The organism is Ferrimonas sp. (assembly GCF_048263965.1).
In the GTDB taxonomy this organism is placed as follows: Bacteria; Pseudomonadota; Gammaproteobacteria; order Enterobacterales; family Shewanellaceae; genus Ferrimonas.
In genome coordinates this window covers 1-56,710 of sequence record NZ_JBLXDO010000007.1, presented here as the reverse complement: position 1 = coordinate 56,710, position 56,710 = coordinate 1, and the positions used below count along the sequence as shown (strand labels likewise).

The 56,710-nt window shown below is 57.0% G+C and carries 51 protein-coding genes and 1 tRNA gene (1 of these 52 cut by a window edge); 27 read left to right on the top strand and 25 right to left on the bottom strand.

The genetic code is table 11. The features are described 5' to 3' along the window. Positions 1 to 464: the 5' portion of a lactoylglutathione lyase family protein gene (locus tag ACN0RV_RS08370; protein ID WP_286339295.1), read on the bottom strand. Its footprint begins 34 nt before the window's first position; only the first 464 of its 498 coding nucleotides appear in the window; the start codon lies at positions 462 to 464; its stop codon lies beyond the left edge, outside the window. A gap of 116 nt (positions 465 to 580) precedes the next feature. On the opposite strand from ACN0RV_RS08370, the gene ACN0RV_RS08365 reads away from it, so the two are divergent. Next, positions 581 to 1,456: a LysR family transcriptional regulator gene (locus tag ACN0RV_RS08365; protein WP_417347179.1), complete on the top strand. Its 876-nt coding sequence runs from the start codon at positions 581 to 583 to the stop codon at positions 1,454 to 1,456. On the opposite strand, the gene ACN0RV_RS08360 is transcribed toward ACN0RV_RS08365, so the two are convergent. Continuing rightward, positions 1,453 to 3,189, bottom strand: a complete 1,737-nt coding sequence (locus ACN0RV_RS08360; RefSeq protein WP_417347178.1) for a putative bifunctional diguanylate cyclase/phosphodiesterase — start codon at positions 3,187 to 3,189, stop codon at positions 1,453 to 1,455. The genes ACN0RV_RS08365 and ACN0RV_RS08360 overlap by 4 nt on opposite strands. Before the next feature lie 247 nt (positions 3,190 to 3,436). Here ACN0RV_RS08360 and ACN0RV_RS08355 point away from each other — a divergent pair, with 247 nt between their 5' ends. The 5 genes from ACN0RV_RS08355 (at position 3,437) to trhA (ending at position 9,099) form a co-directional block, all read left to right on the top strand. After that, on the top strand, positions 3,437 to 5,062 hold the full coding sequence (locus ACN0RV_RS08355; protein ID WP_417347177.1) for an amidohydrolase: 1,626 nt from the start codon (positions 3,437 to 3,439) through the stop codon (positions 5,060 to 5,062). Between the two features lie 32 nt (positions 5,063 to 5,094). Further along, positions 5,095 to 6,693 (top strand): VRR-NUC domain-containing protein, encoded by a 1,599-nt coding sequence (locus ACN0RV_RS08350; RefSeq protein WP_417347176.1) that lies wholly within the window; start codon positions 5,095 to 5,097, stop codon positions 6,691 to 6,693. 91 nt (positions 6,694 to 6,784) lie between these two features. Continuing rightward, positions 6,785 to 7,681 (top strand): DUF808 domain-containing protein, encoded by an 897-nt coding sequence (locus ACN0RV_RS08345; RefSeq protein ID WP_417347175.1) that lies wholly within the window; start codon positions 6,785 to 6,787, stop codon positions 7,679 to 7,681. Positions 7,682 to 7,904: 223 nt separating this feature from the next. Beyond that, positions 7,905 to 8,345, top strand: coding sequence for a protein-tyrosine phosphatase family protein (locus tag ACN0RV_RS08340; RefSeq protein WP_417347174.1), 441 nt, complete (start codon positions 7,905 to 7,907; stop codon positions 8,343 to 8,345). 106 nt (positions 8,346 to 8,451) lie between these two features. Beyond that, on the top strand, positions 8,452 to 9,099 hold the full coding sequence (gene trhA, locus ACN0RV_RS08335; protein ID WP_417347173.1) for a PAQR family membrane homeostasis protein TrhA: 648 nt from the start codon (positions 8,452 to 8,454) through the stop codon (positions 9,097 to 9,099). An 8-nt stretch (positions 9,100 to 9,107) separates the two neighbouring features. Here the strand turns inward: trhA and ACN0RV_RS08330 are convergent, their stop codons facing one another. The 5 genes from ACN0RV_RS08330 to imuA all read right to left on the bottom strand — a co-directional run bounded on the left by ACN0RV_RS08330 (position 9,108) and on the right by imuA (position 16,931). Continuing rightward, positions 9,108 to 11,288, bottom strand: a complete 2,181-nt coding sequence (locus ACN0RV_RS08330; RefSeq protein WP_417347172.1) for a DUF6351 family protein — start codon at positions 11,286 to 11,288, stop codon at positions 9,108 to 9,110. A 147-nt stretch (positions 11,289 to 11,435) separates the two neighbouring features. Further along, positions 11,436 to 11,645, bottom strand: a complete 210-nt coding sequence (locus tag ACN0RV_RS08325) for a cold-shock protein (protein WP_028111056.1) — start codon at positions 11,643 to 11,645, stop codon at positions 11,436 to 11,438. A gap of 144 nt (positions 11,646 to 11,789) precedes the next feature. Next, complete coding sequence (locus ACN0RV_RS08320) at positions 11,790 to 14,882, bottom strand: error-prone DNA polymerase (protein WP_417347171.1); 3,093 nt, start codon at positions 14,880 to 14,882, stop codon at positions 11,790 to 11,792. Further along, positions 14,869 to 16,266 carry a Y-family DNA polymerase gene (locus ACN0RV_RS08315; protein WP_417347170.1) on the bottom strand — a complete coding sequence of 466 codons (1,398 nt, stop codon included), beginning with the start codon at positions 16,264 to 16,266 and terminating at the stop codon, positions 14,869 to 14,871. The genes ACN0RV_RS08320 and ACN0RV_RS08315 overlap by 14 nt, the downstream gene beginning before the upstream one ends. After that, positions 16,266 to 16,931 carry a translesion DNA synthesis-associated protein ImuA gene (gene imuA, locus ACN0RV_RS08310; RefSeq protein ID WP_417347169.1) on the bottom strand — a complete coding sequence of 222 codons (666 nt, stop codon included), beginning with the start codon at positions 16,929 to 16,931 and terminating at the stop codon, positions 16,266 to 16,268. Before imuA ends, ACN0RV_RS08315 begins: the two co-directional genes overlap by 1 nt. Positions 16,932 to 17,092: 161 nt before the next feature. Here imuA and ACN0RV_RS08305 point away from each other — a divergent pair, with 161 nt between their 5' ends. Continuing rightward, complete coding sequence (locus tag ACN0RV_RS08305; protein ID WP_417347168.1) at positions 17,093 to 17,446, top strand: MGMT family protein; 354 nt, start codon at positions 17,093 to 17,095, stop codon at positions 17,444 to 17,446. Positions 17,447 to 17,472: 26 nt separating this feature from the next. Then, positions 17,473 to 18,198: a DUF3108 domain-containing protein gene (locus ACN0RV_RS08300; RefSeq protein WP_417347167.1), complete on the top strand. Its 726-nt coding sequence runs from the start codon at positions 17,473 to 17,475 to the stop codon at positions 18,196 to 18,198. Here the strand turns inward: ACN0RV_RS08300 and ACN0RV_RS08295 are convergent. Next, positions 18,161 to 18,943, bottom strand: a complete 783-nt coding sequence (locus ACN0RV_RS08295; RefSeq protein WP_417347166.1) for a class II glutamine amidotransferase — start codon at positions 18,941 to 18,943, stop codon at positions 18,161 to 18,163. The two genes, ACN0RV_RS08300 and ACN0RV_RS08295, sit on opposite strands and share 38 nt — an antisense overlap. 270 nt (positions 18,944 to 19,213) lie before the next feature. Here ACN0RV_RS08295 and fadE point away from each other — a divergent pair, with 270 nt between their 5' ends. After that, positions 19,214 to 21,664, top strand: a complete 2,451-nt coding sequence (gene fadE, locus ACN0RV_RS08290; RefSeq protein ID WP_417347165.1) for an acyl-CoA dehydrogenase FadE — start codon at positions 19,214 to 19,216, stop codon at positions 21,662 to 21,664. A 114-nt stretch (positions 21,665 to 21,778) separates the two neighbouring features. On the opposite strand, the gene ACN0RV_RS08285 is transcribed toward fadE, so the two are convergent. Next, positions 21,779 to 22,645 (bottom strand): flagellar protein MotY, encoded by an 867-nt coding sequence (locus tag ACN0RV_RS08285; RefSeq protein WP_417347164.1) that lies wholly within the window; start codon positions 22,643 to 22,645, stop codon positions 21,779 to 21,781. Positions 22,646 to 22,789: 144 nt separating this feature from the next. Between ACN0RV_RS08285 and rnt the strand changes: the two genes are divergently transcribed. The 3 genes from rnt to ACN0RV_RS08270 all read left to right on the top strand — a co-directional run bounded on the left by rnt (position 22,790) and on the right by ACN0RV_RS08270 (position 26,097). After that, the gene (rnt, locus tag ACN0RV_RS08280; protein WP_286339312.1) at positions 22,790 to 23,470 is read left to right on the top strand and encodes a ribonuclease T; all 681 of its coding nucleotides are present in this window, start codon (positions 22,790 to 22,792) and stop codon (positions 23,468 to 23,470) included. Positions 23,471 to 23,627: 157 nt separating this feature from the next. Next, the gene (locus ACN0RV_RS08275) at positions 23,628 to 24,638 is read left to right on the top strand and encodes a diguanylate cyclase domain-containing protein (RefSeq protein ID WP_417347163.1); all 1,011 of its coding nucleotides are present in this window, start codon (positions 23,628 to 23,630) and stop codon (positions 24,636 to 24,638) included. Positions 24,639 to 24,771: 133 nt separating this feature from the next. Beyond that, a complete protein-coding gene (locus ACN0RV_RS08270; RefSeq protein ID WP_417347162.1) occupies positions 24,772 to 26,097 on the top strand; it encodes a Na+/H+ antiporter family protein in 1,326 nt (441 codons plus the stop codon). Between the two features lie 60 nt (positions 26,098 to 26,157). Here ACN0RV_RS08270 and ACN0RV_RS08265 read toward each other — a convergent pair whose 3' ends face one another. Together ACN0RV_RS08265 and ACN0RV_RS08260 are read right to left on the bottom strand one after the other, a co-directional pair. Continuing rightward, positions 26,158 to 27,261, bottom strand: coding sequence for a methyl-accepting chemotaxis protein (locus tag ACN0RV_RS08265; protein ID WP_417347161.1), 1,104 nt, complete (start codon positions 27,259 to 27,261; stop codon positions 26,158 to 26,160). 207 nt (positions 27,262 to 27,468) lie between these two features. Continuing rightward, positions 27,469 to 27,807 carry a Grx4 family monothiol glutaredoxin gene (locus ACN0RV_RS08260; RefSeq protein WP_028111045.1) on the bottom strand — a complete coding sequence of 113 codons (339 nt, stop codon included), beginning with the start codon at positions 27,805 to 27,807 and terminating at the stop codon, positions 27,469 to 27,471. Between the two features lie 189 nt (positions 27,808 to 27,996). Here ACN0RV_RS08260 and sodB point away from each other — a divergent pair, with 189 nt between their 5' ends. Continuing rightward, on the top strand, positions 27,997 to 28,581 hold the full coding sequence (sodB, locus tag ACN0RV_RS08255) for a superoxide dismutase [Fe] (protein ID WP_417347160.1): 585 nt from the start codon (positions 27,997 to 27,999) through the stop codon (positions 28,579 to 28,581). Between the two features lie 104 nt (positions 28,582 to 28,685). Here sodB and ACN0RV_RS08250 read toward each other — a convergent pair whose 3' ends face one another. Continuing rightward, the gene (locus tag ACN0RV_RS08250) at positions 28,686 to 28,886 is read right to left on the bottom strand and encodes a hypothetical protein (protein ID WP_417347159.1); all 201 of its coding nucleotides are present in this window, start codon (positions 28,884 to 28,886) and stop codon (positions 28,686 to 28,688) included. 409 nt (positions 28,887 to 29,295) lie between these two features. On the opposite strand from ACN0RV_RS08250, the gene ACN0RV_RS08245 reads away from it, so the two are divergent. From ACN0RV_RS08245 to ACN0RV_RS08235, 3 genes are read left to right on the top strand one after another with little or no spacing between them, the layout of a single operon-like run. Beyond that, positions 29,296 to 31,230 carry a PrkA family serine protein kinase gene (locus tag ACN0RV_RS08245; protein ID WP_417347158.1) on the top strand — a complete coding sequence of 645 codons (1,935 nt, stop codon included), beginning with the start codon at positions 29,296 to 29,298 and terminating at the stop codon, positions 31,228 to 31,230. An 18-nt stretch (positions 31,231 to 31,248) separates the two neighbouring features. After that, complete coding sequence (locus tag ACN0RV_RS08240; RefSeq protein ID WP_417347157.1) at positions 31,249 to 32,517, top strand: YeaH/YhbH family protein; 1,269 nt, start codon at positions 31,249 to 31,251, stop codon at positions 32,515 to 32,517. Positions 32,518 to 32,537: 20 nt separating this feature from the next. After that, complete coding sequence (locus ACN0RV_RS08235) at positions 32,538 to 34,046, top strand: SpoVR family protein (protein ID WP_417347156.1); 1,509 nt, start codon at positions 32,538 to 32,540, stop codon at positions 34,044 to 34,046. Positions 34,047 to 34,166: 120 nt separating this feature from the next. On the opposite strand, the gene fadR is transcribed toward ACN0RV_RS08235, so the two are convergent. Continuing rightward, on the bottom strand, positions 34,167 to 34,877 hold the full coding sequence (gene fadR / locus ACN0RV_RS08230) for a fatty acid metabolism transcriptional regulator FadR (protein WP_417347283.1): 711 nt from the start codon (positions 34,875 to 34,877) through the stop codon (positions 34,167 to 34,169). Between the two features lie 310 nt (positions 34,878 to 35,187). Here fadR and nhaB point away from each other — a divergent pair, with 310 nt between their 5' ends. Beyond that, a complete protein-coding gene (gene nhaB, locus ACN0RV_RS08225) occupies positions 35,188 to 36,780 on the top strand; it encodes a sodium/proton antiporter NhaB (protein WP_417347155.1) in 1,593 nt (530 codons plus the stop codon). 90 nt (positions 36,781 to 36,870) lie between these two features. Further along, positions 36,871 to 37,419 carry a disulfide bond formation protein DsbB gene (gene dsbB, locus ACN0RV_RS08220; protein WP_417347154.1) on the top strand — a complete coding sequence of 183 codons (549 nt, stop codon included), beginning with the start codon at positions 36,871 to 36,873 and terminating at the stop codon, positions 37,417 to 37,419. Positions 37,420 to 37,553: 134 nt separating this feature from the next. Here dsbB and ACN0RV_RS08215 read toward each other — a convergent pair whose 3' ends face one another. The 5 genes from ACN0RV_RS08215 to smrA form a co-directional block, all read right to left on the bottom strand. Then, the gene (locus ACN0RV_RS08215) at positions 37,554 to 39,374 is read right to left on the bottom strand and encodes a methyl-accepting chemotaxis protein (protein ID WP_417347153.1); all 1,821 of its coding nucleotides are present in this window, start codon (positions 39,372 to 39,374) and stop codon (positions 37,554 to 37,556) included. 800 nt (positions 39,375 to 40,174) lie between these two features. Continuing rightward, entirely contained in the window at positions 40,175 to 40,654 is a 480-nt protein-coding gene (locus ACN0RV_RS08210; RefSeq protein ID WP_417347152.1) for a YcgN family cysteine cluster protein, read from the bottom strand. Positions 40,655 to 40,826: 172 nt separating this feature from the next. Next, positions 40,827 to 41,795: a lytic murein transglycosylase gene (locus ACN0RV_RS08205; protein ID WP_417347151.1), complete on the bottom strand. Its 969-nt coding sequence runs from the start codon at positions 41,793 to 41,795 to the stop codon at positions 40,827 to 40,829. Between the two features lie 21 nt (positions 41,796 to 41,816). After that, positions 41,817 to 42,101 (bottom strand): YcgL domain-containing protein, encoded by a 285-nt coding sequence (locus tag ACN0RV_RS08200; protein ID WP_417347282.1) that lies wholly within the window; start codon positions 42,099 to 42,101, stop codon positions 41,817 to 41,819. A 75-nt stretch (positions 42,102 to 42,176) separates the two neighbouring features. Next, positions 42,177 to 42,758: a DNA endonuclease SmrA gene (gene smrA, locus ACN0RV_RS08195; RefSeq protein WP_417347150.1), complete on the bottom strand. Its 582-nt coding sequence runs from the start codon at positions 42,756 to 42,758 to the stop codon at positions 42,177 to 42,179. A gap of 197 nt (positions 42,759 to 42,955) precedes the next feature. On the opposite strand from smrA, the gene ACN0RV_RS08190 reads away from it, so the two are divergent. Continuing rightward, positions 42,956 to 43,513, top strand: coding sequence for a YybH family protein (locus tag ACN0RV_RS08190; protein WP_417347149.1), 558 nt, complete (start codon positions 42,956 to 42,958; stop codon positions 43,511 to 43,513). Beyond that, a complete protein-coding gene (locus ACN0RV_RS08185) occupies positions 43,510 to 43,968 on the top strand; it encodes a YchJ family protein (RefSeq protein WP_417347148.1) in 459 nt (152 codons plus the stop codon). The genes ACN0RV_RS08190 and ACN0RV_RS08185 overlap by 4 nt, the downstream gene beginning before the upstream one ends. A gap of 61 nt (positions 43,969 to 44,029) precedes the next feature. On the opposite strand, the gene ACN0RV_RS08180 is transcribed toward ACN0RV_RS08185, so the two are convergent. Continuing rightward, positions 44,030 to 44,314 (bottom strand): DUF406 family protein, encoded by a 285-nt coding sequence (locus tag ACN0RV_RS08180; RefSeq protein ID WP_417347147.1) that lies wholly within the window; start codon positions 44,312 to 44,314, stop codon positions 44,030 to 44,032. 114 nt (positions 44,315 to 44,428) lie between these two features. Then, positions 44,429 to 44,914 carry a VC2046/SO_2500 family protein gene (locus ACN0RV_RS08175; RefSeq protein ID WP_417347146.1) on the bottom strand — a complete coding sequence of 162 codons (486 nt, stop codon included), beginning with the start codon at positions 44,912 to 44,914 and terminating at the stop codon, positions 44,429 to 44,431. 239 nt (positions 44,915 to 45,153) lie between these two features. Between ACN0RV_RS08175 and ACN0RV_RS08170 the strand changes: the two genes are divergently transcribed. The 4 genes from ACN0RV_RS08170 to ACN0RV_RS08155 all read left to right on the top strand — a co-directional run bounded on the left by ACN0RV_RS08170 (position 45,154) and on the right by ACN0RV_RS08155 (position 48,248). Continuing rightward, positions 45,154 to 45,238, top strand: a tRNA-Tyr gene (locus tag ACN0RV_RS08170). 239 nt (positions 45,239 to 45,477) lie between these two features. Further along, entirely contained in the window at positions 45,478 to 46,176 is a 699-nt protein-coding gene (locus tag ACN0RV_RS08165) for an SDR family oxidoreductase (RefSeq protein WP_417347145.1), read from the top strand. 55 nt (positions 46,177 to 46,231) lie between these two features. Further along, on the top strand, positions 46,232 to 47,119 hold the full coding sequence (locus tag ACN0RV_RS08160; protein WP_417347144.1) for a DMT family transporter: 888 nt from the start codon (positions 46,232 to 46,234) through the stop codon (positions 47,117 to 47,119). Between the two features lie 43 nt (positions 47,120 to 47,162). Further along, the gene (locus ACN0RV_RS08155; RefSeq protein WP_417347143.1) at positions 47,163 to 48,248 is read left to right on the top strand and encodes an ADP-ribosylglycohydrolase family protein; all 1,086 of its coding nucleotides are present in this window, start codon (positions 47,163 to 47,165) and stop codon (positions 48,246 to 48,248) included. Positions 48,249 to 48,296: 48 nt separating this feature from the next. Here the strand turns inward: ACN0RV_RS08155 and ACN0RV_RS08150 are convergent, their stop codons facing one another. Together ACN0RV_RS08150 and ACN0RV_RS08145 are read right to left on the bottom strand one after the other, a co-directional pair. Beyond that, a complete protein-coding gene (locus ACN0RV_RS08150) occupies positions 48,297 to 48,965 on the bottom strand; it encodes a hypothetical protein (RefSeq protein WP_417347142.1) in 669 nt (222 codons plus the stop codon). A 189-nt stretch (positions 48,966 to 49,154) separates the two neighbouring features. Beyond that, positions 49,155 to 49,382: a DUF3820 family protein gene (locus ACN0RV_RS08145; RefSeq protein WP_417347141.1), complete on the bottom strand. Its 228-nt coding sequence runs from the start codon at positions 49,380 to 49,382 to the stop codon at positions 49,155 to 49,157. Between the two features lie 42 nt (positions 49,383 to 49,424). On the opposite strand from ACN0RV_RS08145, the gene ACN0RV_RS08140 reads away from it, so the two are divergent. The 3 genes from ACN0RV_RS08140 to rrtA are packed head-to-tail and all read left to right on the top strand — an operon-like array spanning position 49,425 to position 51,782. Further along, entirely contained in the window at positions 49,425 to 50,483 is a 1,059-nt protein-coding gene (locus ACN0RV_RS08140; RefSeq protein ID WP_417347140.1) for a PLP-dependent cysteine synthase family protein, read from the top strand. Next, positions 50,480 to 51,184, top strand: coding sequence for a 7-cyano-7-deazaguanine synthase QueC (gene queC, locus ACN0RV_RS08135; RefSeq protein WP_417347139.1), 705 nt, complete (start codon positions 50,480 to 50,482; stop codon positions 51,182 to 51,184). The genes ACN0RV_RS08140 and queC overlap by 4 nt, the downstream gene beginning before the upstream one ends. A gap of 37 nt (positions 51,185 to 51,221) precedes the next feature. Continuing rightward, on the top strand, positions 51,222 to 51,782 hold the full coding sequence (gene rrtA, locus ACN0RV_RS08130; RefSeq protein ID WP_417347138.1) for a rhombosortase: 561 nt from the start codon (positions 51,222 to 51,224) through the stop codon (positions 51,780 to 51,782). On the opposite strand, the gene ACN0RV_RS08125 is transcribed toward rrtA, so the two are convergent. The 3 genes from ACN0RV_RS08125 to ACN0RV_RS08115 all read right to left on the bottom strand — a co-directional run bounded on the left by ACN0RV_RS08125 (position 51,772) and on the right by ACN0RV_RS08115 (position 55,563). Continuing rightward, on the bottom strand, positions 51,772 to 52,143 hold the full coding sequence (locus tag ACN0RV_RS08125) for a hypothetical protein (RefSeq protein WP_417347137.1): 372 nt from the start codon (positions 52,141 to 52,143) through the stop codon (positions 51,772 to 51,774). The genes rrtA and ACN0RV_RS08125 overlap by 11 nt on opposite strands. Positions 52,144 to 52,274: 131 nt before the next feature. Further along, entirely contained in the window at positions 52,275 to 54,275 is a 2,001-nt protein-coding gene (gene uvrB, locus ACN0RV_RS08120) for an excinuclease ABC subunit UvrB (RefSeq protein ID WP_417347136.1), read from the bottom strand. Then, complete coding sequence (locus ACN0RV_RS08115; protein WP_417347135.1) at positions 54,259 to 55,563, bottom strand: MATE family efflux transporter; 1,305 nt, start codon at positions 55,561 to 55,563, stop codon at positions 54,259 to 54,261. The genes uvrB and ACN0RV_RS08115 overlap by 17 nt, the downstream gene beginning before the upstream one ends. Between the last annotated feature and the right edge of the window lie 1,147 nt (positions 55,564 to 56,710).

The window sequence follows — 56,710 nt, the reverse complement described above, 5'->3', positions numbered from 1 at the left end:
CTGTGGCTGTAAATCTCCAGAATGTTGCCGAAGGGGTCTTCCATGTACACCATGCGATAAGGTTTCTCACCCGGGTAGTAGTAGCGTACCGGCATACGCTGCTTGCCGCCTGCCGCCAGAATCTTCTCAACCAACCCTTCCAGATCGGGATCCTGAACCGAGAAGTGGAACACACCGGTTTTCCAGAACTCAAAGTTGTTCTCCGGGTTCTGTGCATTGGGGAATTCAAACAGCTCGATGCCAATCTTGTCGCCGGTGGCCAGATGGGCAATCTTGAAGCTGCCCCAGCCAGGGCCGAATACATCGTTACACATGATGCCGATGGCGCTGTCATCCTCGGTCACTTCGGCAGGCTCCATAATGAGATACCAGCCCATCACCTCGGTGTAGAACTTAACGGCGGCCTCCAGATCAGGCACTGAGATACCGATGTGGGAGAAGGTGCGGGGAAATTGCTGAGTCATGTTGCTTGCCCTGTTCAGTGAATATGCTGCACAGGTTAGAGAACTCGCCCCAGAACTTGAAATTATGGTTTTTGATTTTTATGATAAGAATTCATAATCATCAAGTATTGTCTGTTATGTTGAACCTCATCTGGCTGCAAACCTACGTGACCCTGGTGGAGACCGGCCACTTTACCCGCACCGCAGAAAAACTGGCCATGACCCAGCCCGGAGTCAGCCAGCATGTGAGGAAGCTGGAATCCCACTTTAATCAGGCTCTTTTGCAGCGGGAGGGGAAGAGCTTTCAACTGACGCGAGCGGGCCGGGAGGTGTATCAGCAGGCCCAACGCACCCTGGCTGAGCTGTCTCATCTGGAGCAGCACCTGGCCACAGACAACCCCTTCTCCGGGCCCATTCGCTTTGCCTCACCGGGCAGCCTGGGACTGAAGCTCTACCCAGAACTGCTGGGGATGCAGCAACAACATCCGGGGCTGACCATCGACTACACCTTTGCCCCCAATGAAGGGGTGGAGCGGGAACTGCTCAATCGTAACCTGGATCTGGGGCTGATTACCCGATTGGGGGACAAACCGGACCTGGCCTATCGCCCTTTTGGTGAAGAGCCCCTCTATCTGGTCACCCCGGCAGAGGTCACCAATCCCAGTTGGGATGATCTGATGCAGCTGGGATACAACGAGCACCCGGATGGTGAACACCACATCGGCATGTTGCTGGGCGCCAACTTCAGTGAGTTTCAGCAGCTCAGTCAGCTGCCCAAGCGAGGATTCTGCAACCACATCGGCATGCTTCTGGCGCCGGTGGCCAAGGGGCTGAGCTTTACCGTATTGCCCAAGTATGCGGTGGAAGCGTTCACTGAGCTGGAGAAGGTGGCGGTTCACCCGCTGGAAAACCCGGTGTGTGAGCCTGTCTATCTGGTGTATCGACGTCATCAGCCCCAACCCACCCGGGTCAGGCACGTCATCGACACCATAGAGCCCCTGTTGAACCCCTAATCGGTCTCAACCGGTGAACGGCTGAACTTCTGCCACCGCTGGCGCACCAGGTGCTCGAACCGGACCGGTGCCACTGGTGGGCTGATGAGATACCCCTGCCCCGCTTCGCAGCGCTGGCTGCGCAGGAACTGATACTGGTAATCGGTTTCTATCCCCTCGGCGGTCACCACCATCTCCAGGTTGTGGGCCAGGGCGATGATCGCCTGAATGATGGAAGCGTTGCGCTCATCGTTTTCCAGCTCACGGACAAAGCTGCGATCGATCTTCACCCTGTCGACCGGCAGAGTTTTTAACCGGCCAAAGGAGGAGTAACCGGTACCGAAGTCGTCGATGGCAATGGCCACCCCGGCCTGGCGCAACTTCCACAATTGGGCCGCCATCGCCTTCCCTTGCTGCAGCAGCATGGATTCGGTGACCTCCACCTCCATGCACTCAGGGGGGATGCGGTGACGCTCCAGGATGTCCAGCATCGACTCCACCAGGTCACCATTCTCTATCTGACGAACGGAGATATTGATGCTCATCTGCTTGAGGGGAAGCCCCAGATCCAGCCAACGGCGCATCTGGACACAGGCCATCTCCAGCACCTGACGGCCCATCTCCACTATCTGGCCACTCTGCTCGGCCTGTTCGATAAAGGCGTCGGGAGAGAGCACACCCCGCAATGGGTGACGCCATCTGAGCAGGGCTTCAGCCCCGGTGATCAGGCCGCTGTTCAGGTGAAACACCGGCTGGTACACCAGGAAAAACTCCTTACGCTCCAAGGCATCACGCATCTCGTTGACCAGATTTCGCTCCTGGGCCTGTTCCGCCGCCAGCCGTGCGCTGTAACAACAGAGCCTGGGCCCACTGCTGCGTTTCGCCTGGAACATGGCACTCTCGGCGTGCTGCAGCAGGGTCCGGGCGTCTTCCGACTCCTTGAGGTGAGCCACGCCCAGACTGCACTGAAGTCCGAGAGTGAAACTGGCCAGAGAGATGGGCTCACACAGAAACTCCAGCAGTGCCTCGGCCCACTGCAGTGCCTGAGCATGGGTCTTGCCCGGCAAGACCACCACAAAGGTGTCGCCGTGGAATCGGCCAAGATCCCCCTGTTCGCCGACCCGGCCCGCCAGGCGTCTGGCCACCAGCTTGAGCACCTTGTCCCCGGTTCTGAAACCAAACTCTTCGTTGATGCGTTTGAACTGGTCCAGGCCGATGCAGACCAGGCTGAGTGGCCCAGAGGGTTCTGACAGCTGAGCTTCCAGGGACCTCACCAAAGCCCGTCGGTTGGGCAGACCGGTCAACACATCCACAAACTGGGAACGTTTCAGCCTCTGCTCCACCTCTTTCACCAGGCTGAGGTTGCGACCAATGGCCAGCAGGGCCACGTCGTTCACCAGGGGGATGGCGGTAAGGATGATTTCGCAGGGAATGAGGTCGCCGTTGGTGTGCTGGTGGAACCACTCAAACCTGTGGTGACCCAGGTCGATGGCACTTTGGATCTCCTCCAGGGCGCGTTTGTAGGAAGAGATGCCGCCGGGCTGCAGTTCAGGAGAGATGTCCCCCGGCGTCAATCCCACCAGGCTGTCAGGGGAGTCGAAACCCAGTTGCCGGGCCGATTCTGCGTTGCTCCAGATAAAGCGATCGCCAAAGAGCACCCACATCATGTCGGTGGAGTTGGCGAAGAGCACCCGAATCACCTCCAGATACTCCAGCAGTTTCGTCTCGGTAAGCGAGCCGGTCAGTCTGCTCACCTCAGAAACCTGTCCTTCACCGTCCATGCACACCCGTCCCTAGAGAATACCGCCCCTTACGTTAACATGGCCATTTGTCACATAAAAGTCATATATATTCGTCAATTAGGCAACAATTTCGACCGCAGTTTTTCCAAATTTGCCCCCAGGGCGCACTCTCCTTCAGATTGCGTTGCCCCGGGAGCAGCTGCTAGGGTGTCCTCCTGCCCAAAAACATAATAAGTAATTAAATTCAAAAGGAATTGCCATGCGCCCCCTGATCGCTGCCCTGGCCCTGTGTTTCACTCTGCCCTCCGCCGCAGACACCCTGCTGGTGGACAACGTCAACGGCTATACCCTGACTCAGGATGGCCTCACCCAGTTTGGCGCCCTGCTGGTCAAAAACGGCAAGGTGGTGGAGACCGGCGCCCGTGGTGCATTTACCCAGGCGGACCGACGCCTTGATGGGAAAGGGATGACCCTGCTGCCCGGCCTCACCGACGCCCATGGCCACATCATGGGTCAGGGTTACCTGCAATCCGATCTGAATCTGACCGGCATCACCAGCAAGGCCCAGGCCCTGGCCAGGATCCAAGCCTATGCCGAGGCCAATCCTCAGGCCCAGTGGATTCGAGGCCGTGGCTGGAATCAGGAACTGTGGCCCGACCGCGCCTTCCCAACCGCCGAGGATCTGGACGCCATCGTCAAAGACAAGCCGGTGTGGCTGCGCCGGGTCGATGGCCATGCGGGCTGGGCCAACTCCAAGGCCTTGAGCATGGCAGGCATCAAGGACAACACCAAAGATCCCGATGGCGGCCAGATTAGCCGCGACAATCAGGGGAAGGCGGATGGCATCCTGGTGGACAACGCCATGTCGCTGGTCGAGGAGAAGATTCCCGCCCGCACCGAGCAGGAGAATCGGGTCGCCCTGGATGTTGCCCTGAAGCAACTCTCCAGCCTGGGATTGACCGGCGTCCACGATGCTGGCGTGGGCTATGACACCCTGGCCCTGTACCAGGCCAAGGACGCCAATGGCACCCTGCCCCTGCGCATCTATGCCATGCTCTCTGACGTGGAGACCCTGAGCCGGGTTGCTGGCCCCTATGAAGGCGACCACCTGGTGGCCCGATCCGTCAAGCTCTACGCCGATGGCGCCCTGGGCAGCCGCGGCGCTGCCCTGCTGGATGACTACAGCGACATGAAGGGGCATCGCGGCCTGCTGATTCACCCGGTGCCAGAGCTGAAAAAACGCATCAAGGCGGTCATCGATCGCGGCTTCCAGGCCAATGTCCACGCCATTGGCGACCGGGGCAACCGGGAAGTGCTGAAGGCGATGGCCCAGTTTGGCGGCCCAACCCAACGAAACCGCATCGAACACCTGCAGGTGGTGGCCCCTGAGGACTTTGATGCCATCAAGTCTGCCGGCATCATCGCCTCCATGCAGCCCACCCACGCCACCTCAGACATGAATATGGCGGAAGATCGCCTGGGCCCGGTGCGTATCCACGGTGCCTATGCCTGGCGCACCGTGCTGGACAAAGGGATCCCACTGGCCGCCGGCTCCGACTTCCCCATTGAATCGGCCAACCCCTTCTGGGGGCTTTACGCCGCCGTAGCCCGCCAGGATCATCAGGGGCAACCGGCAACAGGCTGGTACTCGGAGCAGGCCCTGAGCCGGGAGGAAGCCCTGCACGCCTTTACCCTTGGAGCCGCCTATGCCGCCTTCCAGGAAAAACAGCTGGGTTCGCTGGAACCCGGCAAGGCCGCCGACTTCATTCTGGTGGACAGGGACTACTTCAAGGTGCCGGCCGCCGAGATCTGGCAGACCCAGGTGCTGGCCACCTATCTGGATGGCAACCCCGTGTTTGTCACCAAGGGGTTTGAACAGCGATAGTTCACGGCTAAGCTGTTCCCATGGACAAGCCAGTGAACACTGCGGGCGCCGATCTGGCGCCCGATTACTACCTGACCAACTTTCAGACCCTCATTGAAGAGGTGCGCCGGCGAAGCGCCCACCTGCTCAGCCCGGCAGAAACATTGTGGTTGAACCGCTTCGATCGACTTAACCGCGCAGAACGGTGCCTGCTGGTGAGACTCCTCTCCCGCAAGGGACCCCTGTTCCGCCTGGACAAGCTCAGCTACGCCGAGATCCCCAACCTGGCCGAACGCGCCAATGCCCTGGTTGAAAGCAATTTCGCCTGTTGGCACACGAGCTGCTCTTGGACTGAGCTGGCCAGCCTATGCACCAAAGCAGAGCTGCTGGCCATGGTGCCAGAGGCCAACCCCAAGCTGCGCAAGCCCGAGCTGCTGACCAGCCTTGAGAATGAGCCAGTGCCGAGCCACCAGTTGCGGATTCTGTCCCTGAAGGAGCCTGCAATCCTGGAAACGCTCAAGCTGCTTTACTTTGGCAACCTTCATCAGGACCTGGCCCAATTTGTGGTGAGCGATCTGGGGCTCCAACGGTTCGAATCCTACCCCATCACCGCCGACGGGCTGGAAGTCGGCTGTCGCGAAGCGCTGGAGGCCTGGCTCTTACTGGGCGAACTGGCCAAGGCGTGTCACCTCTGCCTGGACAAGCGCGACTCTGACGGCCTGCTGCAACTGGCCACCAGACTGCCAGAGCCCCTGCCCTGGCCGGAGATTGAGCGCAAACGTCAGAAACTGGCACTGCTGTTCGCCAGGGAGTGGGAACGCCGTGAGCAGTTTGACCAGGCTTTGACTCTCTATGGTCAGAGCGAACTGCCCCCCAGCCGCGAACGCCAGGCACGCATCGCCCTCAAAATGGAACAGCCTCAGCACGCCCTTGACCGGGTCACCCAGATGCTGGAAACCGCAAAGGATGAGCATGAAGCCACGGTTGGCGCCAGGCTCGGCAAACAGCTGGCCCGCCAGGGGCACTGGCGCTGGTCTCCCCTGCCGCAGCATAAAGCGAGGCAGCAGACGCTGACCCTGGCCAACAGTGGAGAACGGGTGGAACTGCAGGTGGCCCGACACTATCAGGCCCAAGGCTGGCAGGTTTATTACTGCGAAAACAGTCTGCTCAACGGCCTGCTGGGGCTGGCCATCTGGCCCGCCCTGTTTGAGCCGGTGCCCGGCGCCTTTCTCAACCCCTACCAGATAGGCCCCAGGGACCTGTACCGCCCCCAGTTTGCCGAGCGGCGCCGCTCTCAGCTTGACCAGGCGCTGCACCACTGGCGTCCAGAACAACTGCTGGCGCGCTATCGCGACAAACAGGGGATTTTGAATCCTCTGGTGCAGTGGGACTGGTTTCCGCTGGAACTGGCCCAGCTGGCCCTTGAGACTCTGCCAAGACCTCTGCTGAGCGCCTGCTTTCAGAGGCAGCTGTTTGACTTGCGCGGCAATCGCTCCGGTCACCCCGACCTGTTCATGGCCCGGGATAATCAGGCTCGCTGGCTGGAGGTGAAGGGACCGGGAGACCGACTGCAGGACAACCAGACACGCTGGATACACTTTCTTGAAGATCAGGGGGCAGATGTGGCCGTGTGTCAGGTCAAGTTCGAGTAATTAAACTCGATTAGACTATTGCCGAAACCTGCCCGGAGGACTACTCTTGGCGCCTTAGAAACTTTGTGCTTTATAACAGGAAATCAACAACATGGCAGGAGCCAGCCTTTTAACCCTCCTCGATGATATCGCCGCTCTTCTGGATGATGTGGCACTGATGAGCAAGGTCGCCGCCAAAAAGACCGCCGGCGTACTGGGAGACGACCTGGCGGTAAACGCCGAGCAGGTATCCGGCGTAAAGGCCGACCGTGAACTTCCGGTGGTGTGGGCGGTCGCCAAAGGGTCGCTGATGAACAAAGGGATACTGGTGCCCGCCGCCCTGGCCATCAGTGCCTTTATTCCCTGGCTGATCACTCCCCTGCTGATGCTGGGCGGCCTGTTCCTCTGCTTCGAGGGGGCCGAAAAAGTGCTGGAGATGCTCTCCAAGGAGGGGCATCAGACCCCGAAAGATCTCAGCGGCGAAGATCAGCATCAGTATGAGCAGACCAAGATCAAGGGCGCCATCCGCACCGATTTTATCCTGTCGGCGGAGATCATCGTGCTCACCCTGGGCGTTGTCGCCACCGCGCCTTTTATCACCCAGTTGTCGACCCTGGCCACCATTGCCCTGCTGATGACCATAGGTGTGTACGGTCTGGTGGCGGTGATCGTCAAGATTGACGACGCCGGCCTCTACCTGAGCCAGCGCCCCTCTTCTGTCAGTCAGAGCATCGGCCGAATGCTGCTGGCTGCGGCCCCCAAGCTGATGAAATCGCTCTCTCTGGTGGGCACCATCGCCATGTTCCTGGTGGGCGGCGGCATCCTTACCCACGGCGTGCACCTCATCAGTGAATGGATCTCTGAAGCCGCCGCCGAAACCGCGCTGATCCCCGCCATCGGCCAGATCGTCTCCGCCATTGTCCCCACCCTGCTCAACGGCCTGACCGGTTTGCTGGCTGGCTTTGTGCTGGTGGGTGGCCTGCATCTGGTGCAAAAGGCGAAGGGCTAAACTCCGGACCGGCGGCGAACCGCCGCCGGTTATCTTCGCTCATCGAATTTGTCACCAACTTTAATCAGTTAGAAGCCAAATGAGACAAAATTGGCTGCAAACTGTTACTGTCTGAACCCCTCCTGAATCGATCTGCCGGTTAGTATCCAAGCAGTTCGCCCCGTTTAATTTCTGTTCAGCTAACGCCCCCTAAACTGATCTCACAAGTGAATGGGAGAGCGTCATGAACCAAGAGGTACATCTGACCCCGAGATGGGTACAACCCGGCAAACTGGCCGGCATCCGCAAGCCCAGAGCCCATGAACTGGGTGCTCTGGCCAAGGCTCGTTTTCAAGCGGTGATCTCACTGTGTGACGACCGGGACAATCATCAACTCTATCAGGACTGGCAACTGCCCTTCCTCTGGCTGCCAGTGTCCTGTGGTCAGGTCCCCAGCCGAGTGCAACTGGAGCAGATGGTTCGCTTCATCGAACGTTTTGAAGGGGCCGTTGCCGTCCATTGCAACGGCGGGCAGCGCACCGCCGCTGGCCTGGCGGCCTACCTGATTCACCAGCAGGGCGACTTCGATGCGGCCCTGACCACCATCGAAAGCATCATGCCCGAGCTGGAACTGGATGAGACGCAGCTGATCAGCCTGCTGCAACAGGCCAACGTGATTCAGTAACATTTAGGCGGCGTTAATCAGCCACCTATGAAATTGAGCTAACACTTGTTAGCTCAATCTCCTGCTGATAAGATTCTGGTTTGACCTGTGTCACAGAGAGAGCCTGATGAGCACCCAAGTCCACCCCTACTCCACTGGCGAGGAGATCGCCAATGCCGTAACCCACGGGCTGGGTGTCGCCGCCGCCATCGTGGGCCTGACCCTGATGCTGACCAAGGGGATTCCCGTCCTCAGTGGCTGGGAAATTGCCAGCATCAGCATCTACGGCGCCAGCCTGATCCTGCTGTTTCTGTTCTCAACCCTTTACCACGCCATCCACCATCCCGGCGCCAAACAGGTGTTCAAGCGCCTGGATCACTGCGCCATCTACCTGCTGATCGCCGGAACCTACACTCCGATGATGGTGATCAGCCTGGACGACTGGAGAGCCGATCTGGTGCTGGCCACCATCTGGGCCATGGCTCTGGCGGGAATCCTGTTTAAGGCGTTCTTCGTTCACCGCTACAAGAAGCTGGCCCTGACCACCTACCTGGTGATGGGCTGGCTGTGCCTATTGGTGATCTACCCACTCCATCAGGCGATGCCCAATGCCGGCTTCAACCTGCTGTGGATAGGTGGGCTCTGTTACAGCGGTGGGATTGCCTTCTATGTGGCCAAGCGCACCCCCTACACCCATGCCATCTGGCACCTGTGTGTCCTGGGCGGCGCCGTGTGTCACTGCGTGGCCATAGCGGTCTTTGTGATTCCCAGCTGACTCCGCGGCTAGAACCCCAACTCTGGCGTCAGATCCAGCGGCCTGAGGGCATCCACCCTGCTCAGGTCGCACACCCCAGAGGGAAAGATCCTCATAAGCTTCTCCAGATAAGCAGACATGTCCCGCTCCCCATACTGACCCTGCTCGATGGCCTGAGCCACAGGGATCAGACGACACTGGAATACGCTGCCCTCCCAGGGGCCGCCAGCCTGAACCCGGGAGTTACTGAAGTGGGGATAGTGCTGGCTGCAGGTCCCGTCCGCTTTGCCGTTCCAGGAACCATCCCAGGCGTCTTCACCCCGGTAGATCACCTCACCAGTTTCATCGAAACAGAGATCCTTCAGCCCATTGGGCCTCGGCTCACCCTGGGCCCTGGCCTCGAGCCAGGCCTCCATCGCCTCAAAGGCCTCGGCGAGAGGGGTGTAGTTCTGGTGTGACACCCAGATAAGCTGGTTCTCCCTGTGCCCCTCCCAGGCCAGGATCCGTGCCCTGGCCTCAAAGGAGGCGGAGAGGTGGTGCATATCCAGTTCCGGCTCAAGGTAATGGCGCAGATCGATGACCGGCAAGGGGTTGCTGCCCACAAACACCTGACCACTGCGATAGGCCCGCTCGACAGCCAGGGGGTCAGGCTGACGCCTGGCAGCAGGCGCTCCCTCGGTGATGTTGTGGTTGCCCCAGAGGGAGAGCCACAAAGGCAGCTTATGGCCTAAAGGCAGCCAGATGGACTCCGCCTCCATCCGATGAGGCGTGCGCCAACTGCCAATGTAGCGATTTAGGTGGAGGAACTCCGCCGGGGTGATCTCACCACTCACCAGAGAGCGCAGCCCATACTGCACCCCCATATTGCCCCAGGCGCTTCGAGCATAGCCCTGAGGATCCCGGCCATAGATCTGAACCAGATCTTCCCAGTAACTCCAATGACCCTGCGCCTGAATCGGTTCAGAGAACATGGGCCGGATGTAACCCTGATGCGGGTTGTGAATCAGCGCCGACAGGCCGAACCAGCCGTTGATGCACTCACTGGATCCCTCGGGCCAGCTGGGCCATCGCCCGTGCAGCAACTGATTCAGCGGCTCCAGAAAGGGCGCCTTATGATCGAATCCGGCCTTGGCGTTCATCCCCTCCAGAGACACCCGGTTATCAAAATCCTGCCATCGATGGTTCCTGTTGGCCCGAAAGGCGTAATAGGTGTTGAGCAGGTCGCAATCCAGGCCGTAGAGAGTCTGGGTAACCATGTCCGGGTAGGCATAGAGCGCCAGGGCACCGTCGAACACCTGTGAACGGTTCTGAGCCATCAGGTACTGAGCCAGGCCGCCTCCTGAGCCACCGATGCCTATGGTGTAGCTGGGGTCGCCATAAAGGCTGGTAAACTGACGTTTCACCCGGCGGGCGGTGTCCTCTGCCCGGATCATGTTGTAGGTATAACTGGTTTTGTTGCCGCTGGAGGTGATCACCGCATAGCCGGAGCGCAGCTGCTCCCGGCGCTTGCTCACCAACCTGAAGGGCTTGACCCGCCCCTGACGGAAGCCAATGCCGCTGCCACCATGAAACTGGTAGATCAGCTTGCTGTTCCACCAGGGCGCATCGGTGCGAGTAAGGTCCGGGGTCGCCAGCATGGCGATGTGGTAGATGTACCGGTTGATGGTGCCACTCTCCACCCGGTAGATCTCGGGGACCGACTGGCCATCGATCTCGGTAGAGGCCACCGCCTCAAGCGGAGGGGGAAACTGGCTGTCGTAGCGGCGCACCTTGCCCCTTGTGTCGACAAAGTAGTAATTGAGCTGGCTGGGCAGCCCGCAATCCCGGCTGTAACCCAGGATGCGGCTACTCTGAACGCCGCCGCGCTCCTCATAAACAGGAACGCCATACCCCTCTTGGTTATCCACAACAGGTTGGCCCAGCCCGGCCAGTTGGGTCATACAGAAGAAGGGGTACTGGCTCTGGCCGGCATACAGGGTCTGCACCGGGCCCACCTCTCCCAGGGGAATGGGGAACGGATAGGTTTCTTCAGGACGGGTGACCAAAGCCAGGTGCGGCTGATAGTCGATAAGGGGAGCGGCAACCGTGGGGGCAAGCTTGTTGACCTGCATCTCGTGGTAGGGGTGGGTCCAGCGCTGATACTGGTAGTAGCCCAGCACCCCAAGCAGGCTGACCAACACCAGGGTCAAAAGATAGAACAACCACCTCATCGCGCACTCCCATGCGGCCCGACATGAGACTAAGTGTGGTTCAAATTGGCGGCGTCCCCCAAAAGGCGCAGACGCCCACACAAATTTCAGGCAATAAAAAGGCCCTCGCCTGACGGCAAGGGCCCTGAAAATCTGCTTGGGTAAGTGTTAGATAACGCTTACGTTCTCAGCTTGAGGACCTTTTTGGCCTTGAATTACGGTCATGGTCACTTGCTGACCCTCAACCAGGGTACGGCGTCCACTGCCCTGGATAGCAGAGAAGTGCACGAACACATCCTTGCCATCTTCACGGGAGATGAAGCCAAATCCTTTTTCGTCGTTAAACCACTTAACTGTTCCAGTAACTTGTTCAGACATATCTAACTCTTTTTCAATCAATCCTACGAACGGTCCTTACCGCCCGTTATCGAGTTCAAGTATACGCAGGTTGTCGCCGTTTACAAACCTTCTGGTGAATTTTTTATCAGTTAATGTGCCCTGATCAAAAATGATCCCATTTTGTTAACGAAAATTTCGAGATTGAACCCTGAAATTGTCAAAGAGTTCACTTCTGTCGCGCAAGCGGCCGGCCATCAGATGCACCACTCCCTCCCCTTTCTCGACTTTTCCACTCACTTGCATCAGTTTTGCCGTGAGATAGGGCTGACGCTGAGCCTGGGCGGTACGACTCCACACCACCACATTGGCGTTGCCGGTTTCATCCTCCAGGGTAATGAAGGTCACCCCACTGGCGGTTCCCGGTCGCTGGCGCCCGACCACCACCCCTGTCAGGGTCACCAACTGGCCATGACGGCAGGCCATCAGTTGCTCGGCGTTCACCTGTCCCTTCATCAAACCACGACGGCGCAACATCGACATGGGGTGCTCTCCCAGGGTCAGCCCCAATTGTGAAAAATCGGTCAGCATCTCCTCCTCCACCTCAGGCTGACAGAGGGTCACTTCACTCTCCAGCGGGGTATCGCCAAACAGGGGCAACTGCTCCGCCACCGCCGCCAGTTGCCAGCGCGCCTGGTAACGATGGCCGGCCAGGCTCTTCAGGGCATCCGCCGCCGCCAGCCGCTCCAGCTCCTGGCGCCCCAGCCCGGTCAGTGATGCCAGTTGCTGGCTGTCACGAAAACCATCTGGGGGACGGCAATCCACCACCCGGCGTCCCGCCTCTTCGTTGAGCCCCTTCACCAGTCTCAGCCCCAGGCGCAGCCCGGCCTCGCCGGCAACGGACTCCAGCGTATGATCCCAACTGCTGTGGTTGACCGACACCGGCAGCACACTGACTCCGTGGCGGCTGACGTCCTGCACCAACTGGGAGGGGGTGTAGAAGCCCATGGGCTGGCTGTTGAGCAAGGCGCAGCAGAAGGCTGCCGGGTAGTGGAACTTGAGGTAGGCGGACACATAGGCCAGCAGAGCGAAACTGGCGGAGTGGGACTCGGGAAAGCCGTACTCTCCGAAGCCACGGATCTGGTTGAACACCTGGCGGGCAAAGGTTTCGCTGTAGCCCCGATCGGCCATGCCAGAGAGCAGCTTGGTCTCAAACTTGTCCAGCTCCCCATGACGCTTCCAGCTGGCCATGGCCCGGCGCAGGCGATCCGCTTCGCCGCCGGAGAAACCGGCAGCCACCATGGCCAGTTTGATCACCTGCTCCTGGAAAATGGGCACCCCCAGGGTGCGCTCCAGCACCTCCCGCACCGCATCACTGGGATAACTCACCGGCTCCAGGCCGTGACGGCGACGCAAATAAGGGTGCACCATGTCCCCCTGAATGGGCCCCGGACGAACAATGGCGATCTGAATCACCAGATCGTAATAGCTCCTGGGGCGCAGCCTGGGCAGCATGTTGCTCTGGGCCCTGGACTCAATCTGAAACACGCCGATGCTGTCCGCCTGACACAGCATGTCGTACACCTCGGGCTGCTCCCGCTGCACATCGTCCATGCCATAGTGCTGACCTCGCCACTGACCAATCAAGTCGAAACAGCGGCGGATGGCGGTCAGCATCCCCAGGGCCAGCACATCCACCTTGAGCAGCCCCAGGGCTTCCAGGTCGTCCTTGTCCCACTGGATCACCGTCCTGTCCGCCATGGCGGCGTTCTCCACCGGCACCAGCTCCGCCAGGGGCCCCTGGGAGATGATAAAACCACCCACATGCTGGGACAGGTGGCGGGGAAAGCCGATAAGGGCCTCCACCAGAGGCACCAGATGGGCGGCGGCACCACTGGGCAAGCCCTCCTCACTCATCAGCGCCTGGGTCTGATTCTGCCAGGAACTCTCCTTGTCACGCCGGTCCACCTGTTTGATCAGCCGCTCCTGATAGCTCTCATCCAGCCCCAGGGCCTTGCCCACATCCCGCACCGCGCTCTTGAATCGGTAGCTGATCACCGTGGCAGCCAGGGCGGCGCGCTCCCGGCCATACTTGCCGTAAATATACTGGATCACCTCCTCCCGGCGCTGATGCTCAAAGTCCACATCGATGTCCGGCGGCTCATTGCGCTCTTTAGAGATAAAGCGCTCAAACAGCAGGCTGACCTGAGTGGGGTCCACCTCGGTGATCCCCAGGCAGTAGCACACCACCGAGTTGGCCGCCGAGCCCCGCCCCTGATAGAGGATCTTGCGGGAACGGGCGAAGCGGACGATGTCGTAGATGGTCAAAAAGAAGTAGTGATACTCCAGCTCATCGATAAGCTGCAGCTCCCGCTGGATCTGAGCCGAGACCGCCTCCGGCACTCCATGTGGATAACGCCGGCGTGCCCCCTCCTCGGTTTGCTGACGCAGATACTGAGAGGCACTGAGTCCCTGGGGCACCACCTCCGCCGGATACTGATAACGCAGCTCCTCCAGCTCAAACTGACACAGGCTGGCGATCACCTGGGTCTGCGCCAGCCAATCGGGCCGATAACGACGCGCCAGGGCCGACAAGGATTTCAGGTGGGCCTCCCGGTTGCCCTGCAGACGCCAGCCGGCCTGAGACAGGGTGCAGCCATGGCGCACGCAGCAGAGCAGATCCAGCAAAGGCTGTCGCTCAGTTCTGTGCATCCGTACGCCACCGGCACACACCAGAGGCAGTGACCAGTGCTGACCCAGGGCCTCGGTCAGGGCCAGTGCGGCGGCATCCTCAGGGATGAAGTGGCGCTCCACCAACAACCACAGCCGCCCCTTATACAGGGGCATCAGCCTGGCGATCACCGAATCCAGGACCTGTCGCTCTGTGGTCACCACTGGCTTAATCAGCAGCAGACACTCCTCCAGGTTGGACTCCAGATCGCTCCAATGGACGGCATACTGCCCCTTGGGGCTGCGCCGCCGGGCACGACTGATCAGGGCTGAGAGCTGACCATAGCCCCGACGACTCTGAGCCAGCACCACCAGGGTGGCCTCCTCAAAACGAAACTCACTGCCGGTGATCAACCTGATGCCATGCTCCCGGGCCTCCTCCCATGCTTTGACGATCCCTGCCAGGGAGCACTCGTCGGTGAGGGCGATGGCGCTGTAACTCAAACTGGCCGCCTGGGCCACCAGCTCCGCAGGGTGGGAAGCCCCCTGCAGGAAGCTGTAGTTACTCAAACTGTGCAGCTCGGCGTAGCCCAGATCAGAACCAGCCATGGATAAACCACCCCAACTCGTTCCGAAACGCCCAGCACCAGCGGCCATCGTCGACCTGGGCCAGATAGTAATCCCGGGCAACGGGGGCGCCGTCCCACCAGCCACTCTCCAGCCGCTCCGGCCCCTGGCGCAGTTGCAACCGACGTCGCTCAACCTCCTGTGGCTCCTCCAGCAGCCAGGGAGGCCGAGGCTTCTGGGGACCCGCACAGCCCAGCGCGCCCGGCTCGCCCCAGCACCAGGCCCGCTCCGGGCGGATCTCATCCACACAGCCAACTCCCCTGACCCTGGACTCCCCCAGGCGGGCAATCAACTGAGACACCAGCTCCCGGGCCGGGCTGTGCTCACCGCCGGGCAGTACCTGGGCACTCAAGGACCGGGTATCAGGGTCCAGTTCACTGAAGCTCTCCGCACTGAGCATCAGCTCCACCACGGGTTGATACAGGGTCAGGCGCTCAAACCTCAGCTGCACCAGCTTAAACAGCTGCTCGCTGCGATGCTCCGCAAAGCCTGGACGCAGCACTATGGCCTGATCCGGCCCCTGGCGATGCACCAGAGTCAGGGTAAAGGCATCGCAGGAGAGCTGACGATGACGGAGAAACTCTCCCAGGGCCGCCAGCATGCGTTTCAGGGGGAACAGCAGCACCTGGGCCAGCTCCACCTCCTCCATCAATACCAGCTTCTGACGGAATCCGGGGGGCGGTTGATACTCATGACGGGGGTCGGGCAGCTCCCCCCACAGCCGGGAGAGGTAGAGCAGCAGTTCACTGCCGAACCGCTGCCCCAGCTCCTGCCTCGGCAGCCTGTACAGCTGCTCAGTCTGGCGAATGCCCATCCCCAGCAATCGCTCTCCACTGTCATCGGGCAGCTCCAGGGCAGCCACAGGCAGAGCCAGTAAGCAGGCTCTGAGCGCCTCCTCCTCCAGAGTGTTGGCATCCTCGCCACTGCGGGCCAGCAAGGCAGCCGCCTGAGGCGTGTGTCCCAGCCCCTGACGACAGGGCAGCCCCAGAGCCTCCAGGCTCAGATTCAGGGCCGCGCGCCACTGGGCCAGGCCGCCAAAGAGCCGCAGCATGCTGCCCGCCTCCAGCAACAAACGGTCCGGCGGCACCAGCACCACCCGGCCGCTGAACCCGTAAGCCCAGGCCCCCAGCTCCTCCAGAAGAGGCACATCGTCGACCAGGGGCTCCAACAGCCTGAGCTCCGGACACAGGGAGGTGGCCGTGGCCAGACTCTGTCCCCGGGCCACTCCGGCACCCCGGGCCAGATCATTGAGCTGCAACACCTGTATGGGCTGGCCTCCAACCAGGGCCAGGGGGGGAGCCTGTTCCAGGGTTCTGGCCTGATGGTGCAGCTGCAGATCGATAAAGTGCAGACCCAACCACAGCATTACCAGGGTCCCTGCACCAGGGTCACCCTCCCCTTTTCGGGGAGCGGCCCCCAGCCAGAGGGCGCCAGGGCCACAGGCTGAGAAGACTGGGGCCAGCCCCCCCGCTGCTTGAGGATCTGCAGGCTGTGTCCCCCATGGGTCACCGACAGCCGAAGGCGCAAACTGACCGGGTGGCTCTCCTGCTCCAGCTCCGGAGGCAGGAACACCAGGGCCACGCTCTCCCCCTTCTCCGCCGCCAGTTGCAGCCGCCGCGACTCACTCACCGACAAGGCATCGAGCCAGAGCAGCACCCTTTGACAACTGCCACTGGCCAGGGCCTGCTCCGCCGCCCACAGCTGCTCCTTACGATCCAGATCGGTCAGGCACAGCAACCGGGACAGATCCAGTTCCCGGCTCCAGGCCGGTGCATAGGGAACAAAGGGCGGGCAAATCAGCAGCAGCCACTGATCTTCCGCCGGCGTCACCAGACTCTGCAGCAGCAGGGCCTCACCACTGCCAGGGTGAGCCACCAGCACCTCCACCACGCCTCTGTCCGGCCAGCCCTGGCGAGCTAGGCGTTGGTCCAGGCCGGGAAAACCTGTGGCGATGCCACACTTATCCTGCTGCCACTGGCTGGCCAGCCACAGGTCATCACGCTTAAGCAGGGAGTCAACGGGTTTCAACATTTTCAGCACCAAATGAAATACTGTACGCATATACAGTATCAATCATCTTGGCTTCAGATCCAAGGGATCTCTGGGAACCAGAAGCACTTCAGCAAAGTCCTAAAGAAAAGCACTTGAGAATTCAGTAGACTGGCTCCCCCCAACAGGAAGGACAAAGATGGATGAGTGAACCCAAGGCCCTGACCAAAGAGCAGAGGATCTGGCAGGTGTGCCTGATGATTCCCGAAGGCAAGGTGGTCAGCTATGGTCAACTGGCGGATCTGGCGGGGTTGCCCGGTCGGGCACGGCTGGCGGGCCGGGCGATGCGCACCGCCCCCAAGGAGATGGCGCTGCCCTGGTACCGGGTACTGGGCGCCGGAGGCAAGATCTCCCTGCCCAAGGACTCCCCTGGATACCGGGAGCAGCAGTACCACCTGCGGGAGGAGGGCGTGGAGGTCAATGGTAGCCGGGTTAATATGGCTCGCTACCAGTGGCAACCGGATCTCGCTGAACTGCTTTGGCAACTACCCTTTTAACACTGACGTCCCAATAAGGAGTGCCCATGCGAGCCCTACTCACCCTCTTCCTGCTGTTGCAGGCGTTGGCTGTTCAGGCCAACCCCCTACTGCCCTACCGGGCGGACTACCAGGTGTGGCGCGGTGACTCCGAGTTGGGCGAGGGCTATTACCAGCTTGAGCAGTTGGCCGATGGCCAGTATCGCCTGGGTTACCAGAGTAAGGTGGGCTTGCTGTTTCTGTCCGATACCCGCACCGAAACCAGTGAGTTCAGGATGGTGTCACAGCTGGTGCGCCCAACCCTGTACCGGATGAAACGCTCCGGCACCGGGCCGGACTTTAAATCCTGGATCCGCTTCAATCCTGATACAGGCCCCATCCAGGCCCAGTACCGGGATGAGAAAGCCACCCTGCCCTGGAGCGAGCCCAAGTTTGATCCCCTGAGCTATCAGCAACAGCTGAGACTGGATGTGGCCGCTGGAAAGACCGAGATGGCCTACCCCATCATCTATAAGGCCAAAGAGAAGGAGTACCGCTATAAGGTGGTGGGAGAGGAGACTCTGACCCTGCCTTTCGGCACTCTGGAAACCATCAAGGTGGAGCGGGATCGGGGGGAAGGCAGCAGCCGCCAGACCTACCTGTGGCTGGCCAAGGCGCACCATCTGGTGATGGCACGCCTGATTCAGTATAAGGATGGGGATGTGCAGGCGGAGCTGAAACTCACCGCCCTGGAGTTCAAGGACGCCCCGACGCTACAGGCAAGCCATCCTTAAACAGCTGCCACTCGCCCCCCTCCATGGTGTACCACTGCTCGTTGTGCGTCAGCGGCCGGGTGGCGATCACAGTGACTATGTCTTTCTCGGTGGTTTCCTGTTTAAAGTCGATCACCATGTCGGTGTCGATCAGCTTGGCTTCACCAAAGGGCGCCCGCCGGGTGATCCAGCACAGGTTGTTGCTGCACAGGGCCAGCAGATAGCGGCCATCGGTGAGCAGCATATTGAATACCCCAAGCTCCCTCAGTTTGGCCGCTTCCTGGGCCACAAAGCGAAACGCCTGACGCATATCCTTGGGCTTTTCCGGGAAACGCTCCGCCAGCTTGTCCATCAGGTAGCAGAAGGCCAATTCACTGTCGGTATTGCCTACGGGATGGAACCGTTTGGGCTTCATCTTATCGGTGTAGCCACTGAGCTGGCCGTTATGGGCAAAGGTCCAGTAGCGGCCCCATAGCTCCCGGCAAAAGGGGTGGGTGTTCTCCAGCGACACCCGGCCCCGGTTCGCCTGGCGGATATGGCTGATCACCGCCTTACTCTTGATGGGGTACTCCTTGATCAGGGCGGCCACCTCAGACTCACAGCTGGGCTGACAGTCGCGGAAGGTGCGGTTGCCCATCCCCTCGTAGAAGGTGATGCCCCAACCGTCGGTATGGGGACCGGTGACACCGCCCCGCTCCACCAGTCCGGTAAAGCTGAAGACGATGTCCGTGGGTACATTGGCGCTCATCGCCAGCAATTCACACATGGCTTTACCCGTATCATTCTCTATTACAACGAAGAATAACCAGATTTTAACGTTCGCGCACCCCGCCAGGCCGGCGTTTGCTCAAAGGCTCGCCACCCGAGTCTGCGCTTTTCCCTATACCTTGCAGTAAATAATCGCAATTAGATCTTGAAGAAGTTCAAACATGTGTTTAGTTTTTATGTGACAGAGGTCAGACCAGACCATATACTGTGACAGAGAGCAAACCTGTCGGTAGTCCGTATCCCGGCAGGTGACACAAGGAGAAATAACGTGACTACCCTAATTTGGAGCATTGCCTCGATTCTGGTGTTAGGGGGCCTGATCTACAAGCGCGCCTCACTGACCCTGTTTACCCTGGTGGCCGCCGCGGCCCTGGCCATTGGCAGCGGCCTTGGCATTGTGGGCACCCTGGCCTGGATCCTCTTCGCCATCATCGCCATCCCATTCAACGTCGCCTCCCTGCGTAAGAGCTTGCTGACCAAGCCCGCCCTGAAGGCGTTCCGTTCCGTGATGCCCGAGATGTCCCAAACCGAAAAGGACGCCATCGAAGCGGGCACCACCTGGTGGGACGCGGACCTGTTCTCCGGTGCACCTGACTGGAAGAAGATGCACCAGCTGCCCATGCCCCGCCTGAGCGCCGAGGAGCAAGCTTTCCTGGATGGTCCGGTAGAAGAGGTGTCCCGCATGGTGAACGCCTTCCGTGTGTCTCACCAGGACGCCGACCTGACCCCAGAGGTGTGGCAGTACCTGAAGGACAAGAAGTTCTTCGCCATGATCATCAAGAAGAAGTACGGCGGCTTGGAGTTCAGCCCCTACGCCCAGTCTCAGGTTCTGCAGAAACTGGCCGGCGTCGATTCCGTCCTGGCGTCCACCGTGGGCGTACCCAACTCTCTGGGTCCGGGTGAACTGCTGCAACACTATGGTACCGAAGAGCAGAAAGACCACTACCTGCCCCGCCTGGCGGTAGGTCAGGAGGTTCCCTGTTTCGCCCTGACCAGCCCTGAAGCCGGCTCCGACGCCGGTGCCATCCCTGACTACGGCATCGTCTGCAAGGGTGAATGGGAAGGCAAAGAGGTAGTGGGCATGCGCCTGACCTGGAACAAGCGCTACATCACCCTGGCACCTGTGGCCACCGTGCTGGGTCTGGCCTTCAAACTGCGTGATCCTGATGGCCTGATGGGCGACCAGGAAGATATTGGCATCACCTGTGCCCTGGTTCCCACCGACATCGACGGTGTGGTGATCGGACGCCGTCACTTCCCACTGAACACCATGTTCCAGAACGGTCCGACTCAGGGTAACGATGTGTTCGTGCCTCTGGACTTCATCATCGGCGGCCCCAAGATGGCCGGCAAAGGCTGGCGCATGCTGGTTGAGTGCCTCTCCGTCGGCCGCGGCATCACCCTGCCCTCCAACTCCGCCGGTGGCATCAAGACCGCTGCGGCAGCCACAGGCTCCTACTCCCGCATCCGGCGCCAGTTCAAGACACCCATCGGTAAGATGGAGGGTATTGAAGAGCCAATGGCGCGCATCGGTGGTAACGCCTACCTGATGGAAGCGGTTAACGCCATGACCACCACAGCCCTGGGGCTGGGTGAGAAACCCTCGGTGATCTCCGCCATCGTGAAGATGCACCTGACCGACCGCATGCAGAAATGTGTTATCGACGCCATGGATATCCACGGCGGTAAGGGTGTGTGCCTGGGCCCCAACAACTACCTGGGCCGTGGCTATCAGGGTGCCCCCATCGCCATCACCGTAGAGGGTGCCAACATCCTGACCCGCTCCCTGGTGATCTATGGCCAGGGCGCCATCCGCTGCCATCCCTATGTACTCAAGGAGATGGAAGCCGCCTTCGATAAGGACGCCGGCCGCAGCCTGGAGAACTTCGACAACGCCGTCTGGGGCCACGTGGGCTTCGTCTTCAGTAACCTGGTGCGCAGCATCTGGTTCGGCCTGACCGGCGCCCGCTTCAGCAGCGCGCCCTATTCGGACGTTACCAAGCGCTACTACCAGCACATGAACCGCTTCAGCGCCAACCTGGCCCTGCTTTCTGATCTGGCCATGGCGATGCTGGGCGGCAGCCTCAAGCGTAAGGAGCGTACCTCCGCTCGCCTGGGCGACCTGCTGAGTCAGCTCTACCTGACCTCCGCCACCCTGAAGCGTTATCAGGATGATGGCCGTCAGACCGACGACATCCCGCTGATGCAGTGGGCCGTGGAGGACAGCCTCTACAAGTTGCAGACCTCCCTGGTGGAACTGCTGGAGAACTTCCCCGCCTTCGGTGGCCTGCTGAAGTTCCTGATGTTCCCTCTGGGTCTGCCGATGAAGCGCACCTCCGACAAGCTGGACCACCAGGTGGCCAAGATCCTGCAAACCCCTTGCGCCGCCCGCGATCGCCTGATTGCCGGCCAGTGGCTGGAAGCCCACGAGAACAACCCTGTGGGTCGCCAGGAGCAGACTCTGCGCAACATCCTGGCCGCCGAGCCTCTGTTCGACAAGGTGTGCAAAGCCGCCGGCACCAAACTGCCCTTCTGGAAGCTGCATGAGGTGGCTGAGAAAGGGCTGGAGCTGGGTGTACTGACCGCCGATGAGGCTCAGTTGCTGCGCGACGCCGAAACCGGTCGCCTCGAGACCATCAACGTGGATGACTTCGATCCCGAGGAGCTCAAGGCCAATCCGGTAGAGGTGGAGCCCACCAAGCCCGTACAGGCCGCCTAAGTCCACTGGCAGCCTGAACAAAAACCCCGGCATAAGGCCGGGGTTTTTCTTTGTCCGGGAACCGGGAAAAAGCCACAAAAAAGGGGCCATCAGGCCCCTTGTTGGCACAGGTTGCTAGCGCGCCATCCGAATCACCACCCGGCGGTTCTGAGCCCGGCCCCGGTTACTGGTGTTACTGGCGATATGGCGTTTTTCACCGTGGCCCTGGCTGACGATGCGATTGGCTTCGATGCCGGATTCCACGAAGAACTGCTTCAACTTATCCGCCTGCTCATGGCTGAGTTTGAGGTTGGACGCCTCAGAGCCAAAACTGTCGGTATAGGAATCGATCAGCACCAGCTCCAGCGTCGGGTCGTAGGAGAGATACTCACGAATGCGCTCAAGCTTGCGCCTGGAATCGGAGGTCAGCTCACCGTTTTTGTCCCTGAAGTTCAGCACCGTATAGGCGATATCTTCGAAGCTGTAGGGCAGCAGGCTGTCGATGCAGGCAACAAACTGAAAATAGCTGTTCTGGAAATTAGCCGAACTCAGGCCTACCGCCACCTGGTTTATCGGGTTATACCAGTCCTGATAGTAGAAGGTGGGCTGCATCCCCTGTTCCAGCTCGGTGAGCATCACCCAGGCGGCATGCTTAGGCACCTCGGCATCGAACTGAGCCTGATAAGTCACGTCCACAATAGGGCGTGCCGGTACCCCGGGACGCCAGGAGGGCGCCACAGAACGCAGGCTGGCCCGGGTGGCTCGTTCAGGCTTACGCCGCATCTCAAGAATAAAGTTGAGATCGGTGGAGCGCCCCGCCCTGCTGTCAAACACGGCGGTACCATAATGAGGAATGGTATGGGTCAGGGTACACTGAAGCGGATTGGCCGTCTCCAGGTTCCAATGTGACTGATCGATGGATGCCACATAGTTCCTGACACCGCCAACGGCGGAGCAGGAGAGCATCGCACTCACAATCACTGCACCATATCTCAATCGCATTTAGGCTACCCTGAGGTTGTCTGTTACCGCCTGTATCGGCGTCGCGGCAGAAAGCTTTAGATTAAATCTTCGCCAACCAATTTTTTTGCATTATCCCGGGGCTTTGCGATAATTGCGCCCCCCAAGAGAAACAAAGCTGGCGGCATGACCCCTATTAAACCAGAAAATCTGCTCGTAAACCGCTTCCGCGGCTATTTTCCCGTGGTGATCGACATCGAAACCGCCGGCTTCAATGCCGCCACAGACGCCGTGCTGGAGATCGCCGCCGTCACCCTTGAGATGGACGCCGATGGCTGGCTCAAACCGGCCCAGACCCTGCACTTCCATGTAGAGCCTTTCGAGGGTGCCAATTTGGAACCTGCGGCCCTGGAGTTCAACGGCATCGACCCCCATAACCCGCTGCGTGGGGCCGTTTCCGAAAAAGAAGCGCTGCAGGAGATCTTCAAGGCGGTTCGCAAGGCCCAGAAGGCCGCTGGGTGCCACCGCTCCATCGTCGTGGCCCACAACGCGGCCTTCGATCATGGCTTTCTCAATGCCGCCATCGAGCGGGCCAAGATCAAGCGGGTCCCCTTCCACCCCTTCGCCACTTTTGACACCGCCACGCTTTCCGGCCTGGCCCTGGGTCAGACGGTTCTGGCCAAGGCATGTCGCACCGCTGGCGTTGAGTTTGACAATAAACAGGCTCACTCCGCCCTGTACGACACCGAACGCACCGCCGAGCTGTTCTGCCACATCGTCAACAAGTGGAAATCTCTGGGGGGCTGGCAGGTTCCGGAAGAGAACGTAAAAAGTGGTGAGCCCCTGAAGCAGGATGAAGAAGAGTAATAAAATCAGAGCCGTATCTAGCGGCTCTCACACCTCTTCCTAACAGTTCTCGTCCATTCAATACCTCGACGGCGTCAAATTTTCGTCGCTTGTAACATTTTTGACAATTTTTCGATACAATGCGCTCATAACTATCAAAGAGCAACACAGATTGCCTATGAGTGCCCAACTACTTTTAATGGCTCACCAGGGGCTGAACCAGGCTTTGCGACAACTGGCGCTGGGTTGTGGTGTCAAGCAGACTCTGGAGAGCCTGATCCGGCTGACCGAGGAGATCACCCCAGAAGTGCGGGTGTCGGTGCTCTCCTACGACTCGGAGAGCCAGACCCTCAGTACCCTGAGTGCGCCCAGCCTGCCCGGCGAATACAACAGTGCCATCGATGGTGTGCCCGTCGGCCCCACCGTAGGCTCCTGTGGCAAGGCCGCTTTCTTCAAGCAGGAGGTGTTCACCCCGGACATCTACGACGACCCCAACTGGGAAGCCTTCTTGCCTCTGGCCAAGATGGCGGGTATCCGCGCCTGCTGGTCACTGCCTGTGGTGTCCAGCCGGGGCAACCTGCTGGGCACCTTCGCCCTCTACCTGGATAAACCCGCCCTGCCCAGTGAGTTCGAACAGGAGTTCATGACCCTGATGAGCTCGGTCGCCGCCGTGGCCATCGAGAAAGATGAGGTGGAAAAAGAGCTCTACTATGCGGCCACCCACGACTCTCTCACCGGCGTCGCCAACCGCCATCAATTCTGTGCCCGGCTGGACCAATTGATGGCGGCCTCTCACCGCACCGGGGACCCATTGGCGCTCTACTTTATCGACATCAATAACTTCAAGCGCTTCAACGACAACTTTGGCCACGCCTTCGGAGACAGGGTACTGATTAAGGTGGCGGAGAGACTCCGCAGCATCAGCCGGGATATGGATGTGGTTGGCCGACTCGGTGGTGATGAATTCGTTCTGCTGTGCCCACTGCAACAGGACACCTGTGCCGAAGCCATTCACTCCAGGCTGATGAACGAGCTGCAGCACCAACTCAGCGTTGAACAGGTGGATGTGGTAGCCAGCATCGGCCTGGCCCTGTGGCAACCTGCCGAGGCAACGAGTGCCGAACAGCTTATCGCCGAAGCGGACCGCCAGATGTACCAGAACAAACAATCCTTCAAACGGGCCGGCTAACACCGGCCGACAGCCCGATTTCCGTCACACAATTGCACCCGAACTGCATATTTATCTGGACACTTCCCCTGTGACCCTGAAAATGGTTCGTTTCCCTCTTAAAACAGCAATCAACCATAGGTAACATATAATAATGAACGCCGTCGTCATTGCGGTACTCCTGGTCCTGGTGCTCAGCCTGGCCAGAGTCAACGTGATCATTGCGCTCACCGTCAGCGCCCTGGTTGCCGGCCTGCTTGGCAACATGAGCCTGGCAGAGACCATTGATGCCTTTAATACGGGCCTGGGGGGCGGAGCTACCATCGCCCTGGGTTATGCCCTGCTGGGTGCCTTCGCCGTAGCCCTAAGCCACACCGGCATTACCGACAGCCTCTCCCGGGGGATCATCGGTCGCTTGGGTGGCCGCCCGGACAACCAGGCCGTGACCGGTGTGAAATACGCCCTGCTGGTGGCCATTCTGCTGATGTCCGTGGCATCCCAGAACGCAGTGCCTATTCATATCGCCTTTATCCCGATCCTAATCCCGCCTCTGCTGGGTGTGTTCAACAAACTGAACCTGGACCGGCGCCTGGTCGCCTGTGTCCTCACCTTTGGCCTGGTCACCACCTACATGGTTCTGCCTGTGGGCTTCGGCGGCATCTTCCTCAAGGACATCCTGATGGCCAACCTGGTCAGCAATGGTCTGGAGATGCAGGCGGATGAGCTGATGGGTGCCATGTTTATTCCGGCGCTGGGCATGGTATTCGGCTTGCTGACTGCCATGTTCGTCAGCTATCGCAAGCCACGGGTCTACCAGGATAAAGAGCTGGACGGCAGTGAGCATGTTGAGCATCAGCCCTTGAGTGGCCTGCGGATCGCCGTAGTGATGGTGGCCATCGCCGCCACCCTGGGCATTCAGCTCTACACCGACTCGATGATTTTCGGTGCCCTGGCAGGCTTTGTGGTACTGAACCTTGGCGGCATGGACAAGGGGATCTCCAGCCAGGATCTCTTTACTCAGGGCGTCAGAATGATGGCCACCGTGGGGTTCATTATGATCGCCGCTGCGGGCTTTGCTGCCGTCATCAAGGCCACCGGTGAAGTCCCCGCCCTGGTTGACTCCATCCAGGCGATGATCGGCACCGACAAGGCTCTGGCAGCCTTCCTGATGCTGCTGGTGGGTCTGTTTATCACCATGGGTATTGGCTCCTCCTTCTCCACCATCCCCATCATTGCGGCCATCTATGTGCCCCTGGCCATGGGTTTTGGTTTCTCTACCCCGGCGATCATCGCCCTGGTGGGCACCGCTGCCGCCCTGGGTGACGCAGGCTCTCCAGCCTCCGACTCCACCCTGGGCCCCACCGCCGGCCTCAATGCCGACGGTCAGCACGACCACATCTGGGATTCGGTGGTTCCCACCTTCCTGCACTACAACCTGCCACTGCTGGCCTCAGGCTGGCTTGCCGCCATGGTTTTGTAGTTTCAAACAGACACAAAAGGGGCGCCAGATGGCGCCCCTTTTTAATGCTTCAATGAAGACTCAACAAAGGTCCTGCACCAGAGTCGCGAGGCAACTCTCCACTTCCCGATAGCTCTGTTCCATCAAAGTAACCTGCTTTTGAGCCTGCTCCCGCAGACCCTCGCTGGCCAGATTGACAGCCTGCTCTCCGTGGTAGTGCACAGACCGGTGTGGGTTATCCATTGCCAAGAATGCCCTATGGTTTCCGAGCACTTCCTGCACCTGAGGGTCCCGATACCAATGGCCTATACCACAAGAGTCCGCATCGACAACCGAGGGCAGAGCATTGCCCGGCTCGGCAACAAACTGATCGATACTACGGCGCAACAGAGTTTCATCAACTACCGCCAATTCCAGCTTCGATCGCCAACTTGCAATGGACAGCCGCGTGCGTGTCTCTCCGATGTCAGACAACTGCTCCCCCATCTTTCTCAGAGTTCTCAGGGTCTGCTCAACGATTGAGGAGAGATTGGAGGACAGTTCGATATTCAGTGCACTCAAAGAGCCTGAACTGCTCTCCAGCACTTTTAACGTAGAGTGAGCCTGCTGAGCGGAGTTTGAAGTATTTTCCGACAGGCTGCGTACTTCACTGGCGACAATGGCAAATCCTCTGCCATGCTCCCCGGCCCTCGCGGCCTCGATGGCCGCGTTCAGTGACAAGAGGTTGGTTTTATCGGCTACGTCTCCAATGGACTCAATCACCTTTCGAATTGCCGCATACTCGGTAAAAAGGCTTTCGAACTGCCCCAACTGCTCCCTTTGTAACTCACTGAGTTCACCCAACTTGATGGCCAGAGATTCAATCTCTTCCTTGGCCACATCGGACAGAATCAGCGCCTGCTCGATCTCACCCGCATTTCCTCGAAGGCTGCCATCCAACCACTGAAAAGCGGAACGCATCTGCTCCATGCGTGCCGTACTCAATTCAGTGTCCTTTCTGAGCTGAGTACCGAAACGTTCGGCTTCGACACGTTTTCTGAACTCTTCATCACGTTCTGACTTCAGAGACTGATTTTCTGCCTCAGCCTTGATCAGCAGTTCTCTGAGATCGACCAGCTCGCGCTGCTGGGCGGTCAATTGGTTCTGTAATTGACGTTTGCTTATGCCAAAGAACAAGTTTTTCATCGTATGTACTGATTAACCATAAGAGATGGCTAGACCATACTTTTGTTGCATTAAATATGCAAGTTTATAAATCCTTACTTTTTATAAGGTAAGAGCCATCTGTCGATTAGAGTCTCTCCACCCTGCTCGTTTAAGAAAAGCGGCTTCGCCCCCAAAAAAGAAGGGGCGCCAGATGGCGCCCCTTTTAATGCAGTTTTGACTAGAGGTTTACTCCGCCTCCTGCTCCTTGTACTTGGCAGCAGTCTCGGTAACCAGGCTTTGCAGCTCACCGGTACGGGCCATCTCAAGGATGATGTCACAACCACCAATCAGCTCGCCTTCAACCCACAGCTGAGGGAAGGTTGGCCAGTTGGCGTACTTGGGCAATTCGGCACGAATATCAGGGTTTTGCAGGATATCCACATAGGCAAACGCTTCACCGCAGTTCACCAGCATCTGGGACGCCTGAGCGGAAAATCCACAGCTAGGCAGCTTAGGAGACCCCTTCATGTACAGGATGATAGGATTTTCCGCGATTTGTGACTTAATCTTCTCTACAGTTTCCATGAGTACCACATCTGGTAGTGATCTTGATTCTCATTCTATAAAAAGTGCAACCAAACCCCAATGTATTTTTTCGATAACGCCAGTTAGAACATTCAATTGGGAACATGATGCACGTCACAGGTTAAGGGAGTACAATGCTCCCATAACGGAACAAAACCAACAGCTAAATCAGCTAAATGGAGAACGCAAATGGCTTTCGAACTACCTGCACTGCCTTACGCTAAGGATGCACTGGAGCCCCACATCTCAGCCGAGACCCTGGACTTTCACCACGGCAAGCACCACAACACCTACGTGGTTAAGCTCAACGGCCTGATCGAGGGCACCGAGTTCGCCGGTAAGTCTCTGGAAGAGATCATCAAGAGCTCCAGCGGCGGTGTATTCAACAATGCAGCCCAGATCTGGAACCACACCTTCTACTGGCACTGCCTCTCTCCTAACGGTGGCGGCGAAGCGACCGGTGCCATTGCTGATGCCATCAACGCTGCCTTTGGCTCTTTTGACGCGTTCAAAGCCAAGTTCACCGACATGGCGATCAACAACTTCGGCTCCAGCTGGACCTGGCTGGTTAAGAAGGCGGACGGCAGCCTGGATATCGTCAACACCAGCAACGCCGGCACTCCGCTGACCGAAGAGGGGGTCACTCCTCTGCTGACTGTCGACCTGTGGGAACACGCCTACTACATCGACTACCGCAACGTGCGCCCTGACTACATGAACGGTTTCTGGGCCCTGGTAAACTGGGAGTTTGCCAACCAGAACTTCGCTGGCTAACCAGCAGCTGGTCACATAAAGGGAGCCAAATGGCTCCCTTTTTTGTATCTGGAGATCAACAAGGGAGCCGCAGGGCTCCCTAGGATGCTAAATGCTCTTCCCCATTAATGCTCTGAGGTGAGCTTGTCCCAACCCTGCCATTCACCAAACTGAGAAAAGAAGCTCTCAGGGTCGTCAGGCACCCAGCTTGGGCGGCTGTTCTGCTGATGGTATTCACGCCACTGCTCTTTATTGTGGATGCCGCACCATCTGGCGTAGGTTGAGATCATCTCGATTGAGACATGGTCATGTTGAGTCACTGACATATCGCTACTTCCTGTGTAACCAACCGAGGCCACTTTAGCAAAAGCGGATGGTTACCTACTAATGGTTATTTATGACATTTACGTGACAGCCACCACACCTCGACTTAGCCCGTCTCGAAGGGGAATCACTGCGGCTTTTGCGGCATATAGCCCCGCAAGTGCGGACAAATTTTCTGGGCAATTCTGTCACCTGGGCCGTATACAGTTGAAACCCCTGCTCCAATGCGGGGGTCTAACTCTTAGGTGAGGACGGTTTTCGACCCTTTTCCATTAAACCCATGAAATATTTCGTCTTAAAAATCTATGGTTTGCTGTCCTATTTAGAAATATTGGGTCTACGCTTAATGCTAAGGGTTGGAGATGACTGCCCTGCCAACGGCGCGGCAAAACTGATTTCAGGGGGTGACCGATGACCATTTTCCAGCACTATCAGCAACGTTATGAACGTACCCGTGACGAAGAGATGAGTATCCAGGACTATCTGGAGCTCTGTAAAGCCGATCACAGCGCCTTCAGCAGCGCCGCCGAGCGCCTGCTGGAAGCCATTGGTGAACCTGAGATGGTGGACACAGCCAAGGATCCCAGGCTGTCCCGCATCTTCTCCAACCGGGTTGTCGCCAGATACCCCGCTTTTTCCGAGTTTTACGGCATGGAAGAGGCAATTGAGCAGATCGTTGCCTATCTGAAACACTCGGCTCAGGGTCTGGAAGAATCCAAGCAGATCCTCTATCTGCTGGGTCCGGTAGGTGGCGGTAAGTCCTCACTGGCCGAAAAGCTCAAGAAGCTGATGTCCAAGGTGCCCATCTATGTACTGAGCGCCAACGGCGAACGCAGCCCGGTGAATGACTCTCCCCTGTGCCTGTTTGACCTCGAAGAGGACGGCAAACTGCTGCAGGATGAGTACAAGATCAGCAAGCGCTACCTGCGCAACATCATGTCGCCCTGGGCCGCAAAACGGCTGCACGAGTTTGGCGGCGACATCAGCAAATTCAAGGTTGCCAAGGTGTTCCCCTCCATCCTGGACCAGATCGCCATCGCCAAGACCGAGCCTGGCGACGAGAACAACCAGGACATCTCCTCGCTGGTGGGTAAGGTCGACATCCGTCAGCTGGAGCATTTCGCCCAGAACGATGCCGACGCCTACGCCTACTCGGGCGCCCTGTGCCGGGCCAACCAGGGGATCATGGAGTTTGTGGAGATGTTCAAGGCACCCATCAAGGTGCTGCACCCTCTGCTGACCGCCACCCAGGAAGGCAACTACAACAGCACCGAGGGTCTGTCCGCCCTGCCCTTTGCGGGCATCATCCTGGCTCACTCCAACGAGTCGGAGTGGCAGACCTTCCGCAACAACAAGAACAACGAGGCCTTCCTGGACCGGGTCTACATCGTCAAGGTGCCCTACTGCCTGCGCGTCTCCGAAGAGAAGAAGATCTATGAAAAATTGCTGGACAGCTCAGATCTGAGCCAAGCCCAATGCGCCCCTGGCGTGCTGGATATTCTGGCCCAGTTCAGTGTCCTCTCCCGCCTGAAGGACCCGGAAAACTCCTCCATCTTCTCCAAGATGCGGGTGTATGACGGTGAAACCCTGAAAGATACCGACCCCAAGGCCAAGTCCCACCAGGAGTACAAGGACTACGCCGGTGTGGATGAGGGGATGAACGGGCTCTCCACCCGTTTCGCCTTTAAGATCCTGTCCCGGGTGTTCAACTTTGACCACAGCGAAGTGGCAGCCAACCCAGTACACCTGTTTTATGTGCTGGAGAAGCAGATCGAGCGCGAACAGTTCCCTCAGGAGATGGCGGAGCGCTACCTGGAACACCTGAAAGGCTACCTGATTCCCAAGTACGTGGAGTTTATCGGCAAGGAGATTCAGACCGCTTACCTGGAATCCTATTCCGAGTACGGCCAGAACATCTTCGACCGCTACGTCACCTATGCGGACTTCTGGATTCAGGATCAGGAGTACCGGGATCCGGAAACCGGCCAGCTGTTTGACCGGGCCGCCCTGAACGCCGAGCTTGAAAAGATCGAGAAACCGGCCGGGATCAGCAACCCCAAGGATTTCCGCAACGAGATCGTCAACTTTGTGCTGCGCGCCCGGGCCAACAACGCCGGCAAGAATCCCAACTGGGTCAGCTACGAGAAACTGCGCACGGTGATTGAGAAGAAGATGTTCTCCAACACCGAGGATCTGTTGCCGGTGATCTCCTTCAACACCAAGACCTCTGCGGACGAACAGCAGAAGCATGATGACTTCGTCGATCGCATGATGGAGAAGGGCTACACCCGCAAGCAGGTTCGCCTGCTGTCCGAGTGGTACCTGAGGGTACGCAAGTCATCCTGATGCGGTGGGAGAGTGCCTATGACGCATTTTATCGACAAGCGCCTCAACACCAAGGGCAAAAGCACGGTGAACCGCCAGCGATTTCTGCGTCGCTATAAGAAGCAGATTAAGCAGGCGGTCTCCGATGCTGCCACCAACCGCAGTGTCACCGATGTGGAGAGTGGCGAAAAGATCACCCTGCCCACCAAGAACATCTCCGAGCCGGTGTTCCACACCGGACGCGGAGGGGTTCGCCAAACGGTCCATCCGGGGAACGATCAGTTCCATCGGGGAGACCGCATCGACCGCCCTCCTCAGGGGGGCGGCGGTGGCGCAGGCCAGGGGCAGGCTTCTGACAGTGGTGAAGGCAGTGACGACTTCGTGTTCGAGATCTCCAAGGATGAGTACCTGGATATCCTGTTCGACGATCTGGAACTGCCCAACCTGCAGAAGACCGCACTGGATAAGCTGGTGGAGTTCAAAACCGTCAGGGCAGGCATCACCTCAGAGGGACAGCCTGCCAACATTCACATCGTGCGCTCTTTGCGAGAATCCCTGGCCAGGCGCACCGCCATGACCGCGGGCAAACGTCGCGCCCTGAATGAAGCGGAAGCCAAACTGGAGGCGCTGACCAATACGCCCGGCTCCAGCAGTGAGGAGATCCAGGCGCTCAAGGAGGAGATTGAGGAGTTACGCACGCGGATCAAGGCAGTGCCCTTCCTGGACACCTATGATCTCAAGTACACCAACTTCGCCAAACAGGCGGTGCCTACCTCCAAGGCGGTGATGTTCTGCCTGATGGATGTTTCAGGCTCCATGGACCAGGCCACCAAGGATATCGCCAAGCGCTTCTACATCCTGCTCTACTTGTTCCTGACCCGAACCTACAAGGAGCTGGATGTGGTCTTCATTCGTCACCACACCCAAGCCAAGGAGGTGGATGAGCAGGAGTTCTTCTACAGCCAGGAAACCGGTGGCACCATAGTCTCCAGTGCATTGAAACTGATGCATGAGATTCAGCAGGAGCGCTACCCCGCCAACGAGTGGAACATCTACGCAGCCCAGGCCTCGGATGGCGATAACTGGGCAGACGATTCGCCTCTGTGCCGACAGTTACTGGACCAGTCGCTGCTGCCCACCTGCCGTTACTTTACCTACATAGAGATCACCAACCGGGCCCATCAGACCCTGTGGCGCGAGTATGAGAGCCTGTCCCAGGTGCACTCTCACTTCGCCATGCAACACATCCGTTCCGTGGAAGACATCTTCCCGGTATTCAAAGAGCTGTTTAAAAAACAGACGGCCTGATTCCATTTGGGGGGAAACCGATGACCGAGAAACGTACCCTGTCAGACGGACCAGACTGGACCTTTGACCTTCTGAATCAGTATCACAAAGAGATTGAGCGGGTGGCCGAGCTGTATCGCCTGGACACCTACCCCAATCAGATAGAGGTGATCTCCGCCGAACAGATGATGGATGCCTACGCCAGCGTCGGCATGCCCATCGGCTACTCCCACTGGACCTTCGGCAAGAAGTTCATTGAAACTGAACGTCATTATAAGCGCGGTCAAATGGGCCTGGCTTACGAGATCGTCATCAACTCCAACCCCTGTATCGCCTACCTGATGGAGGAGAACACCATCACCATGCAGGCCCTGGTCATGGCCCACGCCTGTTATGGTCACAACAGCTTCTTCAAGGGCAACTACCTGTTCCAGACCTGGACCGATGCTGACTCCATCATCGACTACCTGGTGTTTGCCAAGAACTTCATTGCCGAATGCGAAGAGGCCCACGGCATCGACGCTGTGGAGGAGCTGCTCGATTCCTGTCACGCCCTGATGAACCTGGGGGTGGACAGGTACAAGCGCCCCGCTGAGATCTCTCTGCGGGAGGAGAAGATGCGGCTTAAGGAGCGGGAAGCCTACCTGCAGTCTCAGGTCAACGACCTGTGGCGCACCCTGCCTGCCACCCCGACTGAGGAGGAGGATAAGCAGGCGCCCCGCTTCCCGGCCGATCCCCAGGAGAACCTGCTCTACTTCATCGAAAAGAATGCGCCGCTGCTGGAGCCCTGGCAGCGTGAGGTGGTGCGCATCGTCCGCAAAATCTCCCAGTACTTCTACCCCCAGAAACAAACCCAGGTGATGAACGAGGGCTGGGCCACCTTCTGGCACTACACCATCATGAACCACCTCTATGACGAGGGGCTGGTGACCGATCGCTTCATCATGGAGTTTCTTCACAGCCACACCAATGTGGTGATGCAGCCGGAATACAACAGCCCCTACTACAGCGGTATCAACCCTTATGCCCTGGGCTTTGCCATGTTCCAGGACATCCGCCGCATCTGCGAGGATCCGGATGAAGAGGACAAACGCTGGTTCCCGGATATCGCCGGCTCCAACTGGCTGGATACCCTGCACTTCGCCATGAACAACTTCAAGGATGAGAGCTTTATCTCCCAGTACCTGTCGCCCAAGATAATGCGCCAGTTCAAGTTCTTTACCGTACAGGATGACGATCGTAAGAGTTATCTTGAGGTCGGTGCCATCCACAATGATGAGGGTTACCGGGAGCTGAGGCAGAACCTGTCTGCTCAGTACAACCTCTCCAACCTGGAACCCAATATTCAGGTGTGGAACGTCAAGGTCAGAGGGGACCGATCGCTGATTCTTCGCTATCAGCCCCATAGCCGCATTCCCCTGGCTGAGAGCAAGGATGAGGTGATGAAGCACCTGCACCGATTGTGGGGGTTTGATGTCTACCTGGAGGAGGAGAAGGAGAACGGCAACACGGAGATCATCGCCCGAAGCCTCGCCAAAGCCGAAGAGTAGTAACTAGGGGCCCGGTCGTGCCCTACGAAGCCTGTCTGGCGATGGCCATACAACTGACCTGTTCGACAACACACAAAAAAGCCCGCTGCAGCGGGCTTTTCAATGTGGTGAGCGGAGGCCTTATTCGGCGATATCCTTAGGCATATCGGAGCGAATCCTCATCCACAGCTTACCGGATTCAATACCATAGCGACGAACGATGTGGGGTACCTCGTCAGCATCCCCCTGCTCGGCACACTTCAGCAGATCCTTGTAGTAGTTACGGGCCAGATCCCGTGCCGCTTCCTGGCTGAAGTAGTAACGGCCAACCCGGCTGTACAAGCCCTTGAATCCGTTCAGGATCAGAGCATAGATGGGGTTGTCCGAAGCCATAGCCAGAGAGTGGTTCAGGTTATAGTCGTAATCGGAAAATGCGCCGGGATCATCGTGGATGTCACTCCACTGAGACAGCACTTCCTGAGCACGCACCGGGTTGTAGCGCACCGCGGAGCGGATATAGATGGCGCTGATGTTGGTGCGGGCAGAGAGCAGTTGATCCATCAGCTCCGGCACCCCGTCCTGATCCAGGCGGGCAATGGTTTCCAGGATATTGAGCCCGGAGGTTTCCCAGAAATTGTTCACCCGGGTCGGTTTACCGTGCTGAATAGTCAGCCAGCCATCTCTGGCCAGACGCTGCAAAACTTCCCTCAAAGTGGTTCGGGTTACCCCGATCAGCTCGGACAGTTCGCGCTCCGCTGGCAGTATGGTTCCAGGTGCGAACTTATTGTTCCATATGGATTTTACGATGTACTCTTCGGCAAATCCTGCTGGACTCTGCGCTTTTATTATCATAGTCACGGGGGCCTTACGACTCTTGAACAAGGTGTAATTGAATTATCTTAGCAAATAAAGAACAAATGCAAAAATGCGATCCATTCCCCAAATATTTAACTAAATTGAGTTCGTTCACAACTTTAACATGCTATTCGGTGGATTCGCAGCCAGATTAACTGTAAAAAAGTGGTCGAACCTTAGCATTATCAAATAATGATAAGGATTTTTGATATTCGGTGTCAGTTAACGTTAACCACAAATCCGAGTATGATCGCCCATCTGTCTGCGACACCACAATAAAATCGATAAAATAGTAAGGAAGGGAGCTATGGCTCTAAGTCTACGCCAAGCCTTTTTTCACAACTTCTTGGGCCAGGCGCCTAAGTGGTACAAATTGGCAATCATCGCCTTTTTGGTGATCAATCCGATTGTCTTCGCGATCGACCCCTTTATCGCCGGCTGGCTGCTGGTGATTGAGTTCATCTTTACCCTGGCCATGGCTCTGAAGTGCTACCCGCTTCAGCCCGGCGGCCTATTGGCCATCGAAGCTGTGGCCATAGGCATGACCTCACCGGCAACCGTGCTCCATGAGCTGGAAGCCAACCTGGAAGTGATTCTGCTGCTTATCTTTATGGTAGCGGGCATCTTCTTTATGAAGCAGCTACTGCTGTTCATCTTTACCAAGCTGGTGACCAAGGTCCGTTCCAAAGCCTTGCTTTCCCTAGCCTTCTGTTTCTTCTCTGCCTTCCTGTCTGCCTTCCTCGATGCACTGACCGTAATCGCGGTAATCATTGCGGTAGCCATTGGTTTCTACACCATCTACCACAAGGTGGCATCGGGTAAAGATTTCACTCAGGATCACGACCACAACAACGACGAGCAGGACGACCTGTGCAAGGATGACCTGGAGCAGTTCCGTGGCTTCCTGCGTAACCTGATGATGCACGCCGGTGTGGGTACCGCCCTCGGTGGTGTATGCACCATGGTGGGTGAACCTCAGAACCTGATCATCGCTGCCCAGTCCAACTGGAACTTCGCCGAATTCTTCGTGCGTATGTCCCCGGTGACCATACCTGTACTGGCCGCCGGCCTGCTGACCTGTGTGCTGGTAGAGAAGTTCAAGATCGTGGGTTACGGTGAAGAGCTGCCCGAGTCTGTTCGCAAGATCCTGGTTGATTACGCCGAGTATGAAGATAAGCGCCGTACCAACAAGGACCGCGCCATGCTGATCATTCAGGGCCTGGTAGGCCTCTGGCTGGTGGCTGGCCTGGCTCTGCACCTGGCGGCCGTAGGTCTGATTGGTCTGTCTGTGATCATCCTGACCACCTCCTTCAACGGCATTATCGATGAGCACTCCCTGGGTAAGGCATTTGAAGAGGCTCTGCCCTTTACCGCCCTGCTGGCCGTATTCTTCGCCATCGTAGGCGTCATCATCGAGCAGGGTCTGTTTGCTCCTGTGATCACCTGGGTACTCTCCTACTCCGGTAAGACTCAGGCGGTGATGTTCTTTATCGCCAACGGTCTGCTGTCCATGGTGTCCGACAACGTGTTTGTGGGTACCGTGTACATCAACGAGGTGAAGACCGCCCTGCTGGAAGGCAAGATCACCCGCGACCAGTTCGACATGCTGGCTGTAGCCATCAATACAGGTACCAACCTGCCCTCCGTTGCTACCCCCAACGGCCAGGCAGCCTTCCTGTTCCTGCTGACCTCGGCTCTGGCCCCGCTCATCCGCCTCTCCTACGGTCGCATGGTGATTCTGGCCCTGCCCTACACCATAGTGATGTCTATTGTAGGTCTGGCGACCATCGAGTTCGGCTTGCTGGATAACCTGACTCAGTACTTCTATGAGATGCACTGGATCAACCACCACTCAGTAGCAGAAGCAGCCGCGGGCGCCATCAGTGCCGGCCACCACTAAATGATAACGATTTAGAACTGCATATTGCCTTCTGATAAAAACGCCCTCACAATTTGAGGGCGTTTTTTTGTAAGTTTTTCAGGAGTCACCATGCTGGACCAAGCCCGACAATTCACCTCTGAGCGACGCAGTTGGTTGCTGCTGGCTGCGTCAGCCCTGGCATTGGAGCTGATCGCCCTGGTGTTCCAGTACGGCATGGATCTCAAGCCCTGCGTCTACTGCATCTATGTCAGGCTGGCGGTGTTTGCCTTGATGCTGGTGGCGCTGATCACCGCCATCCGTCCCGATTACAAGCCCTTGCGCACTCTGGGCTTTCTCGGCTGGGCCGGCAGTTCTGGCTGGGCCCTGTCACTGAACCTGACACTGCATGCCAAGCAGACTGCGCCGCCGACCCTGTTCGGCTCTACCTGCGACGCCATCCCCAACTTCCCACTCTGGGCCCCTCTGCACGAGTGGATTCCCAGTGTCTTCATGCCTACAGGAGACTGCAGCGACTCCCCCTGGTCCTTCCTGGGCTTCTCCATGGCTCAGTGGCTCATCGGGCTGTTCGCCGTGCATCTGCTGCTGTGTCTGCTGTTCTGGCTCACCACTCTGAATGAGAAGAAGGGCGGCGAGTGCTGCGGTGGCAGTTGTCACTAGGGTCAGTAAGTCTTGCTAAGAGAGTGCTTGCACTCCCCCTAGCTCAAACTGGCTTCGAGCATCACTGACTGTCGCCTGAAATTTGAGTAAAAAAAAGGGCTGCCATTGGGCAGCCCTTTTTCAATCCAAGACGATTAATCCAGCTTAAAGCGGCTCACGATCCCCAGGAGCTGGGTATTGACCGCAGCCAGGCTGTTGGCTTCATCCAGAGTCTGGTTTCCACTTTCAGCCAGCTTGAGCACTATCTCACGGATGGCGGTCATGTTGCGGCTGATCTCCTGGGATACACTGCTTTGCTCCTCTGCCGCGGTAGCAATCTGGGAACTGAGATCGTTGATGTCTGACACGAAGCTGCTCATGGTCTCAAGGCTGCCGGACACCTCCTGGGCACCACTGGCCGTCTCTTCGCAGGTTTTCTTGGTGCCAGCCATGGCCGTCACCACTCTGCTTGAGCCCTGCAGCAGTACCTCAAGAGCCTTTTCAATCTCAGCGGTGCTCTGCTGGGTCCGCCCCGCCAGCGCCCGAACCTCTTCGGCCACCACGGCAAATCCACGCCCCTGAGCCCCCGCCCTGGCTGCCTCAATGGCGGCGTTCAGGGCCAACAGATTGGTCTGGTCCGCTATCTCACCTATCACCTTGAGGATGGAGTTGATGCTGTGGGTTTCATCACTCATGCTCTGAATGTTACCTGCGGTCGCCTCTACCTCGCCCACCAGTGCAGTCACTGAACTCTGAGCCTGAGCCACAATCACCTTGGATTGCTCGCCCGTCTGGTTGGCTTCGCGGGTATACTGTGCCGCTTCCGCTGCGCTGCTGGCTACCGTCTCTGCCGTGGCATTGAGCTCCTCCATGGCAGTCGCCACCTGATCCGTCTCGGACATGTGACTGGCCAGAATCGCCTCGTTCTCTTCCGCTTGGGTCTTGAGTACGTCGACGCCATGGGCCAGTTCACCAGTGACCTGACGGACTTCCAACATCATGGTCTGTAATGACTCGACAACGGTATTGATACCGGAGGCAATCTGCCCCAGATCATCATCGGAGCGAACCTCCAGCCTCTGGGTCAGGTCCCCTTCCCCCTCAGCCAGATCCTGAACCCGCTCCTTCAGCGCTACTATGGGGCGATACAGGTAGTTCAGCATAACCACCAGCACCAGGGCGGAGATCAGGGTGCTGATGACGCCGGTCAGCACCACCGTCTGATTCGCTTCGGAGACAGACGCATAGACCACATCCTTTTCCACGGCGATCAGGAAGTACCAGGAGTTGCCTCCAGGCAGAGGAACCCGATTGGCAATCACCAGCTTGTCGATGCCGTTGAGCACATACTCAGAATATAGGCTGTCGCTGGTTAACACGCTGTTTGCCTGCTCGCCCAAACCGGGCACCGCAGACAGTGGCGTCTGTACCGGGGCAAACTTGGAGGTAGTGGCAATGATATTGCCGCTTTGCTCAGCAAGAATGGCAATGGTACCAGGAACAAGCTCCACCTGGCTCAACACCTTATCCAACTCGCTCATTGCCAGACTGGCGGCCACAACCCCCTGAGACGCAGGCTTTACAATGGATAGATAGGGCGTGTTGTCACCAGGTACAAAGTAGACATCAGTAACCTGAGTATCAGTGCCAGAACGACCCACCCGGTACCAATGACGACCGGTCACCTCCTGGCTGGGCTGCAACACCCCCCGAGGCCACCCCTTAAAAGCTCGAGACGCATAACCTTCGCCACTTTCCAGCCCCAGCATCATACCGGGAAGTCCGGTGACCAGTTCCGCCTCTTTCAGGGCAGACAGGTATTGATTCTCGTCCCATCCTTGGTGGCCATCAAATAGCTCAGCCAGACCATCCACCGCCCGGTGGCCTCTCTCCACCAGTTCACTGATTGCCTGGCTCTCATGACCCACCGCCTGCTCCATGGAGAATTTAACCTCCTCGCTGACAGCAAGACTCATATTTCTCGCTGAAATGACACTGGTGGCCGCCAGAGCGAGAACCAGCAAACCCAAAGACATCGCCATTAAGCTGGCTTTAAAACTCATTCCTTTCATAGATCCATCCGCCTGGATTATTTAAGTTCCAACCCCAAATAAGACTTCATTCGCACTCTTTGAATAAGCCAATAAGAACGCAACCCCGGCACCGGACTATGATCAAATAAGCCGGTGTCATTATTTTGTTTATGGCAATTTTTTTGGCGCGATTAGAAACGGTATTAAGTGTGCGCAAGACAGGTTGACCGGGCCATGGCCCGTCACCGAGGAGGGCATGTTAAAAAATTTATGCCAGCACGCAACATAACTTAAACACCCTTATTTATCAGTCACATGCGATGGCGATCACCTTCGACCCGCCGAGCCGGCATAGTAATATCACAACCGGAATAGAGAGTGCACTTAAAAAGTGTGACTTATTGAACCTGGTTAAGACATAAATTAACCATGACAAAATTAATGCATTCGCCCTGCCATATATTTATTCCCCTCGCAAGAGATAATTTCGCGCATTTACTTTCTATGACATTCATAGAGTAAATAAATCAGACTGATCAATAAAATTGATCGATCGGGTCATTTTAAATCTATTTTTCTGATCGCAAAATTAAAACCGTTCAATCACCGAGTTGAATAATATTAATTTCCCTATAATGACAATGCCATCTTATCTTGCCCAAATAGCCAGTCACAGGACAAATTCCTATGAAAACGGCCATAAAAAAAGGCGTGCTAAGCACGCCTTTCTCTTCAAGAGAGTGTCAGTCCACATCGTCCAGCGGCCATACCACAATGAAGCCAAAAAGATCCGGGTCCGGGCCTACGTCCAACTCACTGAGTACCTTGCGACGAACCGACATCCCTTGCTGATGCATCTTGGACTTGTTGCCGGTGATCAGAGGGTGCCAACTGGGCAAACCACGCCCCTCATGAAGACGGCGATAGGCACAACTGGTGGGCAGCCAGGCAATGGTACCCACATTCTCGGGAGTCACCTTGTAGCAATCCGGCACATACTTGAAGCGGGTGTCATAGCGGCTGCACTGGCAGGTTTTATCATTCAGCAGCTGGCAGGCGATATTGGTGAAGTACACCTCTTCGGTATCATCATCGATCAGCTTGTTCAGGCAGCACTTACCACAGCCGTCGCAGAGTGCTTCCCACTCCTGCTCACTCATCTGGGTTAGTGGCTTATGCCAAAAAGGTTGCTCTGCACTCACCGTTCTACCTCTACTACTCATCTACCACGGCCCGTTGGGCGCAGCATTATAGCGATCATGGCAGAAAATTTCACTAGGGCGGGCTTTGTTTGGCGTTCAGCTTAAGGCTAGCCATGGCCACAATCAGTCACGGCATACCGTTGCTGATGGAAGGGGGGGGATCAAAGAAAGGGGGCCACTGCCCCCTCTGACGTTACTGTGAAAACTTGATTCTGTCTGCCAGATGGCCCACGGCAGCAACAAAGTAATGGCTGCGGTTCCAGCGCATTAGTGCATCATAATTGGCGTACGCCAGGTAGCTGCGCCCTTCGGCATCATCAGGTTGAACCAAAGAGGCCTGAATCTCCCGGGACGGCAGATCCGAACCATCGAAACGGCGGACACCCAGCTCCTGCCACTGAGAGAGAGGCAGCTTCACGTTGAGGCCTGTCTGCTCCTTTTTCACCGGCTGGGTGAGGGTCACCTGCCTGGCCCAGGTTAGATCGTCACGCCAGCCAACCTGTTTCAAGTAGTTGGCTGCAGACGCAAAGACATCGGCCTTGTTGTTCCAGATATCCTTTTTGCCATCACCATCAAAATCTACGGCATAAGCCAGGAATGAGGTAGGCATGAACTGGCATTGCCCCATGGCGCCAGCCCAGGAGCCTTTCATCTGATCGGCACTGATGTGCCCCTCTTCGAGTATGGTCAGTGCGGCAAACAACTGATCTTTGAAAAACGCTTCTCGTCTCCCCTCATAAGCCAGAGAAGTGGTGGCTCCCACCACGGAGAAGTTGCCGGTGTAGTTACCAAAATTGGTCTCGATACCCCACAGGGCCACAATGAATCTGGGCTGCACACCGTAGGCTTTACCTACTTTCTGCAACAGTTCACTGTGCTGCTTCATCAGCTTTCGCGCTTTAGCGACTTTCCAGTCTGGCACGGCCTGAGGCAGGTAGGTATCCAGAGTCTTCTTGAATTCAGGTTGATTGCGGTCGGCCTTGATAGCCCGCTTATGCAGCTTGATGCCGGCAAACGCAGAATCTATGGTCCCCTGACTGAAGTCGCGCTCTGCGGCTTCCTTTTTCAACTGCACCACATACTCTTCGAAGCTCACCTTGTCTGCTGCCTGCAGTGGCAAAGCCATCGCCAGACCCAGTGTCGCTAGCCATTTGAGTTTCATCTTCGCTCCCTAACCTTGGGTTCACTCTTCCTGTTGTGACTTGAGCCACTCTTTGTGGGACTTGAGCAGATCCTCCTGGGGTGGAGGCAGTTGCAAATAAAAGCCTTTGTCACTCAGACCTTCTCGCACCTTGTCGATGTCCGCCTGAGCCAACTTTCCAAGTTTGGACAGAGGCAAAATCATGACAAATTCCGGCCTGCCGAACATCTCCATCAGCGCTTTAGGAACCTGAGAAAAATCATCCCGTTTGTTGATAAAGAGGTAGGTGTCGAGCTTTTTGGTACTTTTATAAATCGCGCAAATCATAGGTATTCTTTTCTGTTCAGCGGCTTGCTGACTGTCGGTGATAGCCACTATAGCATGGCCGGAGTTAAACCCAATTCAGCGTTTCTGATGCCGTTCACGGTTTTCCGTCTTCTGACGCTCGCCTTTCTTGAGCAGCAAGTAGATGGCGCCGTTGCCCCCGTGCTGCCTCAGTGCCGAGTGGAACGCCAGAACTTCCGGCATCTGCGGCAACCAATGTGCAACATAGCTCTTGAGCAGCCCTTTAAAAGGACGGGTATGCATGCCTTTACCGTGCAGCACCAGAGCCGTTCTGACCTCAACCCTCTGGCAATCCTTGATGAACTGTAACAAAGTCTGTTTGGCCTGAGCGACACTCAGGCCATGCAGATCCAGCCTGGCATCCACCTGGTATTTACCCAGCCTCAGATTCTTGTATACGCCATGCTGAACCCCGTCCCGAGCAAAGCCAATGGGGTCCTCCGGTTCAACGGGCGCCACCCCCTCGTCACTGACGCCGTCACTGTTGCCGCTGCCATCGGTTTGCGCCGCAAACCTTCGTGCCAATTGGGCTTCTGTGGGTCCCTGCTTTGGCTGCAAAGGGCTGTGCTTGTCCTGTTTCCCTATGGGTTTGACGTCGGCCATTGCATCCAGAAACTCATCCATCTCGTTTGATTGCATATTAGCCTCCGCTTAGGTGATAACTCTGCTAGTATACCCAATCCAAAATTGGCGTTGAGTGACTGACGGTCTGACCGCTCACCATTTGCCCACGGGAGTCCGGGCTCTCGTGTCAAACTTTGTAATGGTTTCAACCTTTACAGATTTTGCCCCCTACGGCGATAGTAAAGGTGTGTATTAAAGGTGGAGCACGATACGTGCGCATTCTAGCCCTGGTGTTGACCCTAATGGCGGCTTTACCCGTCGTCGCGGCCGACATCAATAAAGAGATTAATCAGGTCTACGGCAGCATCAGTCAGGCCTATAACGAGTTGGACACCGATCGCCTGGTGCAGTTCTACAGCGACGGTGCCTGCCTGATCAGTGCGTCCAAAGAGGAGGGGCTGCTCTCCGGCCGGGACCAGATCGCCAAAGGTTTTGGCCACTGGTTCAAGAAGATCAAAAAGCGGGGCGCCGAACTCAAAGTCCACTACCGAGTGGTCAATCGACGGGTCTCTGACGGCACTGTGACCGACGCGGGTTATTATCTGGTGGTGTACACCCCGGATCGCAGCACCGAACAGCCTGCCAGCGAGTTTGTCGGCAAGTTCATCATGAGCTTCCAGAAGGACAAGGCCAACCAATGGCGTATCATCAGTGATTCAGCCAATCGCACCAAGGTGAACCGATTCCTGGACGCCAAACGCAAAGAAGGCCTGTTTTACGAAGAGTACCGACCTGCCACCACCCAGGACCAGGAAAAGCGCAGCCGATGAACCTTTGCCATTGTGGCAGCGCCCTTCCCTTTGAGAGTTGCTGCCAGCCCTTTCATCTCGGTGAGGCGTTCGCCACCACCCCAGAGCAATTGATGCGCTCCCGCTACTCCGCCTTTGTCACGGCCAAAGCCAGTTATCTATTGAGCACCCATGATCCGGACACCCGTCAGGGGTTGACCGAACAGGCGCTCAAACAGAGCTGCGAAGAAAGCGACTTTATTGGCCTGCAGATTTTGGATGCCCCACCGTTTCAGCAGGATGAGGGTGAAGTGGAGTTCCGCGCCTGGTACCGACAAGGTAAAGAGATCCTGGCACTCTGGGAACGCTCCCGGTTTCGTCGCCTGGACTCCAACTGGTATTACCACAGTGGTGACATCCAGCCAGCCATCAAACTGGGGCGGAATGATCCTTGCCCCTGCGGAAGCGAAAAGAAAGCCAAGAAGTGCTGTCTTTAAGCGGAGTTTCTGCAAAAAAAAAAGGAGTGCCTCGGCACTCCTTTTTCAATTCTAAGTCTTGTTAACCAGCCAGAGTCATCTCGAAGATGATGCGCTCTGCCGCGCAGCTGAAGATCAGCTTTCCAGTCAGTACATTGTTCTCAGCATCCCACTGAGTGTCGGTATCAACCTCAGCGAAGCGAGCTTTGGCCTTTTGAACATAATCGTCGAAAAAGCCCATTGCAGACTGCTCATCGGAACCCTGAACCGGCAGAGTCAAAATGTTGTCCTCTTCCGCAATGATGGCGCCAATATCCATATAGCAACCGCAGGTATCGCAACCAGCGCCCTTATTCGTAATGCTCATCTGTTACCTCTGAAAACTGATGGGGATTCAAGCTAGAGTATAGCCTTCAAGAGCGGGCCTCTGATTTGACGGAGATCACATTGGTATAACCAATTTACCGATTGGGTCAATTGGTTATACCAATGCTCCCGCCTGCAGACGCTGAGCCGCCAGCAACTGCTCCAGACGCCACTGACCAGGCTGCCTAGCGGCCTGAACCTGAGCATCCTCACGCTTCACGCTGGGAGAGCAATTATCCAGGGCCTGTTGCATGGCAGCGCTGTGGCTTCCCTCATACACCAGGGCATCAGGATCCAGACAATGCTGCAGGCGACTTTGAGACAAGCCGGATTGATGGAAGGCACTGGCAATGCGACAGCTGCGCTGTGCATCTTTGTACTGAGCCTTGGCTTGCTCAGGCTCTGGCAGGGCAAAGCGCTGTCGCAGATCCTGTTCCTGCTCTTCGGTGGGTTTTGGTAGTTGAAATTCCGCATGCAGACGGACGTCTTGCGACAACATGGCTAACATTAAGCCAAAGTCGCTACGTCTCTCTGTTTGAATGGCCTGACTCAGGGAATCCCCGAGCTGCCACTCATTGACCAATATGGCCTCAGCCTGCATAGAAAACATCCAAAAATCATGAGTTCAGTCTCTTTATCGGCCTAACGACATAAAACTTTAGGAAAAAGTTGGGCTAAAGGCTTTACACATGCGAAAGCTTTGCTACTATAGCGCCGCACTTGTGGAGGGGTTCCCGATTGGCCCTAAAGGTAACGGCGAACAGACATGTCTGATTCTCTGGCCTCACGAGCGCTGTGTTAGATAGAAGCACGTTAAACAATCTGTCTAGAGAATTCCGTGGAGGGGTTCCCGAGTGGCCAAAGGGATCAGACTGTAAATCTGACGGCTCCGCCTTCGAAGGTTCGAATCCTTCCCCCTCCACCATCACTCTAAAAGCGCTGCCCGCCCGGGCGGCGCTTTTTTCGTTCAGCATCTGCTGTTCCCCCTAACGCCCAACAGTTCCCTATTCTCCATAGACTTGCCGCCAAGCTCTGTCCTCAGGACAAACTCCACGAAGAGAAACGGGAAATTGCAAGATTCATGGCCAGTTGCAGCTATGGGTGCTCGCCAGCACCTCCAACGGCCATTACAATCTCATGAAGTTTTAACCTAGAGATTGCGACATGAATCACCCGACTGTGGTCACCGGCAGCCAGGGACTGCTAGGCCGATGCCTGGTGCGAAAGTTGGCTCATCAAGGGCCGGTCATCGCCCTGGATCATCTGCCAGCCAATAACACCCTGTTTGAAGGCCTTGCTGTCACTCAGGTGCAACTGGACCTTGCCGACAGTGAGGCGATAATTCGCTGGTGTCAGTCTCTGTCCGGCCCCATCTCAGGGCTGGTCAATAACGCCGCCATTGCCGACCCTTATCACCCAGGCCTGGCCAAACTCACACTGGAGCAGTGGAACCGTGTCCTGGCAGTCAATCTTACTGCACCCATGTTGCTGGCCCAGGGCGTGAGCCCGCTGATGGAGTCAGGTGGCGCCATCGTCAATGTCGCCTCGACCCGGGCCCTTCAGTCTGAGCCCAACAGCGAAGGCTATGCCGCTTCCAAAGGAGGCTTGGTGGCCCTGTCTCACGCCCTTGCCGCCAGCCTGGGCCCCCGAGTGCGAGTAAACTGCATCAGCCCGGGCTGGATCAGTGACAGGCAAGACCTAACGGAAACAGACCATCAGCAGCACTGGGCTGGCCGGGTCGGCCAACCGGAAGACATTGCCGAGGCAGTGTTGTTTTTGCTCAGCGACCGAGCGGGATTTGTCACCGGACAGAACTGGGTGATTGATGGCGGCATGAGCAAGACCATGATCTATCAGGAGTAGCATTTACCGCAGTTGTTGGTCACACTGACGCGATTGCCCATTATCAAGCCCGACAATGACCGGAACCAATCTGCTGATTCTCATTGCTCTATCTGCCATTTGGGGAGGCTCTTTCCTGCTGCTTCGCATCGGAGTACCGCAATTTGGTCCGGTGTCTCTCATCGAGTCTCGCCTGGTACTGGCCGCCCTGTTTCTGGGCATCATGGCACTGGCGATGGGTCGAAACCTTCAATGGCGCAGCCGCTGGCGCCATTACCTACTGTTGGGAGGCATCAACTCCGCCCTGCCCTTTCTGTTGCTGGCATTCTCTGCGCAAACCCTGTCTGCGTCATTGATGTCCATCCTCAATGCCACCACCCCCATCTGGGGTGCCCTGCTTGCCGCTGTATGGGGAAGAGCACCCCTGACCCGAACTACGGGGCTAGGGCTGGTTCTGGGCACGGCAGGCGTCGCCATTCTGGTGGGGTTTGACGCCATCACCCTGACCCCTGGTGCTCCACTGGCGATCGCGGCCAGCCTGAGCGCCTCTCTCAGCTATGCGGTTGCCAGCATGTATGCCAGAAGCCGAACCCAAATCAAGCCTTTCGACAACGCCCACGGCAGTCTGTGGGGAGCCTCGTTACTGGTGTTGCCTCTGGCCCTGATGCTGCCCCCACCCTCCATGCCTCAATCCTCCATGTGGGGTGCTGCGATCACTCTTGGCGTACTTTGCACCGGCATCGCCTATCTGATGTACTTCCGGTTGGTGAAAGAGGTGGGCGCGGCACCAGCCCTGACCGTGACCTTTCTGGTGCCGGTGTTTGGGGTGCTTTGGGGGCACTGGCTTCTGGATGAGGTCCTCGGCCTGCACACCCTGGGGGGCTCGGCCCTGGTGATCTGTGGCACTGCTCTGGTCACTGGTTTTTCTCCCCGCACTTTGATTCAAAAACGCATTCAACGTTGAGCCAACTACACTGAGAGACAAGGTTAAATGACGGAGTCTCTCAATGTCTGACCACGACTTTGCCGCCGAGCTCTCCCCCACCCAGGACCGGGCCGCAGGCGCCATTTTAGGCTCGCTGATTGGCGATGCCCTGGGCGTTGGACCGCACTGGTATTACGATTTGGAGGAGCTCAAGCAGGCCCACGGCACCATCAATGGTTATGTGGCGGTTCAAGCTGGGCGCTATCACGAGGGTGTCGCGCTAGGAGATGTATCTCAGACAGGACAGTTTCAACAACTGTTGCTGGAAAGCCTTGTGGCCAGAGGTCGCTATCAGGAGGAGGACTATATCCGCCGGCTGGAGCCACTGCTGGACACCCTCGACGGCGAGCCAGAAGGAGGCCGTTTCACCGAACAGCCGGTACGGGATATCTGGTATGCCCTCAAGGTCGAGGGCAAGCATTGGCATGACGAGGACTTTCCCTCCCTGGCGGACACGTCGGAAGCAGCCCAACGGGCGGTGCTGATAGGCGCCCGCTATCAAGGCGACCTGATGCAGGCAGGACTTCACAGCGCCGCCTGCGCCCGCCTGACTCATGGGGACCCTGCCATAGTGACCGCTTCCACCGCCTTTGGCATCGTCATTGGCGCCCTGGTCGCTGGTACACCTCTGGACGGTGCACTGGGCACCCGGATGCGCGGTTTGATTCAGCAAGGATTGTTGCCCTTCACTCATGCGGTGTTGGTAGAAGAACGAGGTGAAGGGCATGCCCCGGCCCGGGCGAACCGAGAGCTACCGTTTCCCGATGTGTTTCTCGGCATGGGCTGGTGGATTCAGGCGGCGCAAAGCCCTCACATCCAGGTTGAGCCGCCAGAGGCTGTGGCACAGATCTACGGCATGGCCTGTTCCCTCACCATGTTAATGCCCGCCGCCTTTTTCCTGGCGGCCCGCTATCCGGATTCGTTCGAGACACCGGTCATGGTGGCCATCAACAGTGGTGGTAACAATATGGCCAGAGCCGCAATGACCGGCGCTCTGTGCGGCGCTCACCTGGGGCTGAGCGCCATTCCCAAACGGCTGATTACCGGTCTAAAGGGCCACCGACGTTGGGTGAATGACGCCATCCAGGTGGCCAGGGATGGCGGGTAAATGCACACCCTGCGTTTGTTGAACAGGCCCCACAGGAAACCGTCAGGATCATGCTTTGAAGTCTCGACAATCCTTTGCCACAACAGACACCTCCGCAATGAGTCCATCGTCAGTGCCATAGTACCAATAGGTCAGAGCCCTTCCCGTGTTGAGAATGGTCATCGACTGTGCACTCTGGCAGGTGCCTTCAATCAGAAGGGGCGTGATAGCATCATGAAACTGTTTGGAATCAACATCATCTGATGTGTAGTCAACCAAGGAATAGACGTAATCCACTGTGCCGCTCGTCAAGATGACATCATCAAGCTGGGTATCGTCATCGACCATGGCCGGCAGCTTTTCTTTCAGTGCAACTACCTGTTCTTCGAGTTGAGCCTCTGAGATTCTGTCGCTTAAGAGAACATCAGCCAGTGAAACCGCATTCATCAGCACCACAATTCTGGCCAACACCGTCCAAGAAGTACTCCCTGTGTAGTTACCAGCACTTCGCCAGATGGCGATCAGGATGAAGACCAGATAACCCCGAAACAGCCAACTCAGTCCCGTCACCATAGTAAGCCCGTATTCGCTGGTCACGATGGCAAGGGTATTCTCCTCGACCGTCCAAGCAAACAGCCTGCCGCCTACTGCGGCAACAAGGCCCCCAAAGAGCCAAAAAGTAACAGGCAGGGAGACGTCCCCGGCAAACAGACGCCGAATAAGGCCTTTCTTGTCCATGTGAATAAGTGCTTCCGTGTTCATATCTTATAAGGGTGGTTGAGTGATATGTGCTGATTAAGAGATGGACCCGTTCCCCAGCCCTTTTCTCCGACAGATAGCCAATTTGGCTTTGCATAACATACAGATACCAAACAAATTCAAAAAGGGAACGGTTCACAAAACCATCAGGAAATAGAGGCCCCTTCTTCAGTAGCCGCTGTGGTCCTGCTCCTTCAGCGGCGTGAGGAGATACCCCAGGCCGTTGTGTTTGATCTCCAGCAGCAACGCCAGCTTCTCGCCCAAGTCCCCCGGAGGCCAGCCTTTATTTTGCATCCACACCAGGTAGGCGATGGGTAGATCCGCCATCACCACCCCCTGATACTTGCCAAAAGGCATCCTTCTGGTGGCCAACTCTCTTAACACTTCGGACTGCATTGGGTACCATGCTCGCTTGATTTGAATAATGGGATCATAAAGATGTCACGTCGTTGGGTAAACTGGGCCATCGCCCAGATTGAAGCGGATTTTCAGCGCAGCGCTGATACTCACCTCATCAAACTGGAGCTCCCCTGCCTGCCGGAGGTCGATCTCTACCTGAAAGATGAGAGCACCCACCCCACCGGCAGCCTGAAGCACCGTCTGGCCCGCTCGCTGTTTCTCTATGGTCTGAGTAACGGCTGGATCACCAAAGGCACACCCATTATCGAGTCCTCTTCCGGTTCCACCGCCGTCTCCGAGGCCTACTTTGCCCGCCTGCTGGGGCTGCCCTTTATTGCGGTCATGCCCCACTCCACCGCTCAAAAGAAGATTCGCCAGATTGAGTTCTATGGCGGCCAGTGCCACCTGGTTGAGCCCAGCCAGATCTACGTGGAGTCTGAGCGCCTTGCCCATGAGTTGAACGGCCACTATATGGACCAGTTTACCTATGCGGAGCGCGCCACCGACTGGCGAGGCAACAACAACATTGCCAACTCCATCTTTAATCAGATGGAGCGCGAACGCTTCGCCATTCCCCGTTATGTGGTGATGAGCCCGGGCACCGGCGGCACCTCAGCCACCATAGGACGCTATATCCGTTACCAGAAACTGGATACCGAGCTGTGTGTGGTGGACCCGGACAACTCTGTCTTTTTCGATTATTACCATCAGGACGATGCCTCCATCAGCATCGACAGCAGCTCTCGAATCGAGGGGATCGGCCGTCCTCGGGTTGAGCCTTCGTTTATTCCGGGCGTTGTTGACTTAATGCGCCAGATTCCCGATGCAGCCTCCGTCGCCACGGTTCACTGGCTGGAGCAGGTACTGGGCCGTAAAACTGGAGCCAGTACCGGCACTAACCTGTACGGCGCGCTGCAACTGGCCTCGGAGATGGCCAAACGTGGCGAGTCCGGCTCCATTGTTACCTTAATCTGTGACAGCGGGGAGCGTTATCTCGACAGCTATTATGATAGTGACTGGATCGCCACCAACATCGGTGACATTCAGCCTTACCTGGCCAAGCTGGAGGCCTTTGCCCAAACAGGAGAACTTAAGTGACCGCAGTAGTACGCAAAGCCGTAGTGGTATTCAGTGGTGGCCAGGATTCCACCACCTGCCTGGTACAAGCACTAAAACAGTATGATGAAGTGCACGCCATCACCTTCGATTATGGTCAGCGCCACCGGCTTGAGATTGAGATTGCTCAGCAACTCAGCAACAAACTGGGCGTTGCGGCTCATAAAGTCCTGAACGTGGGAGTGCTCAACGAACTGGCCATCTCCGCATTGACTCGTGACGATATCCCGGTGGATCACGGCCTGGCGGACAATGGACTGCCCAACACCTTTGTTCCCGGCCGCAATATTCTGTTCCTCACCCTGGCCGGCATCTATGCCTATCAGATTGGCGCAGAGGCAGTGATCACCGGCGTCTGCGAGACCGACTTCTCCGGGTATCCAGATTGCCGCAACGACTTTATCAAAGCGATGGAATCGGCTCTGGTGCAGGGTATGGACCGTCCTCTGCAACTGGTCACCCCGCTGATGTGGCTGAATAAGGCGGAAACCTGGGCCATGGCCGACCACTATGGCGCCCTGGAACTGGTACGGGATGAAACCCTGACCTGTTACAACGGCATCAAAGGCAGTGGCTGTGGTGATTGTCCTGCCTGCCACCTGCGCAGCCGTGGATTGGAAGAGTACCTGGCTGACAAGCAATCCATTTTGGCTGATACCCAAAAGAAGGCCCAGCTTGTATAGAGATCGCTGGGGTTTCCCCTCCCCAAACCAATGGGGCATGCCCCTTGCCCTTGCCCTTGCGGCCATCGGCCTCTACCTGAGCCCGGCACTGTCCGAATCGCTGATCTGGTCACGTAGCGGTCTGGAGCAGGGGCAATGGTGGCGGCTGATCACCGGTCACCTGCTTCACAGCAACGGATACCATCTGTTGATGAACCTTGGTGGTATGGCGGTCATGCTGGGGTTGTTCCAACCCCACTTCCGGGCACGTTCTCTGGCTATGCTGACCCTGTTCAGCGCCATCGGCATTGGGCTTGGGGTTTACTGGTGGGTGGACGGAACACAAACCTATGTCGGCCTATCCGCCATACTGCACGCCTGGTTTGCCTACTTTGCCATACAGGACTGGCGCAGTGGCAGCCGACTGGGGCCTCTGCTTCTCATCGGGGTACTGGCTAAGGTGATCTGGGAGAACGTTGTGGGTGCCAGCGGCGACCTTGCCACCCTGATCCAGGCCAGGGTGGCGGTGGAGGCCCATCTCTACGGAGTGATCTCCGCACTACTCTACATGGGCATCAGTCAGTGGGCCCATCGAAGACAGGTTGCGGCTACCAGGTAACTGCGTAGCTGCCTTTACCATTACCTTCCTTAAAGGCCAAGGCCATCTGACGATAAGCCTGCTCGTAATCCCCTTCTGCGGCCGCTTCATAGGCCAGGTTGTCACGAACCGCTTCGCGGATCTGGCCCGCTGCAGTGGGGTAATCTCGCAGAAGTTGGTTGATGTCCGGCTCTTCGGGTTGATCATAGTTCCAGCTCATCTGGCCGGAGTCGAATACTGACGCCTGGTGTCCAAACGGCATCAGCTCGGCGCGATGACTGTCGACGGTTCGAACGCTGGCCTGATCAACATCGGGAGCCCCGAAGATCAGTGCCGCTATCGCCGCAGCGGCGAACAGGGTGGTTCCCAGAAGTTTACGCATGGTCTGCCCCTCTCCTGCCGGCAGAGCGGTTTCCTCCCTGACTATCTGCCGCAATTATTGCGGCATTTGGCCCCAGCCGGTGTCATGCCGAAGGCCGCGCTCCTGCGGCCTGGGTATGACTTAAGTATGGGCTATCCGGACGCCAACCGCTCCCGAAGCGACTCGATTTGGTCGCGTAGAGCCGCCGCCTGCTCAAACTCCAGATTTCGGGCATGGTCATACATCTGAGTTTCCAAGGCTTTAATCTCCTTAGCCACAGATTTGGGATCCACAGGCTTATACTGAGCCTTAGACTCCGCCACCTTGCGTTTGGCAGTTTGTCCCGGACGCCCACCAATATCCATCACATCGGTGATCTTCTTATTGAGTCCCTTAGGCACAATTCCATGAGCCTGGTTATAGGCATTCTGCTTTTCGCGGCGGCGGTTGGTCTCATCCATGGCGCGGCGCATGGAGCCTGTCACCTTGTCCGCGTAGAGAATCGCCTTACCATTGATGTTTCGAGCGGCACGACCAATGGTCTGGATCAGGGAGCGATCGGAACGCAGGAAGCCCTCCTTATCCGCATCCAGAATCGCCACCAGAGAGACCTCGGGCATGTCCAGCCCTTCTCGCAGCAAGTTGATGCCCACCAGTACATCGAACTCGCCCAGACGCAGATCCCGGATGATCTCCATCCTTTCCACTGTGTCGATGTCTGAATGCAGGTAACGCACCTTGATGCCATGTTCATCCAGGTACTCAGACAGATCCTCCGCCATACGCTTGGTCAGGGTGGTCACCAGAACCCGTTCCCCAAGTTCAATGCGTTTGCGAGCCTCTGAGAGCAGGTCGTCCACCTGAGTCGCCACTGGCCGCACCTCCAGTTCTGGATCCAGCAAACCGGTGGGGCGCACGACCTGATCGATCACCTCATCATGGGATTTTTCCAGCTCATACTTACCCGGTGTTGCAGAGATGAATATGGTCTGCGGGGTGATGGCTTCGAACTCTTCAAACTTCAGCGGCCGGTTGTCCATGGCAGAAGGCAAGCGGAATCCATATTCCACCAGCGTCTCTTTACGGGAGCGGTCCCCTTTGTACATGGCGCCAACCTGAGGCACGGTGACGTGGGATTCATCGATCACCAACAGGCCATCGTCGGGGAGATAGTCCAGCAGGGTTGGCGGCGGCTCGCCGGGAGCTCTGCCAGAGAGGTAACGGGAGTAGTTTTCGATGCCTGAGCAATACCCCAGCTCCAGCATCATCTCGATGTCGAACTGTGTGCGCTCCTTGAGCCGCTGAGCTTCAATGAGCTTATTGTTGTCCAGCAGAAACTGATGGCGCACCTTGAGCTCCGCCTTGATCGACTCAATCGCCTCCAGTACCCGCTCCCTAGGGGTCACATAGTGAGTTTTAGGGTAGACAGTGGCACGGGCCACCTCCTTCTCCAGAACACCAGTCAGGGGGTCAAACAGAGTAATGCGCTCAATCTCTTCATCAAACAGCTCTACACGCACCGCATGTCGCTCAGAGTCGGCGGGGAAGATGTCTATCACCTCACCCCGAACACGGAAGGTGCCGCGCTCGAACGCCATGTCATTGCGGGTGTACTGCAGCTCGGCCAGACGCTTGAGTATGTCTCTCTGGTTGATGATGTCGCCCTGACGCAGATGCAGCAGCATAGCCATGTAAGCGTCGGGATCACCCAGGCCGTAGATGGCCGATACCGACGCTACCAGTACCACATCCTTTCTCTCCATCAGGGCCTTGGTGGCGGACAACCGCATCTGCTCGATGTGATCGTTGATGGACGCATCCTTCTCGATAAAGGTGTCGGAGGCCGGCACATAGGCCTCAGGCTGATAGTAGTCGTAGTAAGAGACGAAGTATTCAACCGAGTTCTCTGGAAAGAACTCCTTCATTTCCCCGTAAAGCTGCGCTGCCAGGGTCTTGTTGGGTGCCATGATGATGGTCGGCCTGCCCATTTGGGCAATCACATTGGCCATGGCAAAGGTCTTACCCGAGCCAGTCACCCCAAGCAGTGTCTGATGTGCCAAGCCAGACTCAATACCGTCGACCATCTTCGCAATGGCCTCTGGCTGGTCTCCAGAGGGTTTAAAAGGGGCATGCAGCTTAAAGGGACGACTCATTCGCTTCCTCTACGTTGACGGGCTTCACCGAGCACAGCTGTCCATTGACAATTCGCCAGGCGATGTAGGCAGTGATGAAATTGGCCGTGGTCGCGCCAATAAAGACACCGGGCAGTCCCGCGATCTTACCACCGATAAATGCCAGAGGCAGGTACATCGCAAACAGGCGTATCATGTTGAGACCAAGGGCTCCCATTGGCCTGTGAAGGGCATTAAGACTGGAGTTGGAGAGAATGACCACTCCCTGGGCACCATAGGCCAAAGGGAGGATGACCACCAGCAGAGCGATGATACTGGCCACCTCGGCGTCTTGTCCAAAAGCACCCCCAATCCGGTCGGCCATCAGGAACAACAACAGATAGAGTGCCCCCTGAAAGAGCAGCACAAACTTGATGGTGCCCTCATAGGCTGCCCTGACTCTGTCATGGCGCCCGGCGGCAAAATTCTGGCTGATAAAGGGAGGCAGTGTCATGGACAGCGTCAAAATCACCATGGTCACCAGTGACTCCAGCCGTCCACCGACTCCGAAGGCGGCCACTGCCTCTTGACCATATTGGGCAATGATGGCGGTCATTCCCGCCATGGCTATCGGAGTCAGCATGTTGGAGCCTGAGGCAGGCAGAGCGATATGCAAAATGGTTTTAGCGGCTTTGATTCGGCATGACCAACTGACCTTCCAAGCGATGGCTTTCATCTTGCCAAACAGCATATAGAGAATAAATGCCGAGCTGACTGCATAGCCAATGACGGTCGCCAGGGCGGCTCCCTGCAACCCCATTTCAGGAAAGGGTCCCAACCCGAAAATAAGCAGGGGATCCAAGGCAACGTTGATTGCAGCACTTAAAGCCATGACCAGGCTGGGTAGGCGGGTGTTACCGTTGGCTCGCATCACCGCATTACCCACCATGGGGAAGGCGACAAAGATTCCGCCTAACAGCCACACATTCATAAACTCACTGATGACCGGCAGAGCCTCCGGGGTCGCCCCAATCAAGAGAAAGATAGGATCGTGCAGCAGCCATACCAAAAGACACAGAATGAGGACCAGGACACCGGAGAGAACCACAGCCACACCTCCCTGGTGTTTGGCCAGCAGCGTATCCCCCCGCCCCAAGGTATTGGCTACGGTTGCCGACGTCCCTACCCCCAAACCGATGACCAGGCTGATCACCGTAAAGGTTACCGGAAATGTGAAACTGAACGCGGCCAGTTGCTCAGTTCCCAGCATACTGACGAAATAAGCGTCAACGAAGTTGAAGCTCATCAGCATCGACATGGCAATCAACATAGGCCAGGTCATACGCCAAAGTTGGGTCGAAACACTGCCCTGAGTCAGGTCGTGGAAGGTTGATCGGCTCACAGGGCCTCCAGAGGTTCAATATCTGTCAAATTGGGCTGCTTCAGAACAATATCCGGCAAATAATACACAGAGGGAGTATCGGCGATTAAACACACAATTAAATCTGTCTCATTTCTAGACCATTTTCCGACAAATTTTATAAGCCATTGATTTTAAAGGAATCAAACTTACTCACAGAGTGCCATCAAATTTTAACAAAGCCCATGATTTCGGGCCTTAGAGCAGTTTGCTGAAGGTTAACTAACACACTTATCCACAAAAACAGTGGATAACGTTTCAAACCCCTTGAGCCGTGCGGTCTAGAGAGATGTCAATAGTTCGGGGTCGAACATGAGAAAAAACTTAAGCTGAAGTAATGGCATGGAGATTGCGCGGCTATTTTCAACGCAAAGTCACTGATGACTGCAGCAATGAGATCTTACAACTACCTAAATTTTAAGTAGTAATAACCTATCTTATAGGTAGGAATTGTAGCATCGAATGACGCACTAAACAGGTGCAAAATTGGCTAACTGGTTATTAATAAAATCGAAAGGATGACAAGAATGTGGTTCAAACGCCACCAATGGGTCGTTTTGCACCTTTTCCGTGACGTCACTGCACCAATAGAATGAAATCTTGGCAAATTATCGATTAGACCCGGCCGCCATGATCAGCCAAGCAGGGTTAGTGAAATTATCAGTGCAAATTACGTCATCCTTGTCTTGAGACTCATTCCTGGCAAAGCCGCTGCTCCCCAGAAAGATCTGCTGAAGTATCTGGGCTTTCCGGTAATTTATCGGGCCAGTCTTCGAAGGCTCATAAAGGGGTGGAGACAATAAAGCAGGCGGCTTTTTTAGGAACACTGGGCAGGCAAAGGAACAGGGCTTGGCGCTGCATTGCTTTCAGGCCGTAACGCAAGCGCGCAGCGGTTGAGGAAACAAAAAAGCCCAGCTCAGCGACATTTGACGCGAAGCGGCAACAAAAAGAAAAGCCCAGTTCTCGCGAACTGGGCTTTCTAAAGTGGCTCCCCCTGCTGGACTTGAACCAGCGACATATGGATTAACAGTCCACCGTTCTACCGACTGAACTAAGG

Coding starts and splice junctions, on each gene's coding strand:
- uvrB (WP_417347136.1), bottom strand. CDS start 54,275: ATGAGTCGTCCCTTTAAGCTGCATGCCCCTTTTAAACCCTCTGGAGAC.
- rrtA (WP_417347138.1), top strand. CDS start 51,222: ATGCCCCTTGCCCTTGCCCTTGCGGCCATCGGCCTCTACCTGAGCCCG.
- ACN0RV_RS08300 (WP_417347167.1), top strand. CDS start 17,473: ATGCGAGCCCTACTCACCCTCTTCCTGCTGTTGCAGGCGTTGGCTGTT.
- ACN0RV_RS08315 (WP_417347170.1), bottom strand. CDS start 16,266: ATGCTGTGGTTGGGTCTGCACTTTATCGATCTGCAGCTGCACCATCAG.
- rnt (WP_286339312.1), top strand. CDS start 22,790: ATGACCCCTATTAAACCAGAAAATCTGCTCGTAAACCGCTTCCGCGGC.
- ACN0RV_RS08340 (WP_417347174.1), top strand. CDS start 7,905: ATGAACCAAGAGGTACATCTGACCCCGAGATGGGTACAACCCGGCAAA.
- ACN0RV_RS08245 (WP_417347158.1), top strand. CDS start 29,296: ATGACCATTTTCCAGCACTATCAGCAACGTTATGAACGTACCCGTGAC.
- ACN0RV_RS08200 (WP_417347282.1), bottom strand. CDS start 42,101: ATGATTTGCGCGATTTATAAAAGTACCAAAAAGCTCGACACCTACCTC.
- imuA (WP_417347169.1), bottom strand. CDS start 16,931: ATGTTGAAACCCGTTGACTCCCTGCTTAAGCGTGATGACCTGTGGCTG.
- ACN0RV_RS08215 (WP_417347153.1), bottom strand. CDS start 39,374: ATGAGTCTTGCTGTCAGCGAGGAGGTTAAATTCTCCATGGAGCAGGCG.
- ACN0RV_RS08155 (WP_417347143.1), top strand. CDS start 47,163: ATGTCTGACCACGACTTTGCCGCCGAGCTCTCCCCCACCCAGGACCGG.
- ACN0RV_RS08175 (WP_417347146.1), bottom strand. CDS start 44,914: ATGCAGGCTGAGGCCATATTGGTCAATGAGTGGCAGCTCGGGGATTCC.
- ACN0RV_RS08355 (WP_417347177.1), top strand. CDS start 3,437: ATGCGCCCCCTGATCGCTGCCCTGGCCCTGTGTTTCACTCTGCCCTCC.
- dsbB (WP_417347154.1), top strand. CDS start 36,871: ATGCTGGACCAAGCCCGACAATTCACCTCTGAGCGACGCAGTTGGTTG.
- ACN0RV_RS08330 (WP_417347172.1), bottom strand. CDS start 11,288: ATGAGGTGGTTGTTCTATCTTTTGACCCTGGTGTTGGTCAGCCTGCTT.
- ACN0RV_RS08160 (WP_417347144.1), top strand. CDS start 46,232: ATGACCGGAACCAATCTGCTGATTCTCATTGCTCTATCTGCCATTTGG.
- ACN0RV_RS08140 (WP_417347140.1), top strand. CDS start 49,425: ATGTCACGTCGTTGGGTAAACTGGGCCATCGCCCAGATTGAAGCGGAT.
- trhA (WP_417347173.1), top strand. CDS start 8,452: ATGAGCACCCAAGTCCACCCCTACTCCACTGGCGAGGAGATCGCCAAT.
- ACN0RV_RS08235 (WP_417347156.1), top strand. CDS start 32,538: ATGACCGAGAAACGTACCCTGTCAGACGGACCAGACTGGACCTTTGAC.
- ACN0RV_RS08365 (WP_417347179.1), top strand. CDS start 581: ATGTTGAACCTCATCTGGCTGCAAACCTACGTGACCCTGGTGGAGACC.
- ACN0RV_RS08275 (WP_417347163.1), top strand. CDS start 23,628: ATGAGTGCCCAACTACTTTTAATGGCTCACCAGGGGCTGAACCAGGCT.
- ACN0RV_RS08285 (WP_417347164.1), bottom strand. CDS start 22,645: ATGCGATTGAGATATGGTGCAGTGATTGTGAGTGCGATGCTCTCCTGC.
- ACN0RV_RS08115 (WP_417347135.1), bottom strand. CDS start 55,563: ATGTTGATTGCCATGTCGATGCTGATGAGCTTCAACTTCGTTGACGCT.
- ACN0RV_RS08150 (WP_417347142.1), bottom strand. CDS start 48,965: ATGGACAAGAAAGGCCTTATTCGGCGTCTGTTTGCCGGGGACGTCTCC.
- ACN0RV_RS08180 (WP_417347147.1), bottom strand. CDS start 44,314: ATGAGCATTACGAATAAGGGCGCTGGTTGCGATACCTGCGGTTGCTAT.
- ACN0RV_RS08265 (WP_417347161.1), bottom strand. CDS start 27,261: ATGAAAAACTTGTTCTTTGGCATAAGCAAACGTCAATTACAGAACCAA.
- ACN0RV_RS08305 (WP_417347168.1), top strand. CDS start 17,093: ATGAGTGAACCCAAGGCCCTGACCAAAGAGCAGAGGATCTGGCAGGTG.
- smrA (WP_417347150.1), bottom strand. CDS start 42,758: ATGCAATCAAACGAGATGGATGAGTTTCTGGATGCAATGGCCGACGTC.
- ACN0RV_RS08165 (WP_417347145.1), top strand. CDS start 45,478: ATGAATCACCCGACTGTGGTCACCGGCAGCCAGGGACTGCTAGGCCGA.
- ACN0RV_RS08320 (WP_417347171.1), bottom strand. CDS start 14,882: ATGGCTGGTTCTGATCTGGGCTACGCCGAGCTGCACAGTTTGAGTAAC.
- ACN0RV_RS08205 (WP_417347151.1), bottom strand. CDS start 41,795: ATGAAACTCAAATGGCTAGCGACACTGGGTCTGGCGATGGCTTTGCCA.
- ACN0RV_RS08250 (WP_417347159.1), bottom strand. CDS start 28,886: ATGTCAGTGACTCAACATGACCATGTCTCAATCGAGATGATCTCAACC.
- ACN0RV_RS08260 (WP_028111045.1), bottom strand. CDS start 27,807: ATGGAAACTGTAGAGAAGATTAAGTCACAAATCGCGGAAAATCCTATC.
- nhaB (WP_417347155.1), top strand. CDS start 35,188: ATGGCTCTAAGTCTACGCCAAGCCTTTTTTCACAACTTCTTGGGCCAG.
- ACN0RV_RS08295 (WP_417347166.1), bottom strand. CDS start 18,943: ATGTGTGAATTGCTGGCGATGAGCGCCAATGTACCCACGGACATCGTC.
- ACN0RV_RS08185 (WP_417347148.1), top strand. CDS start 43,510: ATGAACCTTTGCCATTGTGGCAGCGCCCTTCCCTTTGAGAGTTGCTGC.
- sodB (WP_417347160.1), top strand. CDS start 27,997: ATGGCTTTCGAACTACCTGCACTGCCTTACGCTAAGGATGCACTGGAG.
- ACN0RV_RS08210 (WP_417347152.1), bottom strand. CDS start 40,654: ATGAGTAGTAGAGGTAGAACGGTGAGTGCAGAGCAACCTTTTTGGCAT.
- fadR (WP_417347283.1), bottom strand. CDS start 34,877: ATGATAATAAAAGCGCAGAGTCCAGCAGGATTTGCCGAAGAGTACATC.
- ACN0RV_RS08270 (WP_417347162.1), top strand. CDS start 24,772: ATGAACGCCGTCGTCATTGCGGTACTCCTGGTCCTGGTGCTCAGCCTG.
- ACN0RV_RS08145 (WP_417347141.1), bottom strand. CDS start 49,382: ATGCAGTCCGAAGTGTTAAGAGAGTTGGCCACCAGAAGGATGCCTTTT.
- ACN0RV_RS08345 (WP_417347175.1), top strand. CDS start 6,785: ATGGCAGGAGCCAGCCTTTTAACCCTCCTCGATGATATCGCCGCTCTT.
- ACN0RV_RS08125 (WP_417347137.1), bottom strand. CDS start 52,143: ATGCGTAAACTTCTGGGAACCACCCTGTTCGCCGCTGCGGCGATAGCG.
- ACN0RV_RS08240 (WP_417347157.1), top strand. CDS start 31,249: ATGACGCATTTTATCGACAAGCGCCTCAACACCAAGGGCAAAAGCACG.
- ACN0RV_RS08325 (WP_028111056.1), bottom strand. CDS start 11,645: ATGTCTGAACAAGTTACTGGAACAGTTAAGTGGTTTAACGACGAAAAA.